Source organism: Deltaproteobacteria bacterium (genome assembly GCA_016930875.1).
Classification (GTDB): Bacteria; Desulfobacterota; Desulfobacteria; order Desulfobacterales.
The window spans coordinates 1-57,671 of sequence record JAFGFW010000014.1; the positions used below are offsets into that span (position 1 = coordinate 1).

Sequence of the window (57,671 nt, forward strand, 5' to 3'; positions counted from 1 at the left end):
AAGAACGACTCGAGAACATTTGCGGCATAACGTACCCGCAAATATTTGTAAAAAAACTCTTGACTTTTACCGGAACAACTAAAATGCCTAAAATTCAAAGACATACAATAAGTTCAGCTCTCGGTCGAAAATCATTGTTACTTGTTGCCAATTGACGTGAATATGGCAAGCAATTCACTACACTCTTCGTATTCAGGTTTCACCTTCTTCCACGATAGCCATTCCATCTCTACAATTACTTCTAACCAATATTGTGTTTCACTGGCTTCGCTCTCACAAATCTTGATCTTATTCTTGAAATCGGCTTTGCTTCTGGACCGATTTGCTTCTCGGTAATTCGCCCCAATAGAAGTTCCAGCCTTTGTGATTTGATTCCTTACCACTCTGCCCTCGGCAGTGTTGGGTAAACTTGTCGACAATCGAATTATTCGCACAGCAAATTCTCGAGTTCACTTTTCAAGTTCTTTAGCAAATTCTTTACGATTCACATATTGGTCCCACCAATAATTTTAGGCACTTTAGCTCATTTTAGGCATTTCCAACTTCAGGCATTTCTTTAATGGCATGCCCCGCAATCCCCCTCCTTAAACGGCGGATGCATAACCTTGTGCATTAGACTTTCATTCTCAGCGCTGTGTGTTTCATGACAGCCGACACAGTTGGCGCCTCCCAAGGAGATCTCGCGGTGGGCATCCGCCATGGCCTGATCCTTGAGATTATGACAAGCATTGCAAAGGCCCACCCCTGTCCGTGCAAGCAGGCCTTCAATATTGGCATAGTGTGGCACGTGGCATTTCAGGCACATGCCCTGTTTTGCCGGCGCGTGCTGGAATTTGTCCACATCCAGATGAGACGCCAGATCCGGGTGACACGACAAACAAAGGCTTCCCAGAGGCCGGTTCAACCGCCCTTTTATCTTGCTCCCATGGGGATTGTGACATGCCGAGCACGCTCCCTCTTTAAGAGGTGTGTGGATATGCTCGCTTTTTGCAGATGATGCCCGGATCTTGCCGTGGCACGGATAACAATTGTCTGCCCCTGTCTCAATCAACTGATAGTCATTATCGCTCGCGTGCTCGTCATGGCACGTGAAACACCGCCCTTTCGTAAAGGACTCATGGACGGTCCCGCCGGCAACTTCATCCAGCATGCCTTGATGGCAGTTAAAACAGATGCTGTTTTTGCGTTTAATCAGAAGCTTCCCGTAGGTCGTTGAATGGGGGCTGTGGCAGACCACACAACGTCCGATACGAATCGGGGTGTGAACATTCACGCGATCAAAAAGCATCTTCTCTTTCTGATGGCACGTATAACACTGCTCTGCCTCAGCAAGTTTGAGTTCGAACTTGTGACTGGATGCATGAGGATCGTGGCAGGTTATACACACGCCCTTTTCAACCGGGCTGTGAACATTTGATTGCGTAAAATCATCCTTCTTGTGACATTGGTAGCAAAGGCTCTTGCCGGTCTCTTTCAATTCGTACTTATTGTTTGATGCATGGGGATCATGACAAGCCGTGCAATGTCCCTCCTGAATGGGCCTGTGAACGTGGGGCTTCTCAAAAAACGACTCTTTCTCATTGTGGCAGGAATAGCAGAGCTTTCCGTCGGGAAGAAGGGTCTGGTCATTGTGATCTGTGGCATGGGGGCTGTGGCACGAAAGGCAATCGCCCTTGTTTACCGGCTGATGGACATGGTTCTTCATGAAGACTGTCTTGCTTTTTCCGTGGCAACCATAGCAGAGTATTGCCCCCTCTTCCTTTACGTCCAGGGGCCGGGCAGATTCCGGCCGGTTATGGCACGCGGCGCACCGGTTTTGATCAAGGGGCGAATGAACGGATTCTCGAAGCAATCTCGTATTGGAAGAAGAATGAGGCGCATGACACGACACACATGAATCCCCTGCCGGCCTGTACCCGGAATGGCCCTTGATGAACTTTGAATTCTCGAAATCGTGACACTTCCGGCAAACACCGGCCTTTGACTCAAAAAGCAACTCCTCATGCTCAGAGCCATGAGGGTCATGGCAAGTCAAACACCCTCTGCCGGATAAAGGCTCATGTTGCATAGGCCTGGAAAAGGTGTCTTTCTTGTGGCAGACAAAACAAAGATCGTTTCCCTTTTCCTTTAACAGGTTCTTGTTCGCCGACGAATGGGGATTATGACAGCTTGTGCATTCTTCGTTCTTGGCAGGGCCGTGCACATGCTTTCTGAGGGCAAAGGTCTTGCTCCCCTTGTGACAACCGTAACATAGCTTCTTTTTGCTCACCTTCAGATAGGCGCCGCCGATCACACCGTGGGGCCGGTGACACGATTCGCACTGATCCTTGTCTACCGGCCCATGAACGACTGAGACCTTCTTGAACTCCTCGGCCTTATCCTGATGGCACTCCACGCATTTTTTCCTCACAAACCCCCTGGGCACCCTTTTCTCGCAAGAAACAGCACAACAAAGGATGATTGCGATCACTAACAGAAAAAAAATGGCTGGTTTTGTCAGTCTCATAGGCTAGCCTTGACTACGTTTGCCTTCAGTTTCCCTGGGTAGATCTTTCCATATTTCGTAAGTAGGAGTAAAGGTGTTCTCGAATTTCTGGTTAACCACAGAGACACGGAGAGCACTGAGTTAATTCTCTCTTTGCCCGATCGGGAGACGACGATCGTGCAAAACACCACTGCCCTCCGGGCATGCCTTGAGACTCCCAGACTGAAAATAAGTACCTGGAGGCTAATTGGCTAACCGCTTTATCCCTTCCCTTAATACAGAAACGTTGAAATTGATCAGAAGGCCTAACTTGATGCCCGTCAACTTTAGATAGGTCAATAGCTGAGCCTCATGAATCGGCAGCAGACCTTCACATGCTTTCAATTCAACAATTAATCTGTCCGCGACCACAATATCCAATCGATAGCCGCTATCGAGCTTAACCCCCTTATACTCAACTGGCAAACCCTTTTGCCTTTCATATGGAATCCTTCTCAACCCCAGTTCCCTGGACAGACAATCTTCATAAACAGACTCCAATAACCCAGGTCCAAGGGCCTTGTGTACCTCAATGGCAGCGCCAATGACTTCGCCAGTGAGGTTATTTATGTCCACGGCGTTATACATTTTGTCTGCCGGTCCCTTCCGCTGTTTACAGAGGTATTCTTTTCCTTGGCCATCGTCTCCCGGCCAGGGAAAAACTCTTGTCCTCCGTGTCCTCTGTGACTCTGTGGCTCATTCTCCCTGTCATTGATGCCAGTATTTTTCCTCTATCCCCTTGAGGGCCTTCTTGTGGATCTTGATCTTGGAGGCCTTGCGCAATCTGGACAAATACTCAGATAGCTTCTTCTCAAACTTCTCCCGCCCCACAATCCTTTTCAATCTTTCAAGCACCCTGGAAAACTCTATGGGCTCCCCGCCCCTTTTGCCTTTCAACTTGATGATTTTGTGTTGCCTTCCATCGGCAATAAGATCACTGAACTCACCGACCTTGAGTTGGCTAAGCGCATCTCTCACAGCAGGAGAAAAGCTCTCAGCACGAACCCACGCCATGCCTCTCTTTGCCGAAGAGCCCTCTGACACAAGAGTAGCCAGAAATTCAAAATCGGCGCCCTGCCTGAGCTCCTCAAGGATCTTTTCCCCCTCTTTGCGGTCCCCAAAGCGCATCTCGCGTAACCATACTTCATACCCCTTTTTGAACTCGTCTATATGTTGGTTATAATACTGTGTCAACTCCTTTTCCGTGGGAATGGCCAAGGGATAGACCAACTTTGCCTTGAACTCATTTACCAGAAGGGCCTCTTTGCGTTTTTCGACCGTATCGGCAAAGCCCGGAGCATTCATGTAATTACGGCTTAAGGCCTCCTGCTCGATCAATTTGTAAGTGATCAGGCGATCCAGGACCTTTGATTTGAGGTCTTTTCGTTTTTTCTCCGTCTGCCCATTGTCCTTTGACCTGCGAAACATTCCGGCCTGTCTTTGAACCGCCTGTTTCATATCATGGACGAAATCACCAATAGGAATCGGCTCGCCATTCACGTGCGCAATTGTCGGCTTTGTCCCTGTATAATCCTTTTCCGAATCGAGAAGCTCAACCAACTCCTCGTCAATCCGTATATCGGCGTCCTCTCGTAACCTGGCAATAAAACCATCGGACAATTCCTTTTGCTTTTCCTTTCTGAGTTTTTTCTCAATACGCCTTCTTAACCGCTGAGATATTTCTTCCTGGGCCTGGCTCTGCTTCTCATGATGCCTCTTGAAATAGTCAAGGATCTCTTCTTCGCTTACGTTGACCTTATCAAGAACCTCTTCCCTCCTTAACTCCAGAATCGATTGTGTTGCCAGAAAAGATTTCACTCTCTTTTCGAAACCAGGGTCCCTGTCGAGTCCCACGCCGCGGGCCTCCTGGATCATGAGACGCTCATCGATCAACTCTTGAAGAAGATCCGAAATATCGACCCCGCCTGCCCCTCCTTCAGGGCGGGCTCCAGGCTTGTACCGGTGAATCGCCTTGATCCTCTCTTGAAGGAGACCTTCGTCAATGGCTTCACCGTTTACTTCTGCGAGGACCACTTTCTTGCCGGAAGAAGCACAAAGGGACTCCACTCCATGAAGAAAAAACAAATAGAATATGAAGAAAGCAAATAGAAAGGATTTTTTCATAATGATAAACGATAGATGATAAATGCTACGGCATTGCATCAATCATCTCCCCAACCACCTTCCTGGTTAATTCGCCTGCTGACCTTATCTTGCCGAAATCAAGTACCTTTATGTAGTCGTCACCTGTTCTTCTCTGTTGGGCCATAAACAGGATCTTCCCGGTTCTCGTATCGACCAACCTTGAACTAATGCAAACAAGGGGCACAACCGCTCTTCTTCCTTCTTCGGCGCCGATGTATTCATCCACTTGACCCAGGACCACGGCATCCACACCCAGTCGTTGGCCCATTAGCTTTATAGTATCAAGATCTACGCCCGTCCTCACAATGATCCTCTCCGTCACAAGGAAGCTCTTGATGTTGCCAGGAAATTCCACCTGAAACGTTCTCGTATCAACAAGCCCTGCGATAAACGCCCCTGTTACGATTTTGCTCGCCTCGGCAACCTGTGTGTTGTTATAGAAAGGAAAAACCGCAACCTTCCTGATCTGCGATTGGTCAAAGTCTTTTCTCACGTATGCATTAGGTCCCAAGCCGGAACACCCCGAAAGAAAAAGCGAAAACGAGCAAAGAACAAAAGAAAGAAAAAAACAACTTCGTGCTTTCGTGGTTACAGAAGTCATTGTCATATCCTGAATTTCTTCATTTCCGCCTGAAGGTTCGCACTGGCACGATTTACCTTCTCCAGGGTTCTCTCAGTATCTTCGGCAGAGCCTTCTTCAAGAAGTTTGCCTATCTCTTCCGCCGTATCATTGATTCTTCTGACCTGATCCCTCAAGTCGGCCACCATCACGTTGATGGCATTTGCCAGGTCAGGCACCTCGCTGCCTTTTCGAAGCTTTATGACCTTTTTCAAATCCCCGTTGCCGATGTCAACGAGATCCTTTTCTATCCGGTGCAGCGGCCCTGCAAAGGCGTGTGGGAAGAAAAGGGCCACAACAACCCCCAAGATCAAGCTCGAAAAAAAACCACATACAAGCACGGGCAAGAGAAAGTCCAGGAAGTTCTTCGCCTTAACGTGAAACAAACGGTAGGAAATCCCGACGTTTATGTTGCTGTAAAAATAAAATACCGCCCCCGCAAGAACCAGAGAGAGAAAAACAATCCCCCAAACCTTGAACAACATACGCAACTGGAGTTGTTTTTTTATGGAGTAATTGAAAAACCTTTTCCGCTTATAACTTCTCTCGGTTGACATAGTACCTCCGTTTCTTTTCTGACACTCAATACCCCTCGTGGCAGGAGATGCAAATATCTCTTGTGATTTCTTTTCGGGCAAAATACCGCTTGCTCCCGCCATGAGGAAAGTGGCAGGTCACACAGGTAAGAACGCCGCCTTCCAATGTGGGTAAATCATCAGGGACCTTTGTTTTCTCGCTTGCTCCTATTCCCACAGGGTGAGATATCCCCAGATCTTCAGGAGGATGACACTCATATTGATAGCATGCATCAATGGTCAAGGCCTTGCTATTTTTTTCACGCACTTCCGGGTGGTCATCTTCAGAGCTCGTCACTGCCCGTAACTGCGGCTCTTCTTCCGGTGACGGTTCCTCCACCTTGAGGTATTCAACGCTTACACTTGAAGGCTTCGTGGTTTCAAGATACAGGCCAAGATCGGAATTCAACAAAAATGTCTCTACCCTGTTTACGGCCAAGCCCAAGCCCCTGTTGTCCGCTTGATCTGCCCCTTTCTTCTCAATATCGAACGGCAGAGGCTGTGTCTGGGCCGTGTTGAAAGCCAAGTCCTCAGAAACGGCTTCATTGCCAAAAATGTCCCGACTCACAGCACAAAAGTGGTATTGCCTTCCTCCTTCCAGTTCATAGATGTTCACGCTATGCTGCCTGACCAGCGCGTTATCTTCCGGGGTGCGCGGGCCATACGGGGCTGAGAATCCGTATTCCACACAGGAAGTCGATGGCTCGTCGGTCTCCCACGTTATGGTAGTTTCAAGGAATACACCCTTTACGACAGGACCCACCTCGACTCCGGATATCTTGGGCGGCTTCTTGTCGTCCCTTCTAATGTCCTGAACATTTTCCGGCACGACCCCCTTGAATTCCTTTCTCACCTTGTTTCCGGACATGTCTTGAAGGGCAATAGTGATATCGTACGTTGCTCGGTAAGCAAGACCCCTGAGCAAGATTGTATGTTCGGCAAGATACTCAGGATAGCTCAAAACGACAGGCTGCAATATCTCCCTGCTCAATGTACTACTATCAACGCTAACAATGCTCCCTTCCAAATGACATTTTTCGCATTGTTTGTCTGCAAACGAGGGATGCTGGTAAAAATTGGAAAGGCCTTTTTCGTAAACATCTTGATGGCAGGACACACAGGCGCTTTCAACTTCATCATTCTCAGAAAGGGCCAACGACCAAAGGAGCACAACCAGCGCAAGGCCTAATAAGACCAAACATTTTTTCTGATCTATCCGATCAAAAATCCTCAATCCAAATCTCCCTTTTTTCCTCAACCGGCTTTGATTCAATCCTTTCAGGCTCAAGCCGTTTCAAGGGTTGGTTTTCCACCCGCAACCGGTTGCCTGCAACATCACTTACTTCAAGGGAATAGCTAAGAAAATCATCTCCCTCTTGTTTCAGCCCTTTTTTGCTTTTTTTTTTACTTTAGCGGCCAATGTTCCTGGAATATCCCCTTCCCCTTCAAACCTTGCTGCCTCAGATCCTGTTCTATCGTAAACAATGAGCTCCCAGTATGCTATCTCGCTTCTGTCATTGGCCTTCAGGGCCAGGGTCATGCCTTCTTCACTTTCCTCGGCAACGGCAACAGCGACTTTGGGCGCTGTCGCATCCACCACGACCTTCTCTTTTAACGTAGAAGTCGTGTTGCCGGCCTCATCCTCTACAATCAAGCGACAAAAATAGATCCCGTCTTGAACGGCCTTATAGTCATTATCCACACCCCTCCACACAAAACCCTCAGGCAACGCGCCCATGCCATCCTCTGACCGAACAACCCGGCCGTCTTCATTGCTAATCTCGACCTTCCAGGTCCTTAAAGTAATTGCTTTAAGGACTTCAGGAATGAACAGAACATGGTCATTGATGTCGTCATTGTTAGGAGAAATAAGCCTTCGCCGCGGAGAAAGGGTAATTTCCGGCGGGCTGTTGTGAACACTTACGCTCGCCATAGCATCTACGTTGAACATCCTGTTCCATCGATCAGATATATAAATCCTGAGAGGATAAACTCCTTCCACCGAGGGCGCAGTCATGGCTCCGGAGTACCATCTTCCATCCCTGGTCTTTAGCTCAATCTCACTATCGAGGACAAAGGCCTTAATATCTCGCACCTTTCCCGTAATCTCCTTCACCTCCAGAGACAGCCGGGCCGTTTCACCACCTCTCAATACACTAGGGGAAAAGCTTGCATGTATGATCTCAAAGGGCGAGACTGATGAGCTATCCAGGTTCACAGTACCGGGCAAACCTTTCAGGAGTTCTTCTAAGACGACCTCTACAAGTTTCTCTAAAGAAGTTAGCTTTCCCAGCCCGAGAAACGTGGCATAGTCGGCTCCCGTGCGTGAAACACTATTGGCCCAGATGACAGAAGCATCAACACAATCGATCATCTGTGCGTTCATGCAGATCTGGGGGTTTTCGCCACCTGTAATGAGGTCCACAGATCCAATCAACAAGGCGTCCACCTTCAAGACCGTGCCCATCGCCCTGATGGCCGGACGGTCCAGAAAATCCGTCCTGCGAATCCTTCTTTTGACAAGAAAATCTTCCAGGACATCCTGAGAAATGACGTTGAAATTATGCTTTCTCAGGTCTTCGGTTACAACGCTGGTAACATCAATAGAGAGGTCTTCTACGGTAAATGTCCCAAAAGGCATCACGGCCACGGTCTTTATCTTTACTCCTTTTCCTGCGCCAAAGACCTGGCCCAACAGCCCAAGGAGCAAAACCAAGAAAACTACAATGGATGCACGGCCTTTCACAAGAACATCACCTCAAGTGGCAAGACACATAGAATATCGACCCGCCTGCCGGACGGGCAGGAATCCGAATCGTGATCGTCCCCAGAGTACATTTACCCCCCAAAAAGAGTATCCAACATCTCTTCCACCAGTTCCCTGGAGAGATCACTCGGGCTTTTTTTGCCAACCCCAAACAGCCGGTCCAGAACTGTCGACCCTTTCAGGCTCTGCGTTGCCTCCCACAGGATCTTATAAGACTTCACATCTATGAGTTTTATAGAAAGAGAAACCTCAGGATAGGAACTTCCACCTGTGCGAGAGACCCCGTATTCTTCTACCGATCCCACGATGAAAGCCTGCACGTTCAGCCGCTTTCCGGCCCTTTCCGCAGTGTTCTTGCTTATCACTCCTTCTTCTTCCCTGAAACCTTCCTCTCTCAAAACCTTGGTCACCTCTCCGAATTCAACCACGTCAAATACGCCCCGTCTCAAGACCTCGGCAGCCACCACGTTCATCACCTTGCCTTCTGCGCCTCTTTCCTGTGTAAGGTTTTTAAATGGCACGATGGCTACCGTGGTAACGTACGTCAGATCTGCCGTAGGATGCACATAGCTCATAGGGCCGCCACAGCCTGCAAGAAAGACCAGGGATACAAGGACAACCAATGTGAGTTTCAAATTTTTCATTTGCCTTCCTTTCAACGATATTTGGGTTCCCCGTTTATTCATCTAAAACCTGGCGGAAAGATCCGAGGTAATGGTTTGGGTTTCAGTAGTCGTACTTGTTTCTTGCCGACTCCAGTCATAACCGAATCTGAGGGTCAGAACCCGGCTCAAATTCCACGAAAGGTCAGAGTAGTATGTCAAGCTGTCCGTGTCATTCTTGTCTACAGTATAGCCCATATCAAGCTGCATCTTCTCAGTCATCAACCAGCTCATATTGTACTGCTGCTGAGTGGTCTCCTCCCCTGATATTTCGTTCCTGTCAATGCTGTAAGATCCCCTGAAATAAAATTCGTGGGATGGCCGCCAGTACAAAGTAGTCTTGGCATAGGAAGTGCGTCCGGTTGTATCACCGCTGGGCTGTTCTGTATCTGTCCAATTCCAATTATACTCGATTTCGGCTGTCAACATTCGGGTAAGCTCAAGCCGCAGATTCGAATCAAGAGACTTCGTGGTGGTTTCGGATTGACTCGCCAGGTTTTCAGTGCGGTTGATGTTTGCATCCACATCAAGATCAGCCCCTTCCCGGAGCTTTGCGGTTATCTGAAAGAGCCCGGAAGAACTCCTTGACCGGGTCTCTGATTCTTCCTTTGAAACCGTATGGTTGAAGGAAAGATCCGTGTCAAGGGTCTCAAGAGGGGAGGAAAGAAAATGGAGTAGATACGTGTCAGTTGTCGTGTCATCTGCCTCTGAGTCGTTTTCCCATCGCCTTCTATACTGTGCCCAGGCAGTCAGATATTTATGAAGCTCCCTCTCTACGCGCCCGCTCACGTTATGAGTATCGCGCGTGGTTTTTTGGTCGTCAGGCTCGGTCTTCTGGTCGTCCTGAGTGAAATCGTAAGTGAAGGAAAGCCAGTCCGTTGGCTTATAACCGACACTGGCCTGAATGGTTTCCGTGGTACGCTCGGTTTTGGTGGTGGTATAAGCAGCGTAGGTCGTCACTTTGTACGCCTCGATTTCCGTCACATCAAGGGTATTCAAGTCTTGTGCCGTGTTTACTATCTTGAAGTAACGAGCCTTCCTCTCTGCAAATGAAATCTCAAATCGATTTTCGTCCGTGTCATAATCAAACGTGGCCGAGATGCTTATCCGGTTCCAATCACTGTTGTCACTACTAGTGTATACATCCCACCTGAAACTGTTCTTGTTGAAGGTGGGACCCGGCGCGGTGGTGTAAAGGAAAATCTTCTCCACGTCGGCAGCCAGATTCAGATCTAATCCTATGTTCTGATCCAGGTTACTACTCACCCCGCCAATGGTTATGCCTGCACTTGTCGTTTTGTCGCCATTAACAAGGGCAGGGACGGAAGGGAGAGTGATGGAAGTCTGAGTATCCGGCGGCGTGGGGGCAAGAGAATGCAAGCCGTCATAAGCTCTTTGTATTTCTTCAACGCTGACATCCTGCCCCTTTGTCTCAGTCTCCGTCTTTCTGTTCGTAATCGAATAACTCCCCGAAGATGTGATCTTGTTGTCTAAGAACGACTTCCTGAAATTGACTCTCCCCTCGTGACTGTCGGTCTCCTGGGTGCTGTCAGTCACATAGTTATCCGTCGTGTTGTCTCTGTACTCATAGTTGAAATTGAGAAATTGGAACGTATAGTCCGCACTTCCTGAAAAATTGGTCGTCTTGCTGTCTGTCACATGCACGGGCAAATAATCATAGTCCTTGTCTTCGTTGTAACGAAGCCGCACCTTGGGGTATTTCTCGGACTTCGTTGAAATATTGGCGTTCCACGATTCCGTGGTATACCGGTCTTCATCTGAGACCATGGTCAGGATATCAAGTCCCCTCTCATTGATGCGATAACCCGTGTTGGCGTCAAAATATTCGTTCGTCACATCGAGCCTCAGATCCGGCGACAGACGCGTTGTTTTTTCGTCATTTGACTCGGTCACATTTACGTCGAGGTCGGCAGTAAAGCCCACTTTGGGCGTCAAGGCCTTGCTCACCCCGAGGTTATATACCTGGGTAAACTGCCAGGAACTGGTCTTCTCCCCTCCAGCCTCAGTGTCTGTTGAAGTGTGAGTCAGGTGGGCCGAGCCATGGATGTCATCCTCGGCACGCAACTCATGCAAAGGGAGCAATACAATGAACAGAAGAAGAACCACGACAACACGAAAGTACGAAGGCACGAAAAAAGAAAATTTCGTGTTTTCGTGCTTTCGTGGTTTTTTCATATTTCCTGTCAGAAGAAAAACGAACTCTAAAAGTAACGGACTAATCCTTCACTCCTCTATCACCGCAATCCCGCATGGTTTCCTCCCCACCTCAATCACCGCTTTCACTTTTTTTGTTGCAAGGTCAACAACAGACACATCCTCTGAAAGCCTGTTGACCACATAGAGCTTTCTTCTTGGGGTGTCCATGGCCATGTGCGAAGGGAGGTCCCCCACTGACACGTTTTTTGTGACCATGTCCATGGATGTGTACATGAAGACAACCTCGTTGTTGTTCGCAATGGACACGTAAACCCACCCGGACAGGCCCGATTGCACCCTCAGCGGCCTTTGGCCTACCGGTATCGTCTTTGTCACTGAGTAGGAGCCAATCTGTATCACGGAAACAGTGTTGGAGCCTGAATTGGCCACATAAAGCTTGTCGTCCTGGACTGCCAAACCAGTAGGATTCAAATCAACCGTTACGGTATGCTCCACAGCGTTTGAAGCCGCATCGATGATCGATATTGAGTTATCCGCATTGTTCGCCACATAGACCTTGCCTCTGTCTTGGTCATATGTAATGCCAACAGGGCGGCGACCCACAGTTATTCGTTCAGTCACCATCTCAGAGGCCGTATCTATTACCGAAACATTGTCTGAATCCGGGTTCGTGGCGTAAAGCCATCTGCCGTCTCCGGACAAGGCAAGATCGTCGGGACTGTAACCGAAATTGCCGATCGTATTGGTCATCCTGTTTGCGTCCGTGTCAATGACTGAAATGTTGTTGGAACCTGAATTAGCAACATAGACCTTGGTCCTGTCCGGGCTTGTCACTATTCCCACAGGCTGCTGCCCGACTGCTATGGCCCCGACCACGATGTCCCGTTGCCTGTCTATCACCGTAACCGAATCAGACTCCGAGTTTGTCACATAGAGCAATATCTTCTTTATTTCCATACCCTGCTTCCGAATAGCCATCTTCGGCGCAAAAAGGTATTTGTTAAAAACAGACTCCTCCACATTCCAATCAACAAAAAGCGCTAGGCTTTCACGTCGAAAAACTACAAATTCTATGTCCAAAAAATGCTCCCCATCAGGTTCAGGCAAAGCAAGCGAAAAGGTCTTGGCGCCCCTTTTCACCTTTGCCTCAGACATCTTCCATTTCATGCGTTCATACTTGCCGGCAGGAAGATAGAACTCGGCCAACTTGATCTGCCTATCCGAAACTTCACCAGAATCAATACGACGTTCCAGAGCCACGTCGATCCACTCACCATTGTTGTTCATGAAGCTAACGCCGGAAATGGCAAAGGTAATGTCAGCGGCCGGTTTCTGCGGACAGGAAAGGTAGAGAAAAACCTGCCCCTCATCGGCCCGAGGTCTTTTGAGATGTTGTTCAAAGGCGCATGATGTGATGGAGGCTACTGCGAGGATTGTCACTATGAGAAAAACAGCCATTCTTTGCATCGTCATCACCGTTTTCGTGTCCGTGTTGCGTATCCGTGTCCGGACACGGCATTTACTTCACACTCAGCACCTGCACTCTGTTGTTGAAGGTATCTGCAACCAGAACGTTTCCAGACGTGTCTACTGCGATATCGCTTGGGTACTGAAACCAGCCTCTCCCCCAACCTTTGCCGCCAAATTCAAACAGAAAACGGCCATTATCGGAATACGTCGTCGCCGTGTGGCGCATATAATCAATCACGTAAACCCTTTTATTCAGGCTGTCCACCCCCAGCCCCCGCGGACGGCTTAACTTGCCGGAGCTTCCTCCTTTTTTCCCGAACTTAAACAAGAAATTCTCGTTCTCGTCATAGACATAGATACGTCCCATGTCCTCGCTCAAAAGGTATATCTTGCCGGCATGGTCTATTTCCACATCACATATGGTGGCCTTTTCTTCTTCGCCCTTCCCAAGGATGTCGGTTGGACTCAAAAGGTGAGAGAACGCGCCGTCTTTCTTCAGAACTACTATACCGGGATAGCCGCTGCCGGCCACGTAGAGCGCGCCTCGCTTGTTGATGGCAACATTCTTTGGCCCAAAGCTATCTGCGCCTTCAAACCCAGAAAAAAAGAGATCCTTTTTCCACTTTAACGATGGACTAAATACAGATATCCTGGCCGTTGGATGTTTCCGACCCGGCGACTGGGCAACATAGAGATACCCCTCCGGATCTACTGCCAGGCCAACGGGGGCCTCGATTCCATCTGATTTGCCAATAGACAGCAACGGATAGAAATCCTGCGTATACACCAATATTCTGCTGTGCCCGGAATCCGTGACATAGATCTCTCTCTTCACTGAATCGACAAACAGTTTCGAGGGATAAGACAACCTTGTTCCCTGGTAATCTTCCCGGATGACACGGAGGCTGGTAATTTTTTTTGGACGGATTTTTTCCTCTGAAGAGGCTACGGGCACAGGCTCACTGGGGCTGCCGGCCCCTTGTTGGGCAAAAAGACACTGGACATGACCCGCCAGGCTCAAAAAAGCGGTAACAACCGCAGCAATGATTGATAGACTTATAACCCGTTTTTTGCTACACTGCCAATAGCTTAAGAATCTGCACATTTCTTGCAAGCCATGAGACAAGGGCCTTCGGTTATGTTCCCGCCCCCTCCCTCCAGGGGAGAGTTTACGGATGGGCACAGATGAAATCGGAAAAAGAACCATCAATGGATGGAAAGTAGTCTAACTTATACGTTTTTTGCCAAAAAAATCAAGTCATAAAATCGCTTTCGCGATTTCATACAACGATGATCATGTATTCACTTAAGGTCAACGAAATATGCAAATACTATTCCACAACGTTGCTATTTAGGGATATCTCCTTTGAGTTGCGTCCTGGAGAAGTACTGGCCATTACCGGCTGGAACGGATCGGGCAAGAGCACGCTGCTGCGCATCATTGCAGGTCTTGTAAGGCCCTCAGCAGGGCAGGTTGAAATGCATGTAAAAGACGAGGCCATACCGAAGGAATCAAGGCGGAGATTTATCGGCATGGTGGCGCCTGCGCTGTCCCTGTATGATGAGTTGACAGCCCTTGAGAACATGGAGTTTTTCTGCAAAGTGAGAGGCGTTTCCTGCCACCGCCAAGACTGTCTTGATATGATGGATCGGGTCGGACTGACCGAACACGCCCACAAAATGTGCAGAAACTTCTCCTCAGGCATGAAGCAGCGCCTGAAACTTGTTCAGGCCCTCATCCATAATCCCCCTTTGTTGCTGCTGGACGAACCCGGATGCAACCTTGACAGCAAAGGGATAAGAATCGTCGAGGAGATCACCCTTAACCAACGTCAGTTCGGCATGACTGTGATCGCATCCAATGAAAAGCGGGAGGTGGACTACGCAGACAGGATCATCAACCTATCTGAATGAAGCTATAGCCATCTGGGCACGTGACCTGCGAAGCGAATTCAGGACGCGCTATGCGGTCAACGCCATCCTGATGTTTGCTCTAACGACCCTGATAGCCGTGAGCTTCTCAATAGGCTCTTTCCGTATCGGAGAAGCTGAAAAGCCCTTCTTGTACGCAGTGCTACTGTGGATTATCCTGGTTTTCTCAGCGCTCTCCGGCCTTTCTCGCTCCTTTGTTAAAGAAGAGGAAGCCGGAACCATGGACGTGTTGAGACTCTCTGCCCGTCCCCAGGCCGTGTTTTTGGGAAAACTGTTTTTCAACTTGACGCTTCTTGGAGCCCTGGGAATAATCATTGTGCCTTCGTTTATTCTCTTGATGAAATACCAGATAGAGCTTCCGGGCTTCTTTGCGGCCATGGTTATCAGCGCGGGCTTAGGTTTAGGTGCGGGCACAACCATCGTGGCGGCCATGATAGCCCAGGCAAGCGCCCGTGGCGCACTGTTTTCCGCCCTGTCTTTTCCTCTGCTTCTGCCCCTCATGATTACTGCCATCAAAGGATGTGAAAGGGCGGCCGTCGGCATGAACACGGCAGGCTGGCCCGAGGTGAGGATCGCAGTTGCGTATGTGGTTATAATGATTATTATGTCATTGTTCTTGTTTCCGTTGATATGGGAAGAATAAAAAAATGCCTTGTGGCTTGCCTTCGGCGTCTCATTCTTGAAAGACCCGGCCAAAACCAAATTTGGCAATCACAGTTGATACCTTTCTTCGAAACGGGATTCCAGAATGACAGAATGCATCAATTTTAGGCATTTTAGCTCATTTTAGGCATTTTTCCTGTGCTATGAAACATACGATAGGCTTTGAAATAGATTCAAATTGACGGACCAAGACCTTAATCAATTGTTGTTTGGATTATGATTTACAAAATCCTATTGGCCATCTGGATGGCTGTTATCATTGTGGCTGCCTTCTTTTTCACAGAAGCAGCTACCGGCTTCCCCGGACAGACGTCCCGCATCTTGTTTTTTCATGTCCCCCAGGCATGGGTGGCCACGCTCTCATTTTTGTTGTCCATGATAGCAAGCGCCATGTACCTGGCCAAACGCAATGTCAGGGCAGACTTCCTGGCCCTGTCCGCCGCAGAGTTGGGATTCCTGTTCTGCATACTCGCCACGGTGACTGGCTCCATATTTGCCAAAGCCACCTGGGGCTCATTTTGGAACTGGGACCCACGTGAAACGAGCATCGTCATACTACTTATGATTTACGGGGCCTATTTTGCGCTCCGTTCTGCCGTGGCTGATCCGGAGAAAAGGCGTGTGTTTGCCGGTGTGTATTCAATACTTGCCTTTGTTACGGTCCCCTTTCTGGTCTTTGTTGTTCCGCGGATCACAGCCTCACTCCATCCGGAAAATACAATGAACCCCGCAAGTCCCGGCATGGATCCCAAAACCTTAACAGTGTTTCTAGGCTCGTTATTTGCATACACGGGATTGTTTGTATGGATGCTCCGATTGAAGATGAGGATACTGAAAATTGAAGAATCGCGAATTCGGGAATTACGAATTGAGCAATTAAGGAAACACGGAGAGGGGCGATGAAAGAAGGTCTCGGTTTTGTCATGGGGGTTAATCTGATTATATGGTGTGGCATAGCCTTTTACCTCTTCATCCTGGATCGAAAGATAAAGAGACTGGAACAGGCGCCCAGAGATAGACAAATCAATGACAAATAAGGAATCTAAACAGTTGCAACAGGATTTAGGCGATTATCAGGTACGTATGCGCAGGTAATTTCCCGTCGCGGATTGCGTTTTCTGCCTTTCTTTTGGAAAGGCGGAAACCTAAAAAAATCCCTCAAATCCTGTCGATCCTGTTTAACAAACCGGCGAAGGCGAATAAATATGAATGAGCTGTAAAACATGCCAAAGAAATCTTACATCATCGGTGGAGTTATCATCGTACTGGCCATGGCCATGGCCATGTATTCCTTTAAATCAACCTTGACCCCCTATGTGACCGTTGGCGAAGCCAAGGCAAGCAAGCGCCCGGTGCAGGTGGCAGGTATTGCGGTCAAGGGGACTGAAAGGTATGACTTGAAGACGAACAACTTTCTTTTTACGCTCCGCGAAGATGGCGGAGCTCAGATGCTGGTCGAATATGACGGGCCAAGGCCTGGAAATTTTGATGATGCAACCAAGGTCGTGGCCATTGGCAAATACGAACCAACGAAGCAGGTCTTTACGGCCAAAGAACTCTTGGTCAAATGTCCAACGAAATACGAAGGGCGAGTTAAAGGGGAATGAGTAATTTGGGTCAAGTTACGATGTGGTTGGGACTTATTGCAATTGGCATATCATCGGTATGCTACGCGGTTGTGGTTTCCGGAAAAGACAGTGAAGTAGCCAAAAATGCAGCAAGGCTAAGTTTCGTCGCCTTTTCCGTTTTTGTGACCATCGCATCCATGCTTTTGATGCATTTCATACTCAACCATGAGTTTGTGTACAGTTATGTGGCTAGATATTCGTCCCGTGATCTTTCTTTGGAATATTTGGTCAGCTCTTTCTGGGCAGGGCAGGAGGGTAGTTTCCTCCTATGGGTGCTGCTTGGGGCCTGGTTGGGTATATTTCTTATGTTTAGGGCCAGAAACATGGAACCCCATGTCATGCTCATCTACAACCTGAACAACGTCTTCCTGATGATTCTCTTGATCAAGCAAAGCCCATTTCATATGCTCCCCCTTCCTCCTCCTGACGGCAACGGACTCAACATGCTCTTACAGGATCCCTGGATGGTTATCCATCCGCCCATAGTATTTCTGGGTTACGCTGCCTTTACTATACCCTTTGCCTATGCCGTGTCTGCCCTGTGGCGAAGAGAATATGATGCTTGGATCAAGCCTGCCTTACCCTGGACGGCTTTTGCCTTCGTTAGCCTGGGCGCCGGCATCATCATCGGCGGATACTGGTCCTATAAGGTGCTGGGATGGGGTGGCTATTGGGGTTGGGATCCGGTGGAAAATGCCTCTCTGTTACCGTGGCTGGCGGGCATGGCATTGATGCATGGCATGATTTTGCAGAAGACGCGAGGCAAATTGCGAAAAACAAACTTTATGTTGGCCGCCTTCTCGTTTCTTCTGGTTATCTACTGTACGTTTCTCACCAGATCCGGCGTCCTGGCTGATTTTTCCGTTCATTCTTTCGTAGATCTTGGCATCACCGGCTGGCTGGTCATCTTCATGTTCGCCTTTATCGCCATTTCCATTTTTCTTTTCGTGACCAGGGCCAAGGAGATCCCCGTATCCAAAAAGGGGGAAAACCCGAGCTACTTCTCAAGAGAATTCGGCCTTATTGCCGCCATGATCCTCCTTTGTCTCTCTACCCTTGTAACCGGCCTGGGCACGTCCGCGCCTCTCATAACCAGAATGCTCGAACAGGCATCAAAGGTGTCAACAGAGTTTTACGTAAATACGAATCTGCCGCTGGCGCTTTTTATGTTACTCCTTTTGAGCTTTGTCCCATTGATGGCCTGGGGTAAAAACAGCTTTTCAAAAGTCGGCGCCAAGGCAAAGTGGGCTGGAGCGGGGGCTGTAGTCGCCTTGGTAATCACACTGCTAAACGGTTATCCAGACATGGAAGCGCCGCTTCTTTCACTGGGTGTATTACTCCTTTCAATACTTGGCGGCGCAGTAACAGGCATGAATCTTTTGCTGGCCACAAAACTCATCAGAAAAAAAATCACCATTTCAAGCGGCGCTATTGCCCATCTTGGGGTAGGCTTGATGTTTCTCGGTATTGTGGCCTCGTCTGCCTATGACAGGTCGGAAAAGCTGCTACTACCACAGGACACGGTCAAAAGCGTCCTTGGCTATGAGATTATGCTCAATGGTCCCCAATTCTCAAGAGAAGGCAAAGGGATGCGCCTCCACTTTCCTTTAGATATCAAAAGAAGGGAATCTCAGTTTACTGCCAAACCTGACATCTATTCTGAGCGAGGGCGAGGCGGCAAAATGCAACGTTTTACCCATCCCCATATCCGCAAGGGACTCATGTCCGACCTATATATTTCACCACTGGACTTTGAACCTGGTCAAGAGAAGGGTTCAGGAAATTCCCTCGATCTAAAAAGGGGAAACAAAATCGCCTTTCATGACTACGAACTTGAATTTACGGGTTTTGATGTGTCAGGCATGATGGGACAGGACGCCCGGAATATGACAGTGGGAGCAAATATTGTTGCTTCCTACAAAGGCGACGACCGCGCAACCTTGAAACCGGTCATAACCATGAGCAAGAAACATGGCCCATCTAGCCCATCCAGCCGTGTAAAACTGCCGGGACCGGATGATGCATATCTGACCCTTGAAAGAATAGACGCAGGCGCCAAGACTATAGGCCTTGTTTACGAAGGCCCCGGATCTGCCTCGGAAAAAAGCGCTGAGAAGAGCCCCCCCGCCGTCATTGCAGAGGTTAGCATCAAACCCGGCATGACCGTCCTGTGGCTTGGGACTTTCCTGATCCTTGTGGGAGGCAGCATTGCAGTTGTTCGCCGCTGGCCGAAGTAACCTCAAAAACCTATCAACGACGTTCTCATTTCTCCTGGCTATCGGCCGATGCTACTGTCCATCCTTGCTTGTATGGCAGATAAAACAGCCCGTGCCGTCAGCCCCGCCGCCACCGGCAATCATGTCATCTTTGTAATTCCACCTGAGCATGTCATCATAAGGACTCCCGTGGGCCACGTGGCAAGAAAGACACATGACCATGTCCTCACCTTCGCCCAAATACACCATGCTGTCTGCATCATTCCAATCAAAAGTACCACCACTTGTGGGTCGAGCTACGGGCAGCATGGGATCATAGGTGCCTGTGCCAGACGACCCATCCGCTCCAAAGGCAAAGGCGTACTCTCCAGAGTTCGGTATCCTAACATCCGAGGGGTGCCTGAGCCACCTTCCGGATCCGTCCGATTGCTCGTTTTGCATATGGAAATCACCGTGACAACCGCAGCAGAAAGCTGTCATCGTATTGCCAAGGCCACCAAAAGCAGTAGTGCTGTCCAGGCTGGTTTCGTTACCCAAATACTCATTGTGGTTGGAAGCAGTAGCGCCATAATTCCACTTCTCATGTTCAATCCCGGCAACACCGTTGAGATTCCCCCCTTGATGCCCTTGAAGGAAGCGGTACCAACCTTCATCCGCAGTGTCCACCACGGTGTCTGAGTCATCAGCATGATGAAAACCTTTGGGGCCATCAGTATCTGACACCATGTGGCACCCAGTGCAACCCTGCCTGTCAGCCAAACCCGTATAACCATCAACGTAGGTGGCGTGAAGGTTATTGTGACAGGAGTCAGTGCCGCACCCAGTACCCCAACTTCTCCCAGGAGCACCCTCAAGCAAACCCTCATCCGGATTATCGGAAAACACATTGTGTCCTTTGGCATCATCACCCTGGCCCACCCACCAGAAATTCCCGCCGGCCAGGGTGTTAGTACCAAAGCTCGGCAGACCTGTGTCGGACATGACGTAAGGAACGGTGTTGTTGCCGTCATTGGTCCCGGTGTGGCATCCCACGCAGGTATTTGGACGCTATACGGCCCCCCTGAGGCCACATCAGCCCCTCCCTGGCTTGTTTTGTTATGCATGGTGTGGCAGTTGTCACAACGACCTGTAACTTTAGCCCACACGGAATCGGAGGGAAGGGCCGTCAACCCCAATGCAGCAAAAACTGCTACAAGAACCCTCACGCTTTTTCTCATAACAAACACGATCAACTCAATGAAATGTTATTGGAAAGCAGGGAACCAATTGGGAACCTCAACGACTATCAAAAAAAAGCGTGGAGCAAGCACGCGAGCTTCTCTCCACGCATCGAACATATCTAAAATTCTAGCAAGGGATTACCGCTTTAAGCTCTCGGCCGCCTTTTATTATGGCTTTTCCCTTTGCTTGTCATGGCATCCAAGACAACCTGTAGTGACTGAGCCACTGCCTGCCTCCTGTGCGGCATAGTCGAATCTCAGGATGTCGTTGTACTCAGAGCCATGGGCCCTATGACACGAAAGGCATGTAACATAGACGCTCAACGCGCCACCACCACCGGTACCTGGGTCTGCAGCATCAACCATTCCCACGGGATTAAATTTCCAATCATTTTCATCATATTCGCCAGCCGTTCCGGGAATCTCCCAGTCCGCCGGAAGCGCCTCATCCGTAGGGTGCCTTATCCACGCGCCTGCAGCATTCTTTGTATCCCCCACGTCAACGCCGTGAAAATTTCCATGGCACTTCCCGCACAACTCACTGATAGAGGCCTCGTCCGCAGCGGTCTGGTCAGCACTATATAAGTTATGGTAATCATCACTCGAAGGAGCATCATTTAAAGCCTCTTCATAATCGTTATCACCACCAGTACCATTTCCTATAACCTCTTCACCATCAACTCCAAGAAGCCGATAACCCAACTCAGTGTTGTTCCCGTGATGTCCACCTGAAATGGCTTCCGCCTCATCAGTAGTGTCTTCGGTGCCATGGCATCCAGCTGAACCGGCACACGTTAAACCGCCTGAAAGGGCCTCATCACCCGTGTACCAATCGGAGGAAAGTTCAGTGCCATCATAACCGGCAGGTTCCTCTAGGGATCCATATGTGTGACTATTGTCGTTATGGTCTCCCCCGCCATCCGTAAAGTACCCGCCTGCAAGGTAGTTGTTGGGTGTTCCAGCCATCTTCACAAATGGGTACCCGTTGGAAGAAGGGTCACTGCCGGTTGTTGTGTGACATCCTAAACACGTATCCACCAGCAAGGAACCTATTTCAGTATCATAAGGCCTATTTACCCAGGTAGCGTGGAGCGTACCTCCTTGACTGCTGTGCATGGTGTGACAGTCGACACACGGACCCTGGACCTGTGCCACGGCTGGGCCAGAACACATTACAACGAAGACTACTGCCCCCAATAAGATTGTTAACCTAAACATTGTCTTTCTCATTCCTCGCACCTCCTCCTTTCCATTTCCTGTAAACTCCTGAATCGTTAAGCTGTCCCAAAACTGTTTCTTACATAACGAGATAACATCATGTATCATCGCAGCATCCGTGCCAACGAAGTCACAATCGGTAAATATTGCGATATTGCAATTCAATCAATAAATTACAAGCCCTTAACAACGCGGACACAATGTGACATTGAACAAAAAGTGGAAAGAAAGTGCCACTTTATGGGAACCCTTTTTCACTCATTGTGTGAAAAAAGTTCCTCATCAAAAAAGCCGGACCACGTTCACGCAGTCCGGCTGTCCTTATCCTCAAGCCCCTGACCCTCCGTCTCCCGATCACTCGGGATTTGGCTTTGCACAAACGTCAGACTCCCGAGCCGTAACTTCAGGCCACTCGGCTCACTTTCCTTGCACGTGCACCTTGTCACATCAACAGATCATGGGCGATGCCGTGGCAATCCCGGCAGTTTGTAGCCTTCATGGCCTTGGGATGAGGCTCCCCGTGGCACATGCCGCAAGCCGGAATCTCTGCGTGACTCCGATGGCAGTCAGCGCACGTGACAGCCGTATGCTTGGTCACCTTCTTTTGCAGCAAGTCGTTTACGTCTTCATGGCACCCTGCGCAAATGGCCGACTCTGTGGTCTTGTCATAGGCTATCTGTGTTGGTTTGTGTACAGGATGGCACGTCATGCAGTCCTTTGTGGCCAACTCCACCGCAGGGCTGTGGGATTCATGGCAGACGCTGCACTCAGGGATGAACCCGTGTTTGTCGGCATGGCAGTCAGCGCAGGCCACATCGCTTGTATGCTTGCTAGGGAAGTTCTCTATTTCACCGCCCTCTTTTGTGTGGCAAAGGGCGCAGGATGCCTCGACCTCGGCCATAGGAATGACTAGCGGCTTATGGGGATCAATATGGCAAGTCAGACAAGGGGTCAATACCTTTTGATCTCCGTGGAACGCCCCGCCGCTGGCGCTCTTGTGGCACCAGGCGCAGTCAGGCATGATCTGGTCATAGTTTTGCTTGCGGGGATTGTAGATATGGTACTCTCTGTGGCAGCGCACGCAGTCAATCTGGTGCCTGGCTCCTTCTTTCTTGATGGTCTGAAAAATCGAGAAATGACACTGACCGCACTCCACCGTGGTAAGGGGCTTTACCTCCATCTGATAAGGCGACATCTGGGCTTTGGAGGCAGCCTCTCTTGCCTCTGCTGACGGCGGCCCCACCATGTCTTGGAGGGCCACGGTGGCCGTCCCAAAACGTATCCCCTCATTGCTTTCAAAAGCGCCAATCAAGACGATGATCAAAATGATCAACACGATACCGATAAAACCTGCAATCCATTTTGAACTCTTCATAATTGTACCCGTCCTAGCCATTCTCTCGATCAATTGTTACCGGCAGAACCCCCGGATCAACTATTATCTAGCCTTTTAGATCATGTGCTATGCCATGGCACTGGCCGCACTCGGGAAATTTGTCCAGTATCCCCTTTGGATGCGGGTTTGGATGACACGCATAGCATGGTGGCACGGTCTTGTGTTTGTTCTTGTGGCAAAAGACACAGGAAAGATCATGGTGCTTGGTCGTATTCTTTGCCAGCAGGTCCATTGCCTCCTCATGACAGGCCCCGCAATAAGGAGATGGGGTGTCCTGGGCATAGGTAATTACCAGAGGCATATGAACAGGATGGCAAGACACGCAGGCCTTAAAATCCATATCCTCGGTGTGTTTTTCGTGGCACTGCGTACAGTCCGGAATCTGCCGGTGTGCTGCGTGGCACTCGTTACAGGCCAGATCCGTGTGGGCGCTCGGGTGCTGTTCGACCTCGTCACCCTGCTGCTGGTGACATGTAAGACAAGGTCCGGTGATCTCGCCTTCCAACTTCAAATCAAGGGGAGCGTGGGTGTCAGTGTGACAACTTGCACACCCCTCCAACTCATAATGGGCCTCCCCGCTGTGGCAGATACTGCACTCCGGTATGGCGCCTGCACCCTCGGGTGGATGCTCCTGATGACAGTCCAGACAGCCAACCTCGGTCCTGTGTTTCTCTCCGCGGGTTGCTATGGTCTGAGGCTGCTGGGGGTGGCATACTACACAGTGCGCATTGGTCAGAGTCGGGACATCAGGCTCTGCCTGAACCTGCTGGGGTGCTGCGGTCGTCGGCCGAACGCGAGTGGTTTGTTGACAAGCAAAGACGCAAATCAAAGCGATTACGCCAAGAACGCCAACGACAACCCCAATTGATCTTGTTGCCGTCAGGCTACTGAAAAATGAAACGCCTCTTTTTCTCTTCAGTACACCCATTGTGTCTCTCCTCCAGGTGAAAGGCTTGTTCCCAAGGCCATCTTTGCCGCTCCAAGGTCAAGGGAAAATGTCAAAAAATATTTTTTGTCCAGAATACCCATCATCGAGTACAAACTCGCGTTCTCGCTATCACTAGAATAGAGTGATGTCAAGCACTTTTTGACAATTTCGCAAGCTGTTACCCGCCTCTTGGGGGATTCAGATAAGGGGGCTTGCAAATGCCATTGACGGAAGAGTAAACGAAATAAATGTGGCGGGTTGCGGGGTGTCCGGTTCGCTAGGTCGAAACGCTTCGCTGGGTGACGCCTAGCCATTTCCGGGAAGTGGCTCACTAATCTTTCCAGGTATGGCAAACCGCACAGCCGTTATTGCCAGGAGGCCAGTTCTTGTAGTCCCAGCGCATGAGCTTAAAATAGTCAGTCGCGTGGGCGCCATGGCAAGAAAGGCACATCACAATGTCATCATCGCTCCCTGGGGGATCAACACTATCTGAAGGGGTTTGTTGAGGGATGGTCACCCTCGCGACAGGCGCCACTAGGCTATAGTTGACGTAGCCTACATATTCCCCGGTACCAGGAAGGGACGTATCTGTCGGGTGCCTGATCCATGGGGTTCCCCCACTTGTTTCATCCAGACCTGAACCATGGTAATATCCGTGACATTCGGCACAAAACCCGCTGATGGTGTTTCCAGCAGGGCTTGTAGCGCTGCTGGCGCCCATGCTTGTAGCCCCCTTATATTCGTTATGGTCGCTAGCCCCCGTTGTGCTTTGCCAAGCATCATCTTCACCACCTTTTACTCGGTATAGAAATCTATAACTATTTCCCACGAATGTGCCCTGTGCGTTCTCATTGATGTGGTTAAACTTCAAGGCAAGATCATGCGTGTGATGAGCCCCTTTCATGGCTTCATATTCACCATTTTTTATCCTGTCCCCATGGCAGCCGTATTTCCCGGCGCACGTTAGGTTACTTCCTGTAATTCCAGTTTGATGCTGGTCGCCCGGGGGTGAATTAAGGACATCATCAGATTTGCCAAGGGGGACCACATTGTGGCCCTTGGCATCTGAAGCGCCACTACCCTTATAGCCGGTAATATAGGCAAAATTACCTGCTGCCAGATCCCCGTCCGAGTCGTTATGAAAAACCTGGGGAATTTGAGATAAACCAATCGTAACGATACGCCCTCCGGTGATCTGCGCGTGGCACCCAAAGCAGGTCCCCCGCAAAAGATAAGTCTTTGGACCTGAGCCTGCGTCCTCGGGGTTTTGGCTCGTATCTCCGTAAGTTGCCATGGGCAATCCACCCTGACTGTTATGCATGGTATGACAATTGACGCACGGCCCGCTCACCTCGGCCTGAAGCGTACGCAACATAACTACGGTCAAAAAGATTAACGCTATGCTTGCGACCGATTTCTTCATAATGATCTTAGGACTTCGTCACGATTAGAACATAGGCATGCTTCGGGATCACGAGAACAGCATATACTGTGCCAAATATCGTCTCCAAACCGCACTCCTATCTTCTTTTCCCCTCCGTTCTGACTCAAATTGCATGTTTATTAATCTAGGTGTAACAAGGCATAATTGTCAATGACAAATCAGCATCAGGCATTTCGCGACTCGCGCCATCAATTGTGAAAAAGCCAACACTTGACGGGCTGTTGTCCAAACCTGCCACTTGTGTTTTTCATGGATTTTGGCCGTCTGCAAACCCCTGTAACCCACTGAATTTATTACTCGCGAAGATTGCCGGTTATGCGAATTGTGTTGCGATTTTGATTTGGGCAACAACCCGTTGAGAGACAACTCTGGCCTTTCTTGAATATCGATTTCATCCACATATCGCGAATACACAGCACAAACACAAAAAGGGTTAACCGCAATCGGCTAACCCCTTGATTTTACTGGCGGGGACGACGAGACTCGAACTCGCGACCTCCGGCGTGACAGGCCGGCGTTCTAACCAAACTGAACTACGCCCCCGAAAGATATCAAATGATATCCTTACGTTTCGTGCTTTCGTATTTTCGTGTTTTTGTGGTAATTCTATCTTATGAACTCTGAGCTTTCACATGGTAGGCGGAACAGGGCTTGAACCTGTGACCCCCGGCTTGTAAGGCCGATGCTCTCCCAACTGAGCTACCCGCCCGTGCAATCGCCAATCAGAACAAAAACAAAACTCACAACGGTCAACGACTCACGTTTCGCGAATACCGTATCCCAAATAACGAAGAAGTCCATCCGTGTCAAGCGCAATTACCACTGAGTCAGTTCACTCGGATGGGTTCTAATGCCTCTTGTTGTTTGGGAATCAACTCCGGCGCAATGATTTCCTCCTCCGGTTCTTTCTTGAAAAGCGTCTCGCCGGGCGGAAGGACAACAGCACGAGTGAGCACGTCATCCATGTGGCTTGCCATGATCACCTCGAACCGCTTCATGATCTTTGCCGGAATATCCTTCAGATCCTTCGTGTTCTCTTCAGGGATAATGACCTGAGATATTCCACCTCGATGGGCAGCCAGGATCTTTTCTTTTAGCCCGCCGATGGGCAAAATCCGTCCGCGCAACGTGATTTCTCCGGTCATGGCCAAATCACGGCAGATGGGCTTCTTGATCAGTGCGGAGACAATCGATGTGGCCATGGTTATACCCGCAGACGGCCCGTCCTTTGGCGTAGCCCCCTCAGGTACATGAACGTGAATATCGACCTTTCTATAAAACTGCTTCTCAAGGCCCAACACGTGTGCCCTTGAGCGAACGTAGCTCAAAGCGGCCCGGGCAGACTCCTGCATAACCTCTCCCAGTTTCCCTGTCACAGTGAGCTTACCCCTGCCAGGCAGGACAACGGTCTCAATAGAAAGGAGTTCGCCCCCAACCTGCGTCCACGCCATGCCAGTAGCCAGACCGATCTCGTCTTTTTCTTCAAGCTGCCCATACCTGAACCGAGGCGCCCCGAGGTACTTCTGTATGGTCTGGGATGTCACCTTAATAAACTTCTTCCCGTCATCTTTCGTGACCTCACGTGCCACTTTCCTGCAAACAGAAGCGATTTCACGCTCCAGATTCCGTACACCGGCCTCGCGCGTATACAGGCGAATAATCGTCTGGAGAGAGTTGTTGGTAAACACGATATTCTCTTCGGACAATCCGTTTGTCTTGGTCTGCTTGGGGACCAAAAAGCCCAGAGCTATCTGCAGCTTTTCATACTCGGTGTAACCGGGCAGTTGAATAATCTCCATACGATCCTGCAGCGGAGGCGGAATACCGTGGAGACTGTTCGCCGTGGTAATGAAGAGGATCTCTGAAAGGTCATAGTCCACATCAAGATAGTGGTCATTGAAGGCATAATTCTGCTCTGGGTCCAACACTTCCAGCAAAGCCGCAGACGGGTCGCCTCTGAAGTCCATACTCATCTTGTCTACTTCATCCATACAGAAAACAGGATTCTGTACTTTGGCCTTCTTAATGGACTGAATAATTTTGCCGGGCATGGCGCCAATATAGGTGCGTCGATGCCCTCTGATCTCGGCCTCGTCCCGCACGCCGCCCAGGGACAGGCGGATGAACTCCCGCCCGGTGGACCGGGCCACGGACTTTGCCAGAGATGTCTTCCCAACCCCGGGTGGACCCACAAGACAAAGGATGGGGCCCCGTATTTTCTTAACCAGTTTCTGTACAGCCAGGTACTCCAGAATCCGTTCTTTGGGTTTTTCCAGCCCGTAGTGGTCTTCTTCCAGAATAGTCTCGGCTTTGTCGATATCCAGTCGAAGCTTACTGCGGACAAACCACGGCAGGCCAATAAGCCACTCTATGTAATTGCGAACAACTGTGCCCTCTGCTGACATGGGAGCCATGAGCTTCAGTTTCTTAAATTCTTGCTGGACCTTGGCAGCCGTTTCCTTGGACACTCGTTTGCGTTTGATACGATTTTCAAGTTCGTCCAGTTCGCTCTTATAATCATCCTTGGTCCCCATCTCCTTCTGGATGGCACGCATCTGCTCATTCAGGTAATAATCTCGCTGGGTCTTTTCCATCTGCTTTTTCACCCTGCCTTTGACCCGCTGTTCCGTCTTATAGATCTCAATTTCGGCTTGCATCAGGCCATAAAGGAGGGTCATCCGTTCCATAGGTGAAATGGTCTTCAGGAGTTGCTGCTTATCCCGGAGCTTGAAGTTGAAATGAGCTGCTATTGTATCAGCCAATTGAGACATGTCCTTGATGGCCGATACATTGCTAATGACATCTTTTGAGACATTCTTGTTGATCTTTGAATACTCTTCAAAGGCATCTATGACGGTTCGGGTCACGGCCTCTCTTTCGATTTCTGCTATTGGGGGCTCAACAATTGGCTCGACCTCGGCCACATAGTAGTTGTTCTTAGGAATAAACCTGGTCATGCGTGCCCGTTGTTTCCCTTCAACCAAAGCCTTGACCGTACCGTCGGGAAGCCGAAGCAGTTGGAGTACTGTGCCAATGATGCCCGTCTTGAACATGTCCTTTTCCCCAGGGTTGTCTACGGCAGCGCTCTTCTGGGCAGCCAGGAAAATGCGTTTGTCCAGGTTCATAGCGGTCGACAAGCCGGTGACTGATTTGGCACGTCCTACAAACAGCGGAACGACCATGTGAGGGAAGATAACAATATCGCGCAGCGGAAGGAATGGCAGCATAAGTTTTTGCTTTGGATCATCCATTGTCTTTTTCCTCTGTAAAATGTTGAACATGGCTGTCATCTTTATGGTTACATCTGTATCTTATTGGAATTACAGTGAAGGACGAACTTGTAAAAGCTGAAAGTAAAAAGACAGAACTACCACGTGATGTTCTCAAGGCGAATGCCGCAAAACACGAAGGGACGCGCCTCTTCCTAAGGCGTACAGCCGCAAATCACCTAGAAAAGATTTACAGAGAAATTCCGTGTCTTCGTCATTTCGTGCTTTCGTGGTTGTCTCAAAAAATTTTCTGCCAGAAAAAACACCAATTTCGTTAATAACGGGATAAAGCCAAAGTGTCTGAGATGCTACTTCTTATGACAGGGCCTGCTCCCGAGACTGCTCAAAGAGCAAGATCGGCTCCTCACTATTTAGAACAACGTCCTCGTTGATGACACACTCCTTTATCCCGCTCATGGAAGGAATCTCGTACATAATCTCGAGCATGCATCCTTCCATAATAGCCCTCAAGCCTCGTGCCCCGGATTTGCGTTCCATAGACTTCTTCGCAATGGCTTCTAACGCGCTGTCAGTAAAGCGAAGCATGACATTTTCGAACTCCAGCAGTTTCTGGAACTGTTTTACCAGCGCATTCTTGGGCTCTGTGAGTATCTTGACAAGGGCAACCTCATTCAATTCCCCAAGCGTGGCGATCACAGGCAGTCGACCGACAAACTCCGGGATCAAGCCGAACTTCAGAAGATCTTCAGGCTGAACCAACTTGAGCGTCTCGCCAATGTCTCTCTCCTTTCTGCTTCGAATATCGGCTCCAAACCCCATCACCTTCCCGCCCAACCTGCTTTCTATGATCTCCCTCAGTCCATTAAAGGTGCCGCCACATATGAAAAGGATATTCGAGGTGTCTACTTTGACAAAATCCTGTTGTGGATGCTTCCGGCCCCCTTTGGGTGGGACACTGGCAGTCGTGCCCTCTATGATCTTGAGAAGCGCCTGCTGCACGCCTTCGCCTGACACATCCCGGGTAATGGAAGGGTTGTCCGCCCTCCGGGCGATCTTGTCTATTTCATCGATATAAACAATGCCTCTTGAGGCCCTTTCTACGTCATAATCAGCGTTCTGAAGCAGCGACAGTATGATGTTTTCCACATCCTCTCCCACATATCCCGCTTCTGTCAAGGAAGTGGCATCAGCAATGGTAAAGGGAACATTCAAAGACTTTGCCAGCGTTTGGGCCAGGAGCGTCTTCCCGCTGCCCGTAGGTCCAATCAGAATCACGTTGCTCTTCTGCAGCTCAACATCGTCCGTATTGACCCTGCTCTCAAGGCGTTTATAGTGGTTGTAAACGGCGACTGATAAGATCTTCTTGGCTTGTTCCTGCTCAATCACATACTGGTCTAAACTGGCCTTAATGCCAGCAGGTGACGGGAACTCCCCCTTTTTGCGAGTCTGTGCCTCTTTCTCATACTCTTCTTCGACAATTTCATTGCATAACTCAATACACTCATCACAAATATAGACGGCTGGCCCGGCAATCAGCTTTTTTACCTCATCTTGACTCTTGCCGCAAAATGAACACCTCAGACCATCTCCGTTCACGCCTCTTCGTTTTGCCATGGGCTCCTCCGAATATTAGGCTATAGCTTTTACAAAAATCTTTTTCGGAAAACTATTCTACCGCTTTTACGTCATCTTTGGGGTTCAAAAGGGTTAAGGCGTAAGGCTAAGGGTGCAAGGCCTTTTGCCTTACACCGTGCGCCTTGAGCCCTGTTATTAACATAATAAGATCCGGTTTCAAGAAATGCAATGCAAAAAACAAACCTTTCTCGTCTCCTCAGGCCAAAAAAATCAGTCGCTAGATCGGATCTTGCCTGGTTTGGGTTCGCGCTGGGTGATCACATGATCCACAATGCCATACACCTTGGCCTCCTGGCCGCTCATAAAGAAATCCCGATCGGAATCGTTTCGGACCTTTTCAATATCCTGGTGGGTATGGAACGCAAGGATCTCATTTAGTGACTCACGCATCCGCAGGATCTCCTTGGCTTGAATGGCCACATCTGAGGCCTGGCCCTGAAAGGAACCCATAGGTTGGTGGATAAGTATCCTGGCATTTGGCAGTGCGTAACGTTTCCCCTCTGTCCCCGCTGCCAGCAAGACTGCGCCCATGCTGGCAGCCTGGCCCATGCACAGCGTACATATGTCGGGCTTAATATAACGCATGGTATCATAGATGGCCAAACCCGCAGTAACCATGCCTCCGGGTGAGTTGATGTAAAAATTAATATCCTTGTCAGGATCTTCAGATTCGAGAAAGAGAAGCTGGGCTATCAAAAGATTGGCAAGCTCATCACTCACGGCTGTTCCGAGAAAGATAATCCGATCTTTCAGGAGCCTGGAATAGATATCATAGGCCCGTTCCCCCCGACTGCTTTGTTCAATAACCATTGGAATAAGCGGCATTACGAGTCTCCTTCTTCAATTCTTTCCACATCGCACATGTCAATAATATGCTTGATAGCCTGCTTTTCAAGGGTTCTTTGCTTGAAAACGTCAAAGGCCTCCTGGGAACTGTTATGGAATTCCTTGATTGTGTCAACTGGTTGATTCAAGGCCCCGGCAAACTCCTCATAAGCCTCATCAAGCAGTTCATCCGTCAAGGTGATCTCCTCCTGATCGATTACTTTTTCAATGAGTAAGTACTCCCGCACTTTTCTTTCGGCCATGGGAAGATATTTTTCAGAAAGCTCCTCCTCTGTTTGGCCTGATTGCTCCAAGGACATACCTCTTTGGGCCATGAGGCTCTGGGCATCCCTGACCACGCCGGCAAGCTCTCCCTTTACCAAGGCTTCAGGAAGTTCAAAATCGGATTGCTCTATCAGCTTGTCAATGATGTCTTCGCGTAGTTGCCGCCTGGATTCGGCCTTGTACCTTTGCTCCAAGTCCTTTCTGATCGCCTCTTTCAGTTCGTCCAGTGTCTCATACTCTCCGAGATCCTTAGCAAACTCGTCATCAAGCTCAGGCAGAATCTCCTCTTTGATCTCCTTTAAGGTGACCTTGAAGGTCACTTCAAGACCGGCAAGGTCCTTGTTGTAATAGTCATCCGGAAAACGTACCTGAAGCTCTTTGGTACTGTCTGGTTTCATTCCCACAAGCTGCTTGTCAAAATCCTCCAATATCCGCCCTGATCCGATCTCTACCTGAAAGTTCTCTGTCTTGCGGGCTGGCTCCAACGGTTTACCGTCCTTGAATCCTTCGTAATCTATGATGACGACATCCTTGTCTCGAACCGGTCGGTCTTCATCAACGCTTTTTAGCTGGGCATTTCGTTTCTGTAGCATCTTAAGCTGGGTCTCGGTCTCTACGTCATCTATGACGTGTACCTTCTCCTTAAGTTTCAATCCGTTAAGATCTAAACCCCCAACAGGAGGACGAACTTCGATCGTTGCCGAATAACGATATGGTTGGCCCTTTTCAAGATCCGGCCGATCGATGGCGGGCTCCCCGAGAGGCACTAACTCGGCCTGCCCCAGGGCCTCGCCATATGAATTCTGAATCAACTGGCCGGAGACCTCTTCATGCATCTCTTTCTTGAACCGCTTTTCCAAAAGAGACAATGGCACCTTGCCGGGACGAAATCCTTTGATTTTTGCATTGGTCTTGAGGGTTTTGTATGCCTTGTCCAGCTCCCGGGTGACATCTTTCTCAGGGATCTCCACGTGCATGATTTTCTTGACTGTACTTACGTCTTCAACATCTACTTTCATAAAACCCCTTTCTTATATCACATTGGTGCGAGAGGGGGGATTTGAACCCCCAGGGCACGGAGCCGCTGGATCCTAAATCCAGTGCGTTTGCCAATTTCGCCACTCTCGCACGAACAACGTTGATTTTTTGAACGAGAAGTAATATTTTTATTTTGTTCTTACCTAACTAAAAAAATTAGTATCAAACCCTAACTGTGTCAAGGAGAATTGAGCGAGGGTGCTCTTGAGAAGTTTGCAAACCACATACATCCGGCGTATGCTGCTACCGAGAAAATCGGATCTGATTTGGCTCCTCATCCTGATATTTGCCGCTCTTACACCAAAAGCGCTGGCTCAGGACACGTCTTTGCCAGCTAAGCTTCCTGGTCAGAAGGTTATCGTGTTAGACCCTGGTCACGGCGGCCACGACTTTGGGGCAGTCGGCCCGTCCGGCCTAGCCGAAAAAAGCTTAACACTGGCCCTTGCGCAAGAAATCAAAGACATCCTCTCCGGGGCTTATGCCGTCTATTTAACCCGTGACGGTGACTATTGGGTTGACATTGAAAAACGCACGGCCATAGCTAACCATCTCAGGGCGGATGTCTTTGTTAGCCTTCACGCCGGAGGGAGTTTTCATCACAAGGCCGGAGGCATGGCGATTTACTATTTCTATCCAGGCACAACTCAAGGACGGTCCCTTCAGCAAGAAGAAAATACTGTTCGGACCGTGGACACTCTCCACCTTTGGGACGACATTCAGTCCGTGCACGCAGCCAAGAGCAAGCTATTGGCAGATCTCGTGCACAGGCAAGTCGTTGCGAAGCTCAACCCCATGGATAGAGGAATTCACAAAGCCCCTTGCTCGGTTCTCAGAGGAGCGGATATGCCGGCCATCTTGTTTGAGATCGGTTATGTGAGCCATCCTGCCGAGGAAAAGGAACTTAGAGACTCGAACGTGCTGGCCGCTGTTGCCGAGGCAGTAGGTCAGGGGATAAGAGAGTTTTTCAGGCAACAGGGTGATTGCGTTAGCCCAAGAGACATGATAGAAGAAGATATCGGAACGGGGCGTGGCGCAGCCTGGTAGCGCGCCTGCTTTGGGAGCAGGAAGCCGGGGGTTCAAATCCCTCCGCCCCGACCAGACTCCATCAAGAAACACCTGACTAACTTACTGAAATGGGAGTGAAATATGACGGGTTTTCTTGCTCACAAGGAACACGCGTATCACCTGCAGGAGCATGCCATTCTGGACAATAAGGACGGCACCTATGAATACATGGCATGGGATACCAAAGGTGAGAAGCTCTCTTGGATCAGAGGACAAGCCAAAATATTGGGAGATGTATTAGGTTTGACAAGTATTACATCTGAAGGCGAGGAAGAGACAATAGAGACCCAACTGGAGTTAAAATACGAACTTAATCAGCTTCCGGAATGGGACAAAACTAAGTATTATTGTGTGATAACACAAGAAAGCCTTGGTGGTCTCCTGAAATACTGTGGCACAGGCAAGTTCGTTATGAAAGGGGAACAAGAGTATAAAGCTGTGCAAGAAGAGCTAAAAACCTACGGCGTTCACATCTCATCCGAATAAGTTGTGCTCAGTCTTCCTCCATCAGTTCATTTTCGTATACATCTAACCCCTTTACAGAGTCATGGATATTGGCGCCATCAGGGAGTCTCTTCGAAAGATCCTTGATTTTGCCCCTAAGGCAAGCTTCGCACGCGATAAGAAGCTCCTCCTCTATCGAAGTCATGGGGAGCATGGAACACGCCGGACATATGGCAATACGATTCGGGCCTAACCATATCTCCTTTGGATTCCCTTTTGCCACATGTTTGCAGGCCAGCCACAGGACTTGCTCACCATGTCTTGGACACTCACCCATCTTCTTCTCAAAGTCTTCTGCCTTAAACGTCATCAATCGCATCCTTTCTTGCCTTCGGCATGCTGTTCTAAGTATCTCGCCATGTCCGCCACAACGACAGATCCTTGTATATTCCCAAGAGTCGAAAGCTCTTCCCAGGATATGTCTATGTTGCTGTCTCTCTCAAGACGCTCTCCACGTTTTAACTTAGCCAAGATGGTCTCCGCCACTATGATGGTAATCTCATGCTCAGTCATTGCCTTGTTTACTTCTAGTGTGGGCGAGGGTTCCAACGTCTTTCTCCAGAAAAAAGCCTCAAGGGCCTGGATTTGCTCCTCCTGAGATGACGACAGAAAATCCTCCGAAAACTCCACTCCGAGACTGCCGTCTTCTGAAAACTCAACGCGAAACAAATCCTCTGTCTCCATAACGTTTTCTACCAAAAATTGACGGCTTCGTAAAAAGTCGAAATCCGCCTCCGGCGGACTGTCATTCCGGCCCGTCGAGAGCCTCAAGGTCGAACGACAAAGGCCGGAATTCAGTTTATTCAGCTAGTTACAAAGGCTCTAGACTCTGGTTTTCACGACTCGACTGAGCTCGTCGAAGTCCGGAGTGACGACTTTTTGCGAGTTGATCAAAATTGAATCTCACCACAGTACCTCCGCTACGCTATTGCTCTTTCCCCGCACAAGGCACCCGATACATGACCCACACATCCCCATTTTCGATATCCCAGGTCTCGTAACGCTCAACCGTGGCCTCATCCAACACTGGCTCCAGTCCTTTTTCACGTATCTCACCCATGAGATCTGCAATATCCTTCTCAAAATCAACTTCCCCTTCTTCGCTAAACAACTCCTTCGGAATTTTGAAAGCCTTGCCGTAATAAACCGTCGGTGCGCCTGTCTGCTGCTGTGTCACTCCCTGCTTGGTGGAATAATAAGCTACCGTGACTTTTTGTCCCATAATCCTCCCCTTTTCCTTGGCCTTAACGTAAGTTCTCAATAACCTAGGGCGAGGGGTCCTTTTTTCAAAGGCGCTATCTTTTTCTTTGTTTCGGACTCTCGCAGTGGCCGGATATTGTGATTGACCCAAATGTCCTTATGAGCTTGGCACGGGCCTAGCCAATCACAAAATATCCGGCCACGCTTCCTGAGCATGGTTGATATCGCCTTTGAAAAAAGGACCCCTCGCCCGGAGTAGTACCCGGACTTTTTGCGATGTTACGCCTTAACTCCATGCTGTTTTCATTTTCCCTATCCGTTCCAAGGAATTTGGCCTTCCTTTTTTTTGCAGATAAGCCAGCACTGTTGAGACGACTTCTCGAATTTCCCTCGTTTGCGGTAGCGTGGCAGCGATTTTTTCCACGTATCGGCGCTCGCATACCGCACGAAAAGTAGGTTCAAAATTGACATCAAACACCCAACTGATCTGGAGCAATTTGTAATCATTGAGTGTGGCCATATCTCTTGTGTCGGCCATTCTTCCCAGATGCAAGGCGGTTAGGATCTTTGGTGAACATACTGAACCGTTCGGCAACCCCAACACGATGGTCGAATTCGTCCCCTCGTACCGCCTATCATAGTAATCTATAAATACTCGCCAGATGTCCAGCTTGTCGGCATCACGCAGGAGTTTCGCAAAAAACAGAGTCCTTTCTAGCTCGTTTTCTGGCAGGGCCCGCACGTTGTGGTAGCCAATCGCCTTGGTGATAAGACGCTGCTCTTCGTCCGAGCAGACCGAAAGAACGTCATGCTTGACCAGCTCCCTCAGCCCAAGCGCTGCATGGTTCTCGGATCTCGCGTCTTCAAATGTTCCATAGGTGGCATATTGCTCAAACCTGCCAAGATCGTGAAACAGGGCCATGGTCTCGGTCAACAACATGTCCTGGCTTGGCAGGTTCAAGGCCTGACCGAGCATGACGATCTCCTTACAAACTCGATCCGTGTGTTCATGTTTCAGCCTGACAGCTTGGTCCTGGGCCGGATCATCTGTGTAGTAGCCACTCACATAATCGGAGAACCACTTTCTAAAAAAGGCGAGATGGTTTGTGTCCATTGAGGCATAGGCCTAACTGAAGGCCGATATCTGGCGCCACCAAACAAGCGAATTTGATGAAACGCTTGTTCGGGTTCTGCAACTCTTCATAATTTACACCTGGCTGTACCTATAATAGGCAGCACAGGTCCCCTCACTGGACACCATGCAAGGACCCACGGGATTTTCCGGGTTGCACACCTTTCGAAAAAGCTTACATTCGATAGGCGTGTTAACGCCTCGGAGTATGTCACCACACTTACAGCCCGGCGGCTCACCGGAATCCGGCACGTCAAGGTCAAACAGCGCCTCTGCATCATGGGCACGGTAGGACTCTCGCAGGGCAAGTCCACTCTTTGGAATCATTCCAAGACCGCGCCACGGTGAATCACAGGGCTCAAAAACCCGATCAAGTGTCTTAAGGGCATTGGGATTTCCCTCAGGCGCCACTGCCCGTCGGTATTGGATCTCCACCCGGGCTTCGCCCGCCTCTATTTGACTGACCAGCATGTAAATGCCCTGCAAGATGTCGAGTGGTTCAAAACCCATAACCACACAAGGCGTATGATATTGAGCCACAACCACCTTGTAGGGGGCCGTCCCAATGATCGTACTCACATGTCCGGGGCACATGAATCCGTTCACGTCAAGTTCTCCGCCCGAAAGCAGCGCATCCATGGCAGGAGGAAGGAGTTTGTGACACGACAGCACCGAAAAGTTGTTTACTCCCTGGGCCTGGGCCGCCACCACGGCAGCCGCAATCGTAGGCGCAGTCGTTTCAAATCCGATCCCAAGAAACACGACTTTCTTATCAGGATTCTGTCGGGCAATCTCAATGGCATCCATGGTCGAATAGACCATGCGTACATCAGCGCCAAGACCCTTTTCTTTTTGCAATGAGGACTCAGAGCCGGGCACCCTGACCATGTCCCCAAAGGTTGCCACAATAACATCCGGTATTCGAGAGAGTTTAATTGCTTTGTCGATATCACGGGTGGCCGTAACGCACACAGGACAACCCGGGCCAGAGATCAGGCCGATGTGTTCAGGCAACACGTCCCGAATACCGTGTTTGAAGATTGCAACCGTGTGCGTGCCGCAAATTTCCATGAACCGGGCCGGCTTTGTGGATATCGCCTTGATGCGCTCTGCCATCTTGGAAGCCAGCGAGCCGTCCCTGTACTCAGTCAGGTATTTCATCAATGACTCCCATCTCTTTCCAGAGTTGCAGAGTAATCTTTGCCTCCTCCGGGTCAATCCGGTGAAGTGCAAAACCAGCATGAATGATTACATAGTCCCCGAGCTCCGGCCTCTCATCCACAATAGCGAGATTGGCCTCCTTAGTCATACCTCCCAGTTCGGCTCGGATAATATCTCCGTCAATCTCAATAACCTTCATCGGCGCTGCCACACACATGAGTGTTACCTCCTATAGCTGTCATTCGTCAAAGATGAATCATGAACCCGATGCCAAGCGTACTCTTTTTGCCGTCAGGCGCAAATCCGAATATCGAAGCCTTTTCCGGTTTATCCGGATTGAGCTATTCGCAACACGATTTGCCATTTCCGGTTCACACCCGACGACCTTGCCCGGCCAGGCCCGCTTTATACATAGCATCGGCCACTACTGCTTGACCGAGCGCAATGCCCCCGTCATTGCTCGGGACTTGCGCCTGGCTGAAAACCTCGAAACCTTGATTCTCCAAGACTTCGGTCAGTTGAACCAGAAGCCTGGCATTCTGGAAACAACCCCCGCCCAAGACCACCTGCTTGAACTTCCGCGACGCCCGCACCCGCTCACACACATCGACGAACAAGGCGACTAGGGTATTATGAAAAGTGGCGCTGATCGAACCTGTTGAACAGCCCTCATTCACGTCTGCCAGAACAGATTTTATGATCGGCGCCGTCAAAAACTGGAGAGCCCCGTCCTTTTCCCGAATTTCAAAAGGATAAACTCGTTCCAGGTCGTCTTCTGCCGCTGCCTCAAGTTCCACTGCAGCCTGACCTTCGTAGGCGACATAGTTCCTCACACCTGCGATTGCGGCCACCGAATCAAACAGGCGCCCGCAACTCGATGTGAGAGGCGTGTTCACACCCTGTTTTATCATATGGATCAAGATATCGACACGTTTCCGGGGGATGCCCTCCAGAAAAGGAAGACTGATCTTCAAAAACTCCTCTCCAAAAGCCTCGTACAGCGCGCTCACGGCCATACGCCAAGGCTTCTTGATAGCCGCAGCCCCTCCAGGCATGGGAAGATAGGCAAAATACCCCACCCTTTCGAACTGTTTGGGCTCCACGACCAGGACCTCACCGCCCCAAATCTGCCCATCAGCGCCGTAGCCTGTGCCGTCCAGAGCAATACCTATCACAGGCCCCGCAAGGCCATGTTCTGCCATGGCGCTCACTATGTGGGCATGGTGATGCTGGACCCCAACCTGAATCATGGACGACTGCTTCAAGGCATACTGTGTGCTCAAGTAATCAGGATGAAGATCATAGGCAATAATTTTGGGCTCGATCTCCAATATCCGTTTCAGGTGCTCGATAGTCATCTCAAAAAAATTGAGGGTCTCCAAGTTTTCCAGATCGCCTATGTGTTGACTCAAGAATGCCTGGTCTCCCCTGGTGAGACAAATGGTATTTTTCCATTCAGCGCCGCAGGCAAGAATCGGCTCCAAAGACCTCTTAAGAAAAGTCGGTATGGGCACATATCCTCTGCTGCGCCTGATCTGCCTTGGCACGGCGCCAAGCACACGGAGTATAGAATCGTCGCTTCTAAGATAAATGTCACGATTGTGATTCAAGAAGTAATCAGCAATATCTCCCAGGCGCTCAAACGCCTCCTCGTTATCAATGGCAATGGGCTCCTCGCTGATGTTCCCGCTGGTCATGACCAGGGCCAGCAGGTCGTTACCCTGAAACAGGAGGCAATGAAGGGGCGTATAGGGCAGCATGATGCCGTAGGTGCGGTTCCGGGGAGAGACTTCTTCAGCGATATCTGCGTTGGGCTTCTTTTCCAGGATCACAATAGGCCGCTGTATGGAGTTAAGAAGGGATTCTTCGTCCTCAGTTACCCGTGCAAATTGTCTGATCTGTTCCAGGCTGGGACACATAAGGGCCAAAGGCTTTTCTTCTCGATGTTTTCTTTGCCGGAGCCTCTTGACCGCTTCATTGTTGGTGGCGTCCGCGGCCAGGTGAAAACCACCCAATCCCTTAATAGCAACGATTTTGCCTTGTTTTAGCCACTTCCGGGCTTCCTCAATCGGATTACCTGCACGAATCTCTTGGCCCGCGTGAGCCCAGAGACGCACCAGGGGGCCGCAATCCCAACAGGCATTGGGCTGGGCATGAAATCTGCGGTCCGCGGGATCATGATATTCTGCTTCGCAGGGAGGACACATCTTAAAACCCTTCATGGCCGTAAAAGGCCGGTCATATGGAATGTCCATAATGATGGTGTAACGCGGGCCGCAGTTTGTGCAATTGATAAAAGGATACCCGAAACGTCGGTTCTTTGGGTCAAACAACTCCCTCAGACAATCTTCACATACGCATACATCCGGAGAAATAAGCGTCCTGCGGTGTTCCTGTGCCTCGCTCTTGTGAATGGTAAAGCCAGAATATGATTTCAACTCCTGCTCAATAGTCTCTATGGAAGTAATATGGGCCAGGGGGGGTTTTTCGGCAATGATGCCCCGGTGGAATGCATCCAGAAAGTCGGGATCACCCTCAACTTCAATGTAGACGCCTTCTGAAGTATTGGAGACAAAGCCTCTAAGGTCGTGGGCAAGGGCAAGGTTGTAAATAAAGGGTCGAAAACCAACACCCTGCACGATCCCCTTAATCCTTGTCCTGACGCCCTTTTCCCTTATTTCTTGGTCTGTTTCGACAGCCAGTCGGCCCATCGATCTATTCCTTCTCCGGTCCGGCAAGATATCTCAAAAATCTCCAAATTGGGATTGATCCTAAGGGAGATGTCTCGAATCTCTTCCACACTACAATCAACATACGGCAACAGGTCGATCTTGTTTACTAGCAAGACGCTCGACTCGTGGAACATAAGGGGATACTTTTCGGGCTTATCAGAACCCTCAGTAACGCTCAGGATCATTACCTTGTGGTCTTCGCCAACATCAAACTCGGCAGGACATACCAGATTCCCCACGTTTTCAACCACCAGAAGATCCAGTTGTGACAGATCAAACATTGCAAGCGCATTTCGTACCATGTTTCCATCCAGGTGACAGGCTCCGTCCGTGTTGATTTGAACCGCTGGGATGCCCTTCTCCGCTATCCTCTCGGCATCTCTGGTGGACTGCACATCACCCTCGATGACACCCATACGGATGCGATCTTTTACGGCATCTATGGTGCATTCCAGCAATGACGTCTTTCCGGAACCAGGCGAACTCATCAAGTTGATGACGGCCACCTTCTCCCTTTCAAACAGTTTACGGTTTTCTTCTGCAATCCGCTCGTTCGCCTCAAGGATATTCCTTACAACTGGAATGTTCAACGCATTTGCTCCCTTCTATGGCAGTTTCCATAACCGCTTCTGCAATTTCCGTACCTCATTGCAGAGCCATTTCAACGTAACGTCTTTGCCTGGCACACTAAGGGCTCGCGCAAAAACAATTTCACATTTTGCCATCTCAGCTTCAGCCCATCTTTGACCGATGCCTCATTCGCAAACTCCTCGAAATAGTTCGCTATTCCTGCGGCTTTGCTCAATCGGATCGGCCAAATCTGAACCAAATCTGAGCGCCAACTCTGCGAACTTATTCTTGCGCGAACCCTAAGAAAAAAAAGGGCTCCTCGCCTCACTGCCGAAAAGCCCCGTCAATTCTGGTGGGCCGTATAGGAATCGAACCTATAACCTCCTGATTAAGAGTCAGCTGCTCTGCCTAGTTGAGCTAACGGCCCAGTTCACCTCTCTTTGTTTCTTGCCGTATCTTTTAACAGTGCCCGAAAGGCATGTCAATTATTATCTCTGACATCGCCTTTCCGCTCGTTCCTCTAGTGCCCCAACCTCCGGATACGTTCTTCAACTGGCGGGTGGGTGCTGAAAAGGTTCATGAGGCTCTTTCCCGACAAGGGATTTATTATAAACATGTGGGCTGTTGCAGGCTCTGCCTTCATGGGCATGTGCCGGGAAGCCGAAGATATCTTTTGAAGGGCGCTGGTAAGCCCCCGTGGGCTTCCGGCATAAGAGGCTCCGGCCGCATCGGCCGCATACTCCCTGGACCGGGATATGGCCATCTGGATCAACATAGCCGCAATAGGAGCAAGGATAGACATGGCAATAAGGCCGATCATGCCGCCACCTTCATCATCATCCCTGCCGCAAAAGCCGCCAAACAAGGCAGCCCACCGGGCCATGCTTGCCACTATCATGATCGCGCCGGCAATCGTAGCGGCAATAGATCCGATAAGGATATCCCGATGTTTTACGTGGGCCAACTCGTGAGCCAGCACGCCCTTAAGCTCGTTTTCGTCCAGGAGCCTTAAGATCCCCTGGGTGACTGCCACCACCGCATGTTGCGGATTGCGGCCCGTGGCAAAGGCGTTGGGGGATTCAGAAGGCATGATACACATTTTGGGCATGGGAAGGCCTGCCTGCTGCGCCAGTTGCCTTACTATCCGGTGCAACCCAGGGGCCTCGGATTCGGAAACCGGCCTGGCCCGGTACATGCGCAAGACGATTTTGTCTGAAAACCAGTAACTGCCAAAATTCATGATCACTGCAAAGAAAAATGCGATGACCATACCCTGGTGTCCACCCAGATATCGCCCAATGATCATGATCAAGGCGGTCAACGCCCCCAAAAGAAGACCGGTCTTTATTGAATTACCCATGATTCCTCCTATAAAATCGTGAAGCGATTTTATCACTTGAAAACGACTCTGCCGTCTTCCTCGACTGCCAGGACCCGAGACCCTTCACCAAAGCTTCCCCGCAGTATCTCCATGGCCAGTGGATTTTCGACGTGTTTTTGTATGGCACGCTTCAAGGGGCGGGCCCCGTACGTTGGATCAAAGCCCTCCCGGGCCAAAAGATTTCTGGCCGCATCTGAAAGTTCGAGCGTGATGTGTTGTTCTTCAAGCCGCCTCCGCACCCGCTCCAGTTGAATATCCACAATGGCGGTAAGCTGCTCGGATGTCAAGCTGTGGAAGATAATGATATCATCTATCCGGTTTAGAAACTCCGGCTTGAAACTGGCCCGCAAAGCCTCCACAATGCGCTTTTCCATCTCGTCGCGATCATTTGCGCCGAGATCCTGGATCCAATGACTTCCCACATTGGAGGTCATGATGATAATGGTGTTCTTAAAATCAACGGTTCGACCATGACCGTCAGTCATGCGGCCATCATCAAGGATCTGCAAAAGCACATTAAAGACCTCGGGATGGGCCTTTTCGATCTCGTCAAAGAGTACGACGGAATATGGCCTGCGCCTCACCGACTCGGTCAGATATCCCCCCTCCTCGTAGCCCACATACCCGGGAGGAGCGCCAATGAGTCTTGAGACGGAGTGTCTTTCCATATACTCAGACATGTCAACGCGGATCATGGCCTGCTCGTCGTCAAAGATGAACTCTGCAAGGGCCTTGGCAAGTTCGGTCTTGCCCACGCCAGTAGGTCCCATGAAGATAAAGGAACCGATAGGCCGATTGTGATCCTGCAAACCGGACCGTGCCCGTCGCACTGCATTGGACACAGCCACGATCGGCTCATTCTGGCCCACCACTCGCTTTGAAAGCCGCTCTTCCATGTGGATGAGCTTTTCCCGCTCACCTTCCATCATCCTGGAAACCGGTATTCCCGTCCATCTTGAGACCACTTCAGCCACATCCTCTGCATCGACCTCCTCCTTGAGCATCTTGCGCCCTGCCTGAAGTTCGGAAAGCCTTTTCTTGGCCTCCTCCAGCCGTTTCTCCAGTTCGGTGGCCACACCGTATCTGAGTTCCGCTGCCCGGGCGAGATTGCCGTCGCGTTCGGCCTGCTGCCCCTCAATGCCCGTGCGCTCAAGCTCCTCCTTGACCTTTCGAATGGTCTGGATGGCGTCTTTTTCATTTTGCCAGTGGGCCTTCATCTCGCCGATCTTTTCTTTCATGACCGAAATATCTGTCTCAAGCTTGGCCAGTCGCTCTTTTGAGGCGTCATCGGTCTCTTTCCTCAGGGCCTCTCGTTCGATTTCAGACTGAATGATCTTGCGCCCCACCTCGTCGATCTCGGCAGGCATGCTGTCGATCTCAATACGAAGCCCGGAGGCGGACTCATCAATCAAGTCGATGGCCTTGTCCGGCAGGAATCGATCCGATATGTAACGATGAGAGAGGGTCGCTGCCGCCACGATGGCAGAATCCTTGATCCGCACGCCGTGATGGACCTCATATTTTTCTTTCAAACCCCGCAAGATGGAGATGGTGTCTTCCACAGTAGGTTCCTGAACAAGCACGGGCTGGAAACGACGCTCAAGGGCCGCATCCTTTTCCACATATTTTCGGTATTCGTTTATCGTCGTGGCCCCTACGCACCGAAGGGTGCCGCGGGCCAGGGCAGGTTTCAGCATATTCGACGCATCCACCGAACCCTCAGCCGCCCCTGCCCCTACCATGGTGTGGAGCTCGTCAATGAACACGATGACTTCGCCTTCGGCCGCCTCCACCTCCTTTAAGACCGCTTTCAACCTGTCTTCGAATTCGCCACGGTATTTCGCCCCTGCCACCAGCGTACCCATGTCAAGGGCAACCAATCGCCGGTTCTTAAGGGTTTCAGGCACATCCCCGTTGACAATACGCTGGCCCATTCCCTCCACAATAGCCGTCTTGCCAACCCCAGGCTCCCCGATAAGGACCGGGTTGTTTTTAGTACGCCGGGAAAGAACCTGAATCACACGACGTATCTCTTCATCTCGGCCAATGACCGGGTCGATCTTGCCAAGCCGCGCGAGATCGGTCAGATCCCTGCCAAATCTTTGCAGGGCTTGATATTTTTCCTCCGGATTAGGATCAGTGATTCGCTGAGTGCCCCGAATATCCACGAGAACCTTTAGGATCGTCTCGCGAACCACGCCTGCATGTGCCAGGATACGGCCTGCGTCTGTTTGTTTCTGGTCGGTTATGGCAACAAGGATGTGTTCTATGCTCACATACTGGTCCTTCAGCTTGGCTGCTTCGGCAAATGCAGCATCAAGGACTTTCTTTGTCGCCGGAGAGATATGGACCTCTCCCGTGCCGGCCCCACTCACCTTGGGCCTTTTCTCCAGGACCTGAGAAACCTCCTGTAAAACTGCTTCAGGGGATGCACCCAGTTTCTGGAGAATGGCGCGGCTAATCCCCTCGGGTTGCTCCAGCATGACCTTCAACAGGTGCTCTGGCTCTATATACTGATGCCCAAGCTGACCGGCCAGGGACTGGGCGCCTTGAATGAGTTCCTGAGATTTTATGGTAAATTTATCAAAACGCATTTGCGTCTCCTTTGTGTGTTCCAACTAATCGGAGCAAAAGCAACCGGTTCTTAAGGCTTTTTCAAAAAATAAGCATTGGGGATGTATTGTCAAACGCCACTTCCCGCTTTGGCGCACTGCATTTCTATATAGAATCTTTGTGTTCGTCTGCGTGGGGCCTCGGTTAATTCATAACAGTTTCAAACAGAATCCGTTTTTTTCTGGACATCAGGGTAAAATTTGATATTAAATTAAAATTGTTGTTAAGGAATTCACTAAGGAGGAAAGAATATGAGAAAACTGTCCGTTCTTGTTACGCTGTGTTTGTTCCTGTTACCTGCAATAGCCGGAGCAGCAGACTACAGAGCCTGGCTCCCTCTGCTTCCCCGAACCTTTGGCGGTATGGCTCCATCAGGAGACCCTGACGGCATGAACATGGACATGGGCGGTCAGAAGTGGTCGTCTCTCAACCAGGAATACACATCACGTGATGGAAAAAAGACTGCTCAGTTGTCTATAGTGGCTGGCGCCATGGCCCCGCAAGTGCAAGGCTTCCAGGGCATGGCCGCAATGAACATGAACATGGAAACGGGTGACCAGCTTATCAAAACCGTGAACGTATCCGGGCACAAGAGCATGTTGTCTCTGGACAAAAAGGACAAAACAGGGACTCTTATGATCCCTGTGAAAAAAGACATGGTCGTTGTGTTAACGGTTGATCCTGCCACAAAGGCGTCAGATCTCACGGGGCTTGCCCAACAACTCCCGCTATCCCGATTCGCTAACAGTGGTAGGTAAGTCATAAAATCGCTTTGTGATTTTGTGCGACGCGATTACAAAAAAACGTTCCTCGCTTTAACCTTGATGCTGTCGAGTAACTTGTGTTCTAACAATGCCACAATATGAACGCTTGTGCGTACGCTGTTGATTAAAATGTCAAGACCTTGTTGGCATCCATAGCCAACTCGTACAGATCATCCATCCAGCCAATGGGACAGGTGCTTGATCCCTCCAGACCGTGGGATTTCATGCAAACCCCTCAGACGTAGAAATCTCCCTCAAACTGGTTGACTTGCTCCATAACATTGAATTCTTCGGTTCCGCACTTTTCAAAAAGGACACCTTTGCCCAGCATAAATACGCTGACTTCATCACCCTTTTTCACCCCCACGTTGGCTAACCTCATGGCATTGTACATGGTTTCGCCATCATCCGTGCTAATGATTAACAGGATTTTCATGCCATAACCTCCAATTCCGGCCTCCTGTGGACCAATCGTTTTTCATTCCCACGCAGGACAATGCATCAAACGCCATCCTTTAACCCCAGAAACTCCTTTGGGTTATCTTCGGTCAGCCTTTTTATCTCTTGCTCTGTGAATTCCACCCTGCACCAGGGAATCTTTTTCGAGTACTCCAAAAACCACTTCAAGTAAGACGTTTCAGTCCAAAAACACCGGCCCATGTACCAATCAGAGCCGTAAAGGACCCTGTCCTGGATTCCTTGGGTTCCGAGCATGTGCTTTATGTCCCTGAAATACCTCCTGGGCATAAACCACATCTCGGTATCAAATGAGATGTCGGTATATACGTTGGGAAAAGCTTTGATCAAATCTGCGATCTTTGGCTGCCATGCTGACCCTGTTCGATCATTGTGGGCTAAATTCAACGTGAGCGAGGGGAAGTCCGTCAGCACGTTCCCCCAGTATTTCGGGTCTGCCAAATGATAGTATTCTTTCAGGCCGGGGATACCCCCGTTTTCACAATGGGCCGTAATCGGAATGCTGTTCTCCGTACAATATTCGTATATGGGATAAAGCCTTTTGTCATCCGGGGTAAATCCCATGACCGGATAGATCTTAACCCCCCTGAACTGCCCGCCGTCTAAGGCATCTCTTACGAGGTCCACGACTCCTTCCCTGTTAGGATCAGCCGCAATAAATGGAAACATCCGAAGGCGATTGTATTTCTTGTTTATGGCTTCAACTGCTGCCACAGTCTCCCTTATCTGATCCTCGAATCTCTTTGTACCACCTCCGAACTTCTTGCAGTACTCCATATCCATCATCATGGGCGTGCAGATATCTATGCCCGCCTCATCCATTTCACACACCAACTTCTGCGCAATTTCGGAAATCGACATATCAACAAACTCCAACCAGTCTTCAAACGCTGAGTCTTCCGGCAGGATTCTTCTCAGCACCTTGTGGACAAACCTGTGCATTGGATTTCTCACGTTCAGAAAAAAACGCTTGCGGAATTCCAAAGGGACACAATCCAAGCTGAAGATATGGCAATGACAGTTAATCTTCATCGCAATTTCTCATTTGGCATTCCCTTTCTATCTTCATAACCGATTCACATGGCATTTTTTTGCTGGCCTAACGCTCACATTCAAAGATAAGCGGCACGATGCAACAAAGCACACGGCTTTGCCCGGTCAGTCCTCATGCCATTGTTTGACGCAATGGCCTCCTGCCATAGTCTGATGCGTCCGTCCAAGGGGGCTTCTTGTTTTGAGATCTTTTTTGCCTTATTTCCGGGCAAGAAGTGAAATGAATTTCAAAAAGGAGTGGCCCAAACCTGGCAGCCCAAAATCAAAGGAGGGACAGGGCGTTTTCTTGCATCCGTTCAAAATCCTTGTCGGTCAGCCCTGCGCCAAGGGCAACCAGTCTTGCCTGTTGCTCATTTAGAAGGTCTCCAGGTTCGTGGGCATCGCTGTTTAGAACCAATTCTGCGCCGTGTGTCCTTGAGAGTTTTGCCACGTGACCGTTTGTTATGCTGTGTCCCTTTCGAGCTGTAATTTCCAGAAAAATCCCTCTCTCTGCTGCCATCAATACTTCTTCCTCGCATATAAGGCCGGGGTGAGCCAGAATGTCAATGTCGGCATCCAAAGCTGCGCGGTTTGTACCGGGAATCACCGGTTCTGCGACGGTTTCCCCATGTACAACTATGATTTTGGCTCCAAGGGAACGGGCCTCCTTGGCCAGAGAGCCAATCTGAGCAGGTGGGATGTGAGTTAACTCGATGCCAGGTATGGTCTTGATCTCATTCACACGATTCAGTTGTTCGGAGACAGCCACAAGCCGCGGAATAATAAAATCAAGGTTGGAAGCGTCACCATGATCCGTGATCCCAATGACCTTGACGCCGAGCACATGGGCTCTGCGCACCAATTCTGATGGAACCAAAACACCGTCGCTAAAAATGGAGTGAGTATGAAGGTCGATCACGAGATCCTACATCTTATATTTGCCAAATTGGTCAGGGGATAGCTTTTCCAGGTATTCCTTCCATTTCTTGCCCTCTTCGCTTTTGTCAAATGCCTCTGGCTCTTGATCTAAGTGTGCGGACTTTTCCAGAACCTTGTCGTCCACAAATATGGGACAATTGGCCCTGAGCGCTAAAGCAATTGCGTCGCTGGGACGAGCATCAATATTGTATGACTGGCTGTTGGATGAAAAGTGGATTCTCGCATAGAATGTGTTGTCCCTCAGGTCGCACACCTCCACCTTGGAGATTGTTATCTTTAAGACATCCATGAAGTTAACAAATAGATCGTGGGTCATGGGACGAGCCAAGCGAACATTTTCGAGCTCCGTGGCAATGGCAGTCGCCTCCAGAATGCCAATCCATATGGGAAGCGCCTGATCCACATGGATCGCCTTAAGGATGACTATGGGGGAATTTGATGTGGGATCAATCGTTATGCCCGAGACTTTCATTTCATGCAGCATGTAGTATTCCTCCTTTTTCGCCAGGCCATTTTCTGCAACACTCAGATGGAGCGCCTAACAATGAATGCGAAAAGGCATCCGCAATATTGACATGCACTAACTGCCCGACACGAAGCTTCTCATCTGAAAAATTCACTGTTTTATTGCAAGGCGTGTGCCCAGTAACTTGATCATAGCCTTTTTTGCTGAGACCTTCTATCAACACTTCCTGGACTGTACCCACCAGCGCCCGATTCTTGTCCAACGTGATCTTTGACTGAAGCTCCAAGAGCCTGGCAAACCGTTCACCCTTTACGGCCTCTTGGACTTTATCGGAAAATCTAAAGGCCGGGGTATTTTTACGATTAGAATACTTGAATATGTAAAGATTGTCAAACCCGACCGATTCGACCAGATTCAGGGTCTCTTCGAAGTCTGTCTCGCCCTCACCAGGAAAACCCACGATAATGTCAGAGGTAATCGCTATGTTTGGCTGGGCTTTCCGTAATTTTTCTATCCTGGCCAGATAGTTGCCTCTTGTGTAGCCCCTGTTCATACGTTTTAGTATTCGGTCGGACCCGGATTGAACAGGCAGATGTATGTGAGGCGCCAATTTATCCAATCTTCCAAAAGCACGAATCAGCTTATCAGAAAGGTCTTTGGGGTGAGACGTCGTAAAGCGAAGGCGCCTCAAGCCCTCAACATCATTCACTGCTTCAAGAAGCGCCGGGAAATCAAGACTATGGCCGTTTTTCAAGCCATAAGAATTCACATTCTGTCCCAGGAGCGTGACTTCCCGAACACCCCTTGCTACCAGATGCCGGATTTCCTCTAAAATCCTCTGGGGTCTGCGACTCAACTCCCGCCCTCTCAAATATGGGACAACGCAGTACGTACAGAAATTGTCACATCCCCTTATGATGGTCACAAAGGCTTTCGCGCGAGCTTCTTGGAAATTCGTTGGCTTTATGTGTGAGGGTTCCACTGTCCCGGTGGGCTCTACGTCAACGGCTTGCTTTTTTTCGTGAGTGACTCGCCGAATTAGTGAGGGAAGCCTGCTGATAGAAAAAGTGCCAAAGACGATGTCTACATGGGGCGCCCGTTTGAGAAGGCGATCTCCCTCCTGCTGAGCCACACATCCACCCACACCAATGACCAAATTCGGTCTTTTGAGCTTCAGCCTGGCAAGTCGCCCCAGATGACTGTAGACCTTGTGTTCGGCCTTGTCACGGATGGAACAAGTGTTTAAAATAATAAGGTCAGCTTTTTCCTGGTGTGAAGTAGGCCTGTAATTCATGGTCGCCAGCAGTCTCTCCATTTGCTCCGAATCGTAGACGTTCATCTGGCATCCCATTGTGATTATGTGAACGCGTTTTGTCTTCATACAGCATCAAACCACTGACCAATGACTATTGACTATTAACCAACCCGTGTATGGAGATTGACCTGATATCTCCCACCGCAATCTTAAACCCACCACAAGGCAAATTGCCGTAACAAACCATCTCTTTGTCCACAACAACAGAGATCGTCTTATCGTCCTTTAATAATACGTCAGCCCTTAACGTATTGTCCTGAAGAATAAAGCTCATTGACACAATCTTATCAAAATCTATGCTGACATGGCCACTCCCGAGCTTTCCGGAAATTGCTGTCTGCCCCTCGAAACTAAGCTTTTCAACACGGGTAGAAGTATCGGACTGATCCATGATAGAGGCAGAATAGTTTCTTGCAGGCTCAGGAACCCTGATCCGCGAAGCCCCTCCAAGACCGCCCATCCCAACCAAAAATACAGAAAACAGAAACAACAGTCCGACAAGCAATATCCTTTTCATTGGGTTCCCTCTCCTTCAATGTCCGCCACCTCGATACGCATGTTTTTCTTAAGATCATCGATGATAATATCCACTTCCCTTTCACATCCAGGGCTAATGTGAAGAACTACCAGACCTCTCCGTGAATCCAGGGTCCTCATGACAGCCACACCGGCATACCCCTCAAGGATGAATTTCAGATAGTGGACCTCTCGTCGGTCTATCCGGTAATATCTCTTTGTACAGGCTGTAGGCATCAACCCACAGTCTCTAAGAAAAAGATCTTGGGGTTTCACGGTTTTCTATTTGATGAATACGTCAGCACGCCTGTGATGCCTGATGCCTGATTATGATCCGGGTTTGTACATTCTACCCAGAATCCAGGAACTAGGATCTAGTATCAATAAATCGACGACAAAAGGATTTATCAGAATTGACGGCATGTTTCAGAAACATCGATCACCAATTTCGGCACGTATGCTAACACCATTCTCTCTTTGTTTTCAACGAAAAAATCGGTTCGGTATTGTGCAAAGCGTCTCCATAAGCTATACGACAGTCACATGAAAAAGAAATGGCATATCCACACACCTGATGCTGATCTGACTTGCAAGCTGGCAGACAGTTTAGGCTGTCACCGAGCTGTTGCTGCAGTCCTCATAAACCGTGGATTCGCAATACCCGACCGGGCGGCCTCTTTTCTCACCCCGGCCCTTGCCCATATTCGATCCCCTTTTCTGATGAAGGATATGGATCGGGCCGTTTCCCGCATTATCTCTGCTCTCCGCGACCATCAAAAAATACTCATTTTCGGAGACTATGACGTGGATGGCATGACAGCCACAACGCTTCTCCTTGATTTTCTTATCTGCCTGGGCATGAACGTGGATTATTACATTCCCGATCGCCTCACCGAAGGCTATGGGCTCAGCACCGAAGCCGTTGAAAAACAGGCAATTCCACGTAACATAAACCTTATCATTACCGTGGATTGCGGCATCAGCAGCCACAAGGCGATCAGTGCAGCCCGTCGCGCTGGAATTGATGTCATTGTAACTGATCATCATAACCCACCTCCATGTTTGCCGGAGGCCTATGCGATTTTGAATCCTAAGCAAGCAGACTGCCCGTCAGGTTTTACATCGCTTGCGGGTGTGGGTGTGGCCTTCAATCTGGTCCTTGCCCTGCGCAAACGCCTCAGGGATGATGGGTTTTGGTCTGCCACCGGCGGTGTGGAACCAAACCTTAAAGCCGCATGTGATCTGGTAGCCCTTGGAACAGTGGCTGATATGGTTCCGATTCTGGAAGAAAATCGTATATATGTGAAAGCAGGCCTTGAGGTTCTTTCCTCTTGGCCCCGTCCCGGTTTAAAGGCCCTCCTGGACGTTTCCGGTGTGACGAATCGCTCTGTTGACACCTGGGATGTGGCTTTTAGACTCGCGCCTCGACTGAATGCCGCTGGAAGGCTTCGCCATGGCTCCATGGGATGTGAACTTCTGACAACTTCAAGTGATGAGACTGCTCAGAGAATCGCCGAGGAGCTTAGTCGTGAAAACAACAGAAGGAAGGACATAGAAGGCCGTATCCTCTCGGACATTACCCGGCGGCTCAAAGCCAATCCTCAACTGTTGCAAAGGTCCCTCGTCTTGGACGGACAAGGATGGCATGAAGGGGTGATCGGAATCGTTGCATCCAGACTTGTCGACCGATATGCGCGACCCGTTGTTCTGATTTCCGTTGCCGACGGCACTGGCAAGGGATCGGCCCGAAGCCCGGAAGGATTTGATCTGTTTGAGGCCCTCAAGGGATGCGCCGGGCACCTGAAAAAATTCGGGGGGCATCAGTTTGCCGCCGGTCTGACCTTAAGGGCTGAAGACATTCCTGCTTTTCGCTCGGATTTCGAAAGACTCGTGTGCGAAAACACAACAACCATGGACTTTGCGCCCAATATCCACGTAGAGACCGAGATAGCGCCAGCAGAGATCTCTCCCAAGCTGACTAACGAGCTTGAACGACTGGCTCCGTTTGGAGCAGGCAACCCCGAACCCCTCTTTATGCTTTCAGATGTGGATGTCCTTTCTGCCCGAACTGTTGGGACCTGTCACATGAAAATGCGCTTGGCGCCTGCCAATCCGCCTGTGGCTGACCGAACCAGGCCTCTGGATGCCATAATGTTTAACGCCAATGAGTCACTTCCGGAGAGATTCCAGCGTATTGCTTGCAATCTTCGCTGGAATAGGTGGATGGACCAAAAAAGAATTCAATTGGTAATTAAAGATTTCGTTCCAGCATGATTTTTCTGTTGTAATTTGATGCAACCTATCATATTCTTTTTTTTAAATATACTTTTCTCAATACTATTCGGTTGTCATGGCAAGAGTATTTCGTCCAAGTAATCGCGAAGCAAAGATTCTCTCCAGGATTGAAAGTTCAAAGGAACGGGCACACCAGCTTGCCATTGAGCAAATCAGGAATGTCTTTGAACCCTTGAGCAATGCCATAGCGATGAAGCTCATAGAGGATCAATTACTTGTGACAACCAGCAAAGGGGATATCGAGGAACAGATTGCGGGTTCCCTGCAAAAACTGACCCGTGCGGATGACTTTGATATTGATTACCAAATTGCCCCAATCAGAAACGTGGTGCCGCGCCCGAACTTCATAAGCCTCTATCTTACCGCATTTGTCGTGGAACAACTGATCAACCACAGAAGTGTGGAAGATATCTATGGTTCCGACGAAGAAATCTACAATTGTATTAATCGCCAGGTTGCCAAATTTGTCCTTTGATGAGGCCATCGTTCCATCCCAGGCTTGTTAATAGCCCTTTTGAGGACCCTGTCCTCTTTATACCATTTTTCTTTGAAAAACGAGCCCTTCTCTTCGACATGGGAGACCTGCACAGCCTCCCCGCGAAAGAAATCCTCAAGCTCACCCATGCCTTTGTGACCCACACACACATGGACCATTTTATCGGCTTTGATAGCCTCCTTCGCATCTTCCTGGGTCGCGAAAAAACTTTGCACCTGTTTGGTCCTCCTCGCTTTCTTCAAAACGTTGAAGGAAAACTGGCGGGCTATACCTGGAACCTGGTCATGAACTACGATAACCGATTCTCGCTCAAAGCCACGGAAGTCCATCCGGATCATACCTTGACCAGGGTATACCACTGCAGGAAGGCATTTAGGTCCACCCAACTGCCAGAGCAAGCCCCTTTTGACGGAATGCTTCTGAAAGAACCCGCCTTTTCCGTACACGCCATCCATCTTGATCACAAGGTTCCTTGTCTGGCCTTTGGGCTTGAGGAACGGTTTCATGTCAACATCATGAAGGATCGCCTGAAAGGACTCGGCATACCTGTTGGGCCATGGCTGAAAACATTCAAAGAGGCGCTGTACGACGAACGTGATCCTGATGAGGGTTTTCAGGTTGTCTGGAAAGAAGACGGCAAAGAAAAGCAACGTAGGTTCCGTCTGGCCGATCTTACCCGGCAAATCGCCCATGTCTCACCAGGACAAAAGATAATCTACATTGTTGATGTGGTGTTCACTCCCGGAAATGTCGAAAAAATTGTTGATTTTGCCAGCAATGCCGACCAGCTCTTTATCGAGGGAGCCTTTCTTGATGCAGAAGCGGATGTGGCACGGGAAAAATACCACCTGACTGCAAAACAAGCCGGCATGCTTGCTCAAAAGGCCGGCGTCAAGCATTTCACCCTGTTTCATTTCTCGCCCAGATATGCCCACGCTGCGCATTTGCTCCAACAAGAGGCTCACAGGGCATTTTCAGTCCGCGCCCCATAGCGGAATGACGGGTTGCCAGATCTTTGGTCTGACCTGTGAGACTGCTTCGGGTGAGGCCTGTCTTGTCGACACGGCAAGGCATCTGGTGTAGTGTATACAGAACAAGGAGGTGCATACAACCATGAGCACAGTCACGCTCTCCACCAGGTTGGCAAAAGACGAAGCCAGAAAAATCGACGAACTTGCGGGGGGACTTGGCCTTGATCGCGGTTCCTTGCTCAAGCAGCGTATCCGTAACGGATACGCTGACATTCAGACCAGAAGAGCGTTTGATGCGTACCGCCACGGAACCATAACGCTTTCACGCGCCGCTGAAATCGCAGGTCTGAGCTTGCGCGATATGTTGCTGCAATTGCCGGAGGAGTCTAACACGGCTGACCGGCAAAGCCTATTAGGATCGCACCAGCAAAGCTGGTGGTTTAACTGGATTAGTTATTTTTGAGCGAGCCCTAGGCATCACCTGCGAGCCTGAATCCTCTGGAAGCGAGCCGAGGCAGCGGGACTGATCTCCTCAATGTAGTTCTTGATACCTGTCACAATGGCATCGGCCAACTCTTCCTGGTATGCTGCAGTGTTCAGCCTCCGGCACTCTCTTGGATTGGAAATAAAGGCTGCCTCTACCAATATGCAGGGCATTTCAGCCCCAAGAAGCACATAAAAGGGGGCGTGTTTCACTCCCTTGTCCTTAATATGCTTGAATTTTGTCTTCAGTTTCCAGACCATGGCTCCTTGAACGTATCCCGCAAGACGACTCGATTCGTTGACCTTGGAATTCTTCATGAGGTCATTCAGGATAGACTCAAGGTCACTGATGTTCTTGGCCGACGTAGCGTTCTCACGGGCAGCAACCAGAATTGCGTCATCATCGGTAGCCAGATTCAAGAAATAGGTCTCAATGCCACAGGAATACCTGTTTTTGTGGGCATTCGCGTGAATGGAGACAAACATGTCGGCATTTTTCGTGTTGGCAATGGCCGTTCGTTCCTCAAGGGAAAGAAAAATGTCTTTATCCCTGGTCAGTATTGCCTCGCAGCCTAGCCTCTCACGTATCTTTTTGGCCAACCTCCTGGAGACCTCCAAGGTGACGTTTTTCTCTACAACTCTCTTAAAGTATCCAATAGCCCCGGGGTCCTTGCCGCCATGTCCCGGGTCAATGACAATCCGTCTTACACCAAGCGCCAGTTGCTTGGCCAAAGATCCGTTGAGCATGTTGCCACCCGGTTTTGCCATCTCCTGCTTAAAGGGCTTTTTTGATGAGCGCTTCCTCGGAATTCCGTTCACGTCAAGGACAACCCGAAAAGGATTCTTCAACGAGAATATCTTGAACTTCTTAATCGATTTGATATCTAACACCACCCGCACCTTATCTGGTGTATACTGAGCCGCACGGGCATCACTCAAGAGGTCATCACCAATCGGTACAACAGGCTTCAGGTTGGCGCCCATCCTCGCGCTGTCAATATCAATGTAAAGGCGCTGGGGCTTGCCAATGGCCGGATCTTTTCTCAACAGGCGATAGGCGAACGGCACATCTCTTTCCACATCAATGACCACTCGCGTATAGCTTGGATTGGACCAAACCCTCATATCGCTCACCTCGGCAAGCAATGTCTCTGCGGGCTTGTTTTCTTTTTCATCAAGGGGCTCCTCGTAACCTTCCGGCAAGGGATCAGTTTTCCTGACACCTTTTTTCATCGCTAGAGAGCCGGTCCTGGTCTGCTTGGAACTGGGCCTCTTCTTGCCTTCACGCAACTCGGCAATCGCCTTTTTCGCCTTAGACCGGTAAGGGCTTTTCAGAAAACGTCTCAATAATCGACAGTAGTGATCCACAGCCTCCTGTCTGTCATTCAGTTTGCCTGAAAGCTCGTACAGCCTGGAATACAAACGGCCTATCATAAAGAGGGCATCATCTGCTCTGACTCCGTCCGGGTGGGCTGCATACACAGACTCAGCTCTTTTGATACATGCAAGCCACTCATGCCGACTCTTTTGCTTTTGGGGGTCCTTCAGGAGCTTCTTGTAGCTCGATTCAGCCTGGCGATACTGGTATTCGATGCTTGCCGCGGCAACAGAAGGGTTGCATAGAGAAGAAAGAAAGAGGGAAAAAAGCACGGGCAGGGATTTCTTCAGGTTCATAACAGAAATATGGGCATCCTTCATTCAGGGCAAAAAATTAGTTTACACTTACCTAACCCGGATTAACCAGAACCAAACATCTAACGAAGTTGCTACATTTTTTTGTTCACCGCAGAGTCGCAGAGGACGCAAAGTAGTTTATTTTTTGAATTGTCGTGAGAGGCGACAATTCAAAAACCAAGCTGTCTGATCTAAATGCAATATACCTTCGCATGACAAGTTTAATAATGCGTTTCTTTTTGTTTTTCGTCCTCTCAACGAAAAACAAAAAAACTCCTAAACTCTGCGTTCTTTGCGTCTCAGCGGTGAGACATAGATTCTTTCTGCCAGAAAAAACACGAATTTCATCACAAAAGCTCCTTTAGAGCATGCAACCGGTTTAGTGCCTCAAGGGGTGTTATGGTGTCGATATCCATTTTCTTCAGGGTATTGATAACGACTTGGTCTGTAGTATTAAAGAGAGGGAGCTGAACGCCTGAGATCGAATCTGCCCCTTTTGGGGAACGACCGACCTGAGGTATCCCCACCCCGTCAAACTCACCCGCTTCTATGTTTTTCAATATCTCTCTGGCTCTCTTGACAACGTCTTCTGGAACACCGGCCAGGCGAGCTACCTGGATGCCGTAACTCCTGTTGGTGCTCCCGTCAACCAATTTCCTGAGAAAGATAATCTCGTCATTCCATTCCTTGACCGCAACATTGCAGTTTTTTACACGGGGTTTGGTGAGGGCCAGGTCCGTCAACTCATGGTAGTGTGTGGCAAATACGGCCTTGATCCCTTGTCCTTTCCAGTCGTGGAGATATTCGGCCACGGCCCACGCTATGCTCAGACCGTCAAAGGTGCTGGTCCCCCGTCCGATTTCGTCCAGAATGACAAGGCTTTTCCCGGTGGCGTTGTTCAAGATATTGGCGCTCTCCTGCATCTCAACCATGAAAGTGCTCTGGCCTTGGGCAAGGTTATCAGATGCGCCAACCCGGGTGAAGATTCGATCCACAATCCCTATGGCCGCCTCCTGTGCCGGAACAAAGGATCCCATCTGAGCCATTAGGACTAACAGGGCCACCTGGCGAAGGACAGTCGATTTTCCGGCCATGTTCGGCCCGGTAATGATGAGCACCTGCCGCGATGTGTCGTCCATTTCAATGGTGTTGGGAACAAATCTCTCTGAAGTGATCATCTTCTCAACGACCGGATGACGACTCTCCTTTAACAAAAGGCTCCCTTCTTCATGCACTGCAGGCTTGGTGTAACCATTTTGGTCGGCAAGTTCGGCCAGACCAACCAGG

At 49.7% G+C, this 57,671-nt stretch carries 53 protein-coding genes, 5 tRNA genes and 1 riboswitch (1 of these 59 running past the window's edge); of the genes, 14 read left to right on the forward strand and 44 right to left on the reverse strand.

What is annotated here, in order from left to right; translation table 11 throughout:
• Positions 1–137: 137 nt before the first annotated feature.
• The 12 genes from JW883_01050 to JW883_01105 form a co-directional block, all read right to left on the reverse strand.
• Positions 138–419 (reverse strand): four helix bundle protein, encoded by a 282-nt coding sequence (locus JW883_01050; protein ID MBN1840856.1) that lies wholly within the window; start codon positions 417–419, stop codon positions 138–140.
• Between the two features lie 137 nt (positions 420–556).
• On the reverse strand, positions 557–2,506 hold the full coding sequence (locus JW883_01055; GenBank protein MBN1840857.1) for a hypothetical protein: 1,950 nt from the start codon (positions 2,504–2,506) through the stop codon (positions 557–559).
• Between the two features lie 222 nt (positions 2,507–2,728).
• Complete coding sequence (locus tag JW883_01060; GenBank protein MBN1840858.1) at positions 2,729–3,112, reverse strand: GxxExxY protein; 384 nt, start codon at positions 3,110–3,112, stop codon at positions 2,729–2,731.
• A gap of 120 nt (positions 3,113–3,232) precedes the next feature.
• Positions 3,233–4,687, reverse strand: coding sequence for a peptidyl-prolyl cis-trans isomerase (locus tag JW883_01065; GenBank protein MBN1840859.1), 1,455 nt, complete (start codon positions 4,685–4,687; stop codon positions 3,233–3,235).
• A complete protein-coding gene (locus JW883_01070) occupies positions 4,674–5,180 on the reverse strand; it encodes a hypothetical protein (GenBank protein MBN1840860.1) in 507 nt (168 codons plus the stop codon). The genes JW883_01065 and JW883_01070 overlap by 14 nt, the downstream gene beginning before the upstream one ends.
• A 92-nt stretch (positions 5,181–5,272) precedes the next feature.
• Positions 5,273–5,845 (reverse strand): methyl-accepting chemotaxis protein, encoded by a 573-nt coding sequence (locus JW883_01075; GenBank protein MBN1840861.1) that lies wholly within the window; start codon positions 5,843–5,845, stop codon positions 5,273–5,275.
• Positions 5,846–5,870: 25 nt separating this feature from the next.
• Positions 5,871–7,097 carry a hypothetical protein gene (locus JW883_01080; GenBank protein ID MBN1840862.1) on the reverse strand — a complete coding sequence of 409 codons (1,227 nt, stop codon included), beginning with the start codon at positions 7,095–7,097 and terminating at the stop codon, positions 5,871–5,873.
• Positions 7,098–7,244: 147 nt separating this feature from the next.
• Positions 7,245–8,609: a hypothetical protein gene (locus JW883_01085; protein ID MBN1840863.1), complete on the reverse strand. Its 1,365-nt coding sequence runs from the start codon at positions 8,607–8,609 to the stop codon at positions 7,245–7,247.
• A 92-nt stretch (positions 8,610–8,701) separates the two neighbouring features.
• Positions 8,702–9,274, reverse strand: coding sequence for a hypothetical protein (locus JW883_01090; GenBank protein ID MBN1840864.1), 573 nt, complete (start codon positions 9,272–9,274; stop codon positions 8,702–8,704).
• A 42-nt stretch (positions 9,275–9,316) separates the two neighbouring features.
• Positions 9,317–11,488 carry a hypothetical protein gene (locus JW883_01095; GenBank protein MBN1840865.1) on the reverse strand — a complete coding sequence of 724 codons (2,172 nt, stop codon included), beginning with the start codon at positions 11,486–11,488 and terminating at the stop codon, positions 9,317–9,319.
• A 48-nt stretch (positions 11,489–11,536) separates the two neighbouring features.
• Positions 11,537–12,943 (reverse strand): YncE family protein, encoded by a 1,407-nt coding sequence (locus JW883_01100; protein MBN1840866.1) that lies wholly within the window; start codon positions 12,941–12,943, stop codon positions 11,537–11,539.
• Between the two features lie 46 nt (positions 12,944–12,989).
• Complete coding sequence (locus JW883_01105) at positions 12,990–14,045, reverse strand: NHL repeat-containing protein (protein ID MBN1840867.1); 1,056 nt, start codon at positions 14,043–14,045, stop codon at positions 12,990–12,992.
• A 191-nt stretch (positions 14,046–14,236) separates the two neighbouring features.
• Here JW883_01105 and ccmA point away from each other — a divergent pair, with 191 nt between their 5' ends.
• The 6 genes from ccmA to ccsA (JW883_01135) all read left to right on the forward strand — a co-directional run bounded on the left by ccmA (position 14,237) and on the right by ccsA (JW883_01135) (position 19,400).
• The gene (ccmA, locus tag JW883_01110; protein MBN1840868.1) at positions 14,237–14,854 is read left to right on the forward strand and encodes a heme ABC exporter ATP-binding protein CcmA; all 618 of its coding nucleotides are present in this window, start codon (positions 14,237–14,239) and stop codon (positions 14,852–14,854) included.
• On the forward strand, positions 14,802–15,515 hold the full coding sequence (locus JW883_01115; GenBank protein MBN1840869.1) for a heme exporter protein CcmB: 714 nt from the start codon (positions 14,802–14,804) through the stop codon (positions 15,513–15,515). Before ccmA ends, JW883_01115 begins: the two co-directional genes overlap by 53 nt.
• Before the next feature lie 236 nt (positions 15,516–15,751).
• Positions 15,752–16,438 (forward strand): cytochrome c biogenesis protein CcsA, encoded by a 687-nt coding sequence (gene ccsA / locus JW883_01120; protein MBN1840870.1) that lies wholly within the window; start codon positions 15,752–15,754, stop codon positions 16,436–16,438.
• Entirely contained in the window at positions 16,435–16,572 is a 138-nt protein-coding gene (locus JW883_01125; GenBank protein ID MBN1840871.1) for a CcmD family protein, read from the forward strand. The genes ccsA (JW883_01120) and JW883_01125 overlap by 4 nt, the downstream gene beginning before the upstream one ends.
• Positions 16,573–16,758: 186 nt before the next feature.
• Positions 16,759–17,142, forward strand: coding sequence for a cytochrome c maturation protein CcmE (locus JW883_01130; protein ID MBN1840872.1), 384 nt, complete (start codon positions 16,759–16,761; stop codon positions 17,140–17,142).
• Positions 17,139–19,400, forward strand: a complete 2,262-nt coding sequence (gene ccsA, locus JW883_01135; GenBank protein ID MBN1840873.1) for a cytochrome c biogenesis protein CcsA — start codon at positions 17,139–17,141, stop codon at positions 19,398–19,400. Before JW883_01130 ends, ccsA (JW883_01135) begins: the two co-directional genes overlap by 4 nt.
• Before the next feature lie 51 nt (positions 19,401–19,451).
• Here the strand turns inward: ccsA (JW883_01135) and JW883_01140 are convergent, their stop codons facing one another.
• The 12 genes from JW883_01140 to JW883_01195 form a co-directional block, all read right to left on the reverse strand.
• Positions 19,452–20,411 (reverse strand): hypothetical protein, encoded by a 960-nt coding sequence (locus JW883_01140; protein ID MBN1840874.1) that lies wholly within the window; start codon positions 20,409–20,411, stop codon positions 19,452–19,454.
• A 356-nt stretch (positions 20,412–20,767) separates the two neighbouring features.
• On the reverse strand, positions 20,768–21,829 hold the full coding sequence (locus JW883_01145) for a cytochrome c3 family protein (GenBank protein ID MBN1840875.1): 1,062 nt from the start codon (positions 21,827–21,829) through the stop codon (positions 20,768–20,770).
• 290 nt (positions 21,830–22,119) lie between these two features.
• A riboswitch (cyclic di-GMP riboswitch) is annotated at positions 22,120–22,197 on the reverse strand.
• A gap of 62 nt (positions 22,198–22,259) precedes the next feature.
• On the reverse strand, positions 22,260–23,192 hold the full coding sequence (locus tag JW883_01150; protein MBN1840876.1) for a cytochrome C: 933 nt from the start codon (positions 23,190–23,192) through the stop codon (positions 22,260–22,262).
• 67 nt (positions 23,193–23,259) lie between these two features.
• The gene (locus JW883_01155; protein MBN1840877.1) at positions 23,260–24,141 is read right to left on the reverse strand and encodes a cytochrome C; all 882 of its coding nucleotides are present in this window, start codon (positions 24,139–24,141) and stop codon (positions 23,260–23,262) included.
• 331 nt (positions 24,142–24,472) lie between these two features.
• On the reverse strand, positions 24,473–25,564 hold the full coding sequence (locus JW883_01160) for a hypothetical protein (protein MBN1840878.1): 1,092 nt from the start codon (positions 25,562–25,564) through the stop codon (positions 24,473–24,475).
• A 486-nt stretch (positions 25,565–26,050) separates the two neighbouring features.
• Positions 26,051–26,128, reverse strand: a tRNA-Asp gene (locus tag JW883_01165).
• Positions 26,129–26,218: 90 nt separating this feature from the next.
• Positions 26,219–26,294 (reverse strand) — tRNA-Val (locus JW883_01170).
• A gap of 118 nt (positions 26,295–26,412) precedes the next feature.
• Positions 26,413–28,866, reverse strand: a complete 2,454-nt coding sequence (gene lon / locus JW883_01175; protein MBN1840879.1) for an endopeptidase La — start codon at positions 28,864–28,866, stop codon at positions 26,413–26,415.
• A gap of 303 nt (positions 28,867–29,169) precedes the next feature.
• Positions 29,170–30,429, reverse strand: a complete 1,260-nt coding sequence (gene clpX / locus JW883_01180; GenBank protein MBN1840880.1) for an ATP-dependent Clp protease ATP-binding subunit ClpX — start codon at positions 30,427–30,429, stop codon at positions 29,170–29,172.
• A 231-nt stretch (positions 30,430–30,660) separates the two neighbouring features.
• The gene (clpP, locus tag JW883_01185) at positions 30,661–31,275 is read right to left on the reverse strand and encodes an ATP-dependent Clp endopeptidase proteolytic subunit ClpP (protein MBN1840881.1); all 615 of its coding nucleotides are present in this window, start codon (positions 31,273–31,275) and stop codon (positions 30,661–30,663) included.
• The gene (gene tig / locus JW883_01190; GenBank protein MBN1840882.1) at positions 31,275–32,579 is read right to left on the reverse strand and encodes a trigger factor; all 1,305 of its coding nucleotides are present in this window, start codon (positions 32,577–32,579) and stop codon (positions 31,275–31,277) included. The genes clpP and tig overlap by 1 nt, the downstream gene beginning before the upstream one ends.
• A gap of 23 nt (positions 32,580–32,602) precedes the next feature.
• Positions 32,603–32,688: transfer RNA gene (locus tag JW883_01195), tRNA-Leu, on the reverse strand.
• Between the two features lie 114 nt (positions 32,689–32,802).
• On the opposite strand from JW883_01195, the gene JW883_01200 reads away from it, so the two are divergent.
• The 3 genes from JW883_01200 to JW883_01210 all read left to right on the forward strand — a co-directional run bounded on the left by JW883_01200 (position 32,803) and on the right by JW883_01210 (position 34,149).
• A complete protein-coding gene (locus JW883_01200; protein ID MBN1840883.1) occupies positions 32,803–33,642 on the forward strand; it encodes an N-acetylmuramoyl-L-alanine amidase in 840 nt (279 codons plus the stop codon).
• Positions 33,620–33,696 (forward strand) — tRNA-Pro (locus JW883_01205). Before JW883_01200 ends, JW883_01205 begins: the two co-directional genes overlap by 23 nt.
• A gap of 48 nt (positions 33,697–33,744) precedes the next feature.
• Positions 33,745–34,149, forward strand: coding sequence for a hypothetical protein (locus JW883_01210; protein ID MBN1840884.1), 405 nt, complete (start codon positions 33,745–33,747; stop codon positions 34,147–34,149).
• A gap of 7 nt (positions 34,150–34,156) precedes the next feature.
• On the opposite strand, the gene JW883_01215 is transcribed toward JW883_01210, so the two are convergent.
• The 11 genes from JW883_01215 to clpB form a co-directional block, all read right to left on the reverse strand.
• Positions 34,157–34,477, reverse strand: a complete 321-nt coding sequence (locus JW883_01215; protein ID MBN1840885.1) for a hypothetical protein — start codon at positions 34,475–34,477, stop codon at positions 34,157–34,159.
• Positions 34,477–34,851 carry a hypothetical protein gene (locus tag JW883_01220; GenBank protein ID MBN1840886.1) on the reverse strand — a complete coding sequence of 125 codons (375 nt, stop codon included), beginning with the start codon at positions 34,849–34,851 and terminating at the stop codon, positions 34,477–34,479. Before JW883_01220 ends, JW883_01215 begins: the two co-directional genes overlap by 1 nt.
• Positions 34,852–35,092: 241 nt before the next feature.
• The gene (locus JW883_01225) at positions 35,093–35,389 is read right to left on the reverse strand and encodes a hypothetical protein (protein MBN1840887.1); all 297 of its coding nucleotides are present in this window, start codon (positions 35,387–35,389) and stop codon (positions 35,093–35,095) included.
• A gap of 264 nt (positions 35,390–35,653) precedes the next feature.
• Complete coding sequence (locus tag JW883_01230; GenBank protein ID MBN1840888.1) at positions 35,654–36,481, reverse strand: HD domain-containing protein; 828 nt, start codon at positions 36,479–36,481, stop codon at positions 35,654–35,656.
• Positions 36,482–36,574: 93 nt separating this feature from the next.
• Positions 36,575–37,660 carry a hydrogenase formation protein HypD gene (gene hypD, locus JW883_01235; GenBank protein MBN1840889.1) on the reverse strand — a complete coding sequence of 362 codons (1,086 nt, stop codon included), beginning with the start codon at positions 37,658–37,660 and terminating at the stop codon, positions 36,575–36,577.
• Positions 37,644–37,877, reverse strand: a complete 234-nt coding sequence (locus tag JW883_01240) for a HypC/HybG/HupF family hydrogenase formation chaperone (protein MBN1840890.1) — start codon at positions 37,875–37,877, stop codon at positions 37,644–37,646. The genes hypD and JW883_01240 overlap by 17 nt, the downstream gene beginning before the upstream one ends.
• A 154-nt stretch (positions 37,878–38,031) precedes the next feature.
• Entirely contained in the window at positions 38,032–40,371 is a 2,340-nt protein-coding gene (gene hypF, locus JW883_01245) for a carbamoyltransferase HypF (GenBank protein ID MBN1840891.1), read from the reverse strand.
• Positions 40,335–40,982, reverse strand: coding sequence for a hydrogenase nickel incorporation protein HypB (gene hypB, locus JW883_01250; protein MBN1840892.1), 648 nt, complete (start codon positions 40,980–40,982; stop codon positions 40,335–40,337). The genes hypF and hypB overlap by 37 nt, the downstream gene beginning before the upstream one ends.
• Positions 40,983–41,312: 330 nt before the next feature.
• A tRNA-Lys gene (locus JW883_01255) sits at positions 41,313–41,389 on the reverse strand.
• A 93-nt stretch (positions 41,390–41,482) separates the two neighbouring features.
• Positions 41,483–42,322: a zinc metalloprotease HtpX gene (htpX, locus tag JW883_01260; protein MBN1840893.1), complete on the reverse strand. Its 840-nt coding sequence runs from the start codon at positions 42,320–42,322 to the stop codon at positions 41,483–41,485.
• Between the two features lie 32 nt (positions 42,323–42,354).
• Positions 42,355–44,937: an ATP-dependent chaperone ClpB gene (clpB, locus tag JW883_01265; protein MBN1840894.1), complete on the reverse strand. Its 2,583-nt coding sequence runs from the start codon at positions 44,935–44,937 to the stop codon at positions 42,355–42,357.
• Between the two features lie 270 nt (positions 44,938–45,207).
• On the opposite strand from clpB, the gene JW883_01270 reads away from it, so the two are divergent.
• Positions 45,208–45,714, forward strand: a complete 507-nt coding sequence (locus JW883_01270; GenBank protein ID MBN1840895.1) for a hypothetical protein — start codon at positions 45,208–45,210, stop codon at positions 45,712–45,714.
• Positions 45,715–45,955: 241 nt separating this feature from the next.
• On the opposite strand, the gene JW883_01275 is transcribed toward JW883_01270, so the two are convergent.
• The 7 genes from JW883_01275 to JW883_01305 form a co-directional block, all read right to left on the reverse strand.
• A complete protein-coding gene (locus JW883_01275; protein MBN1840896.1) occupies positions 45,956–46,156 on the reverse strand; it encodes a hypothetical protein in 201 nt (66 codons plus the stop codon).
• A gap of 65 nt (positions 46,157–46,221) precedes the next feature.
• Positions 46,222–47,229, reverse strand: coding sequence for an amidohydrolase family protein (locus JW883_01280; GenBank protein MBN1840897.1), 1,008 nt, complete (start codon positions 47,227–47,229; stop codon positions 46,222–46,224).
• A gap of 283 nt (positions 47,230–47,512) precedes the next feature.
• A complete protein-coding gene (locus tag JW883_01285; protein MBN1840898.1) occupies positions 47,513–48,148 on the reverse strand; it encodes a histidinol phosphate phosphatase domain-containing protein in 636 nt (211 codons plus the stop codon).
• 6 nt (positions 48,149–48,154) lie between these two features.
• Complete coding sequence (locus JW883_01290; GenBank protein MBN1840899.1) at positions 48,155–48,652, reverse strand: bifunctional nuclease family protein; 498 nt, start codon at positions 48,650–48,652, stop codon at positions 48,155–48,157.
• Positions 48,642–50,015, reverse strand: coding sequence for a tRNA (N6-isopentenyl adenosine(37)-C2)-methylthiotransferase MiaB (gene miaB, locus JW883_01295; protein ID MBN1840900.1), 1,374 nt, complete (start codon positions 50,013–50,015; stop codon positions 48,642–48,644). Before miaB ends, JW883_01290 begins: the two co-directional genes overlap by 11 nt.
• A gap of 25 nt (positions 50,016–50,040) precedes the next feature.
• Positions 50,041–50,466, reverse strand: coding sequence for a hypothetical protein (locus JW883_01300; protein ID MBN1840901.1), 426 nt, complete (start codon positions 50,464–50,466; stop codon positions 50,041–50,043).
• A complete protein-coding gene (locus JW883_01305; protein MBN1840902.1) occupies positions 50,463–50,702 on the reverse strand; it encodes a DUF4911 domain-containing protein in 240 nt (79 codons plus the stop codon). Before JW883_01305 ends, JW883_01300 begins: the two co-directional genes overlap by 4 nt.
• 306 nt (positions 50,703–51,008) lie before the next feature.
• On the opposite strand from JW883_01305, the gene recJ reads away from it, so the two are divergent.
• The 4 genes from recJ to JW883_01325 all read left to right on the forward strand — a co-directional run bounded on the left by recJ (position 51,009) and on the right by JW883_01325 (position 54,690).
• The gene (gene recJ, locus JW883_01310; GenBank protein ID MBN1840903.1) at positions 51,009–52,739 is read left to right on the forward strand and encodes a single-stranded-DNA-specific exonuclease RecJ; all 1,731 of its coding nucleotides are present in this window, start codon (positions 51,009–51,011) and stop codon (positions 52,737–52,739) included.
• Between the two features lie 76 nt (positions 52,740–52,815).
• The gene (locus tag JW883_01315) at positions 52,816–53,235 is read left to right on the forward strand and encodes a hypothetical protein (protein MBN1840904.1); all 420 of its coding nucleotides are present in this window, start codon (positions 52,816–52,818) and stop codon (positions 53,233–53,235) included.
• Positions 53,235–54,248, forward strand: coding sequence for a ribonuclease Z (locus JW883_01320; GenBank protein MBN1840905.1), 1,014 nt, complete (start codon positions 53,235–53,237; stop codon positions 54,246–54,248). Before JW883_01315 ends, JW883_01320 begins: the two co-directional genes overlap by 1 nt.
• 121 nt (positions 54,249–54,369) lie before the next feature.
• Positions 54,370–54,690, forward strand: a complete 321-nt coding sequence (locus JW883_01325) for a hypothetical protein (protein MBN1840906.1) — start codon at positions 54,370–54,372, stop codon at positions 54,688–54,690.
• A gap of 14 nt (positions 54,691–54,704) precedes the next feature.
• On the opposite strand, the gene JW883_01330 is transcribed toward JW883_01325, so the two are convergent.
• Together JW883_01330 and mutS are read right to left on the reverse strand one after the other, a co-directional pair.
• Positions 54,705–56,408: an N-acetylmuramoyl-L-alanine amidase gene (locus tag JW883_01330; protein ID MBN1840907.1), complete on the reverse strand. Its 1,704-nt coding sequence runs from the start codon at positions 56,406–56,408 to the stop codon at positions 54,705–54,707.
• Between the two features lie 323 nt (positions 56,409–56,731).
• Positions 56,732–57,671, reverse strand: the 3' portion of a protein-coding gene (gene mutS, locus JW883_01335) for a DNA mismatch repair protein MutS (protein ID MBN1840908.1). The gene runs 1,673 nt beyond the window's last position; 940 of the gene's 2,613 nt are visible here — the last part of the coding sequence; its start codon lies off the right edge, out of view — the gene reads right to left on this strand; the stop codon is at positions 56,732–56,734.

What these genes read in the sequence shown, in the direction of transcription:
- JW883_01055 (MBN1840857.1), bottom strand. Translation starts at nt 2,506, where the DNA reads ATGAGACTGACAAAACCAGCCATTTTTTTTCTGTTAGTGATCGCAATC.
- JW883_01060 (MBN1840858.1), bottom strand. Translation starts at nt 3,112, where the DNA reads ATGTATAACGCCGTGGACATAAATAACCTCACTGGCGAAGTCATTGGC.
- JW883_01065 (MBN1840859.1), bottom strand. Translation starts at nt 4,687, where the DNA reads ATGCAATGCCGTAGCATTTATCATCTATCGTTTATCATTATGAAAAAA.
- JW883_01075 (MBN1840861.1), bottom strand. Translation starts at nt 5,845, where the DNA reads ATGTCAACCGAGAGAAGTTATAAGCGGAAAAGGTTTTTCAATTACTCC.
- JW883_01090 (MBN1840864.1), bottom strand. Translation starts at nt 9,274, where the DNA reads ATGAAAAATTTGAAACTCACATTGGTTGTCCTTGTATCCCTGGTCTTT.
- JW883_01095 (MBN1840865.1), bottom strand. Translation starts at nt 11,488, where the DNA reads ATGAAAAAACCACGAAAGCACGAAAACACGAAATTTTCTTTTTTCGTG.
- JW883_01100 (MBN1840866.1), bottom strand. Translation starts at nt 12,943, where the DNA reads ATGACGATGCAAAGAATGGCTGTTTTTCTCATAGTGACAATCCTCGCA.
- JW883_01105 (MBN1840867.1), bottom strand. Translation starts at nt 14,045, where the DNA reads ATGTGCAGATTCTTAAGCTATTGGCAGTGTAGCAAAAAACGGGTTATA.
- ccmA (MBN1840868.1), top strand. Translation starts at nt 14,237, where the DNA reads ATGTATTCACTTAAGGTCAACGAAATATGCAAATACTATTCCACAACG.
- JW883_01115 (MBN1840869.1), top strand. Translation starts at nt 14,802, where the DNA reads ATGAAAAGCGGGAGGTGGACTACGCAGACAGGATCATCAACCTATCTG.
- ccsA (MBN1840870.1), top strand. Translation starts at nt 15,752, where the DNA reads ATGATTTACAAAATCCTATTGGCCATCTGGATGGCTGTTATCATTGTG.
- JW883_01125 (MBN1840871.1), top strand. Translation starts at nt 16,435, where the DNA reads ATGAAAGAAGGTCTCGGTTTTGTCATGGGGGTTAATCTGATTATATGG.
- JW883_01130 (MBN1840872.1), top strand. Translation starts at nt 16,759, where the DNA reads ATGCCAAAGAAATCTTACATCATCGGTGGAGTTATCATCGTACTGGCC.
- ccsA (MBN1840873.1), top strand. Translation starts at nt 17,139, where the DNA reads ATGAGTAATTTGGGTCAAGTTACGATGTGGTTGGGACTTATTGCAATT.
- JW883_01145 (MBN1840875.1), bottom strand. Translation starts at nt 21,829, where the DNA reads ATGAGAAAGACAATGTTTAGGTTAACAATCTTATTGGGGGCAGTAGTC.
- JW883_01150 (MBN1840876.1), bottom strand. Translation starts at nt 23,192, where the DNA reads ATGAAGAGTTCAAAATGGATTGCAGGTTTTATCGGTATCGTGTTGATC.
- JW883_01155 (MBN1840877.1), bottom strand. Translation starts at nt 24,141, where the DNA reads ATGGGTGTACTGAAGAGAAAAAGAGGCGTTTCATTTTTCAGTAGCCTG.
- JW883_01160 (MBN1840878.1), bottom strand. Translation starts at nt 25,564, where the DNA reads ATGAAGAAATCGGTCGCAAGCATAGCGTTAATCTTTTTGACCGTAGTT.
- lon (MBN1840879.1), bottom strand. Translation starts at nt 28,866, where the DNA reads ATGTTCAACATTTTACAGAGGAAAAAGACAATGGATGATCCAAAGCAA.
- clpX (MBN1840880.1), bottom strand. Translation starts at nt 30,429, where the DNA reads ATGGCAAAACGAAGAGGCGTGAACGGAGATGGTCTGAGGTGTTCATTT.
- clpP (MBN1840881.1), bottom strand. Translation starts at nt 31,275, where the DNA reads ATGCCGCTTATTCCAATGGTTATTGAACAAAGCAGTCGGGGGGAACGG.
- tig (MBN1840882.1), bottom strand. Translation starts at nt 32,579, where the DNA reads ATGAAAGTAGATGTTGAAGACGTAAGTACAGTCAAGAAAATCATGCAC.
- JW883_01210 (MBN1840884.1), top strand. Translation starts at nt 33,745, where the DNA reads ATGACGGGTTTTCTTGCTCACAAGGAACACGCGTATCACCTGCAGGAG.
- JW883_01215 (MBN1840885.1), bottom strand. Translation starts at nt 34,477, where the DNA reads ATGACGTTTAAGGCAGAAGACTTTGAGAAGAAGATGGGTGAGTGTCCA.
- JW883_01220 (MBN1840886.1), bottom strand. Translation starts at nt 34,851, where the DNA reads ATGGAGACAGAGGATTTGTTTCGCGTTGAGTTTTCAGAAGACGGCAGT.
- JW883_01225 (MBN1840887.1), bottom strand. Translation starts at nt 35,389, where the DNA reads ATGGGACAAAAAGTCACGGTAGCTTATTATTCCACCAAGCAGGGAGTG.
- JW883_01230 (MBN1840888.1), bottom strand. Translation starts at nt 36,481, where the DNA reads ATGGACACAAACCATCTCGCCTTTTTTAGAAAGTGGTTCTCCGATTAT.
- hypD (MBN1840889.1), bottom strand. Translation starts at nt 37,660, where the DNA reads ATGAAATACCTGACTGAGTACAGGGACGGCTCGCTGGCTTCCAAGATG.
- JW883_01240 (MBN1840890.1), bottom strand. Translation starts at nt 37,877, where the DNA reads ATGTGTGTGGCAGCGCCGATGAAGGTTATTGAGATTGACGGAGATATT.
- hypF (MBN1840891.1), bottom strand. Translation starts at nt 40,371, where the DNA reads ATGGGCCGACTGGCTGTCGAAACAGACCAAGAAATAAGGGAAAAGGGC.
- htpX (MBN1840893.1), bottom strand. Translation starts at nt 42,322, where the DNA reads ATGGGTAATTCAATAAAGACCGGTCTTCTTTTGGGGGCGTTGACCGCC.
- clpB (MBN1840894.1), bottom strand. Translation starts at nt 44,937, where the DNA reads ATGCGTTTTGATAAATTTACCATAAAATCTCAGGAACTCATTCAAGGC.
- JW883_01270 (MBN1840895.1), top strand. Translation starts at nt 45,208, where the DNA reads ATGAGAAAACTGTCCGTTCTTGTTACGCTGTGTTTGTTCCTGTTACCT.
- JW883_01275 (MBN1840896.1), bottom strand. Translation starts at nt 46,156, where the DNA reads ATGAAAATCCTGTTAATCATTAGCACGGATGATGGCGAAACCATGTAC.
- JW883_01280 (MBN1840897.1), bottom strand. Translation starts at nt 47,229, where the DNA reads ATGAAGATTAACTGTCATTGCCATATCTTCAGCTTGGATTGTGTCCCT.
- JW883_01290 (MBN1840899.1), bottom strand. Translation starts at nt 48,652, where the DNA reads ATGCTGCATGAAATGAAAGTCTCGGGCATAACGATTGATCCCACATCA.
- miaB (MBN1840900.1), bottom strand. Translation starts at nt 50,015, where the DNA reads ATGAAGACAAAACGCGTTCACATAATCACAATGGGATGCCAGATGAAC.
- JW883_01300 (MBN1840901.1), bottom strand. Translation starts at nt 50,466, where the DNA reads ATGAAAAGGATATTGCTTGTCGGACTGTTGTTTCTGTTTTCTGTATTT.
- JW883_01305 (MBN1840902.1), bottom strand. Translation starts at nt 50,702, where the DNA reads ATGCCTACAGCCTGTACAAAGAGATATTACCGGATAGACCGACGAGAG.
- recJ (MBN1840903.1), top strand. Translation starts at nt 51,009, where the DNA reads ATGAAAAAGAAATGGCATATCCACACACCTGATGCTGATCTGACTTGC.
- JW883_01315 (MBN1840904.1), top strand. Translation starts at nt 52,816, where the DNA reads ATGGCAAGAGTATTTCGTCCAAGTAATCGCGAAGCAAAGATTCTCTCC.
- JW883_01320 (MBN1840905.1), top strand. Translation starts at nt 53,235, where the DNA reads ATGAGGCCATCGTTCCATCCCAGGCTTGTTAATAGCCCTTTTGAGGAC.
- JW883_01325 (MBN1840906.1), top strand. Translation starts at nt 54,370, where the DNA reads ATGAGCACAGTCACGCTCTCCACCAGGTTGGCAAAAGACGAAGCCAGA.
- JW883_01330 (MBN1840907.1), bottom strand. Translation starts at nt 56,408, where the DNA reads ATGAAGGATGCCCATATTTCTGTTATGAACCTGAAGAAATCCCTGCCC.